Origin of the sequence: Microbacterium album (genome assembly GCF_014643695.1) — a bacterium.
GTDB lineage: Bacteria > Actinomycetota > Actinomycetes > Actinomycetales > Microbacteriaceae > Microbacterium > Microbacterium album.
Genome location: NZ_BMJY01000006.1, coordinates 1 through 57671, shown reverse-complemented (window position 1 = coordinate 57671; position 57671 = coordinate 1). Strand labels below are relative to the sequence as shown.

53 protein-coding genes, 3 tRNA genes and 1 other RNA gene (1 of these 57 running past the window's edge) are annotated in these 57671 nt (G+C 72.1%); 21 read left to right on the top strand and 36 right to left on the bottom strand.

What is annotated here, in order from left to right:
- Together pstA and pstB are read left to right on the top strand one after the other, a co-directional pair.
- Window positions 1-106, top strand: partial view of a phosphate ABC transporter permease PstA gene (gene pstA / locus IEX37_RS08765; RefSeq protein ID WP_188755888.1) — the 3' portion only. 974 nt of this gene lie to the left of the window's left edge; only the last 106 of its 1080 coding nucleotides appear in the window; its start codon lies beyond the left edge, outside the window; the stop codon is at window positions 104-106.
- Window positions 107-143: 37 nt separating this feature from the next.
- Complete coding sequence (gene pstB / locus IEX37_RS08760) at window positions 144-923, top strand: phosphate ABC transporter ATP-binding protein PstB (protein ID WP_188755887.1); 780 nt, start codon at window positions 144-146, stop codon at window positions 921-923.
- Between the two features lie 96 nt (window positions 924-1019).
- On the opposite strand, the gene IEX37_RS08755 is transcribed toward pstB, so the two are convergent.
- Window positions 1020-1916, bottom strand: coding sequence for an aminodeoxychorismate lyase (locus tag IEX37_RS08755; protein WP_188755886.1), 897 nt, complete (start codon window positions 1914-1916; stop codon window positions 1020-1022).
- Between the two features lie 199 nt (window positions 1917-2115).
- Window positions 2116-2745, bottom strand: coding sequence for a DNA-directed RNA polymerase subunit beta (locus IEX37_RS08750; RefSeq protein ID WP_188755885.1), 630 nt, complete (start codon window positions 2743-2745; stop codon window positions 2116-2118).
- A gap of 246 nt (window positions 2746-2991) precedes the next feature.
- Here IEX37_RS08750 and IEX37_RS08745 point away from each other — a divergent pair, with 246 nt between their 5' ends.
- From IEX37_RS08745 to IEX37_RS08720, 6 genes are all read left to right on the top strand, one after another.
- Window positions 2992-4662: an ATP-binding cassette domain-containing protein gene (locus IEX37_RS08745; RefSeq protein ID WP_188755884.1), complete on the top strand. Its 1671-nt coding sequence runs from the start codon at window positions 2992-2994 to the stop codon at window positions 4660-4662.
- A 70-nt stretch (window positions 4663-4732) separates the two neighbouring features.
- A tRNA-Lys gene (locus IEX37_RS08740) sits at window positions 4733-4808 on the top strand.
- Window positions 4809-4962: 154 nt separating this feature from the next.
- Entirely contained in the window at window positions 4963-5313 is a 351-nt protein-coding gene (locus IEX37_RS08735; RefSeq protein WP_188755883.1) for a hypothetical protein, read from the top strand.
- A 136-nt stretch (window positions 5314-5449) separates the two neighbouring features.
- On the top strand, window positions 5450-5881 hold the full coding sequence (locus IEX37_RS08730; RefSeq protein ID WP_229663170.1) for a YciI family protein: 432 nt from the start codon (window positions 5450-5452) through the stop codon (window positions 5879-5881).
- Window positions 5878-7140, top strand: a complete 1263-nt coding sequence (locus IEX37_RS08725; RefSeq protein ID WP_229663169.1) for an RNA polymerase sigma factor — start codon at window positions 5878-5880, stop codon at window positions 7138-7140. Before IEX37_RS08730 ends, IEX37_RS08725 begins: the two co-directional genes overlap by 4 nt.
- Before the next feature lie 15 nt (window positions 7141-7155).
- Complete coding sequence (locus tag IEX37_RS08720) at window positions 7156-7935, top strand: isocitrate lyase/PEP mutase family protein (protein WP_188755882.1); 780 nt, start codon at window positions 7156-7158, stop codon at window positions 7933-7935.
- A gap of 17 nt (window positions 7936-7952) precedes the next feature.
- Here IEX37_RS08720 and IEX37_RS08715 read toward each other — a convergent pair whose 3' ends face one another.
- The 6 genes from IEX37_RS08715 to IEX37_RS08690 all read right to left on the bottom strand — a co-directional run bounded on the left by IEX37_RS08715 (window position 7953) and on the right by IEX37_RS08690 (window position 12736).
- Complete coding sequence (locus tag IEX37_RS08715) at window positions 7953-8561, bottom strand: isochorismatase family protein (protein WP_188755881.1); 609 nt, start codon at window positions 8559-8561, stop codon at window positions 7953-7955.
- A 79-nt stretch (window positions 8562-8640) separates the two neighbouring features.
- On the bottom strand, window positions 8641-9018 hold the full coding sequence (locus tag IEX37_RS08710; RefSeq protein WP_229663168.1) for a hypothetical protein: 378 nt from the start codon (window positions 9016-9018) through the stop codon (window positions 8641-8643).
- Window positions 9019-9164: 146 nt separating this feature from the next.
- The gene (locus IEX37_RS08705) at window positions 9165-9593 is read right to left on the bottom strand and encodes a rhodanese-like domain-containing protein (RefSeq protein WP_229663167.1); all 429 of its coding nucleotides are present in this window, start codon (window positions 9591-9593) and stop codon (window positions 9165-9167) included.
- Window positions 9594-9798: 205 nt separating this feature from the next.
- Window positions 9799-9871, bottom strand: a tRNA-Thr gene (locus tag IEX37_RS08700).
- 91 nt (window positions 9872-9962) lie between these two features.
- Window positions 9963-11531, bottom strand: coding sequence for an alpha/beta hydrolase (locus IEX37_RS08695; protein WP_229663166.1), 1569 nt, complete (start codon window positions 11529-11531; stop codon window positions 9963-9965).
- Complete coding sequence (locus IEX37_RS08690) at window positions 11528-12736, bottom strand: DNA polymerase III subunit delta' (protein WP_188755878.1); 1209 nt, start codon at window positions 12734-12736, stop codon at window positions 11528-11530. Before IEX37_RS08690 ends, IEX37_RS08695 begins: the two co-directional genes overlap by 4 nt.
- 210 nt (window positions 12737-12946) lie before the next feature.
- Between IEX37_RS08690 and IEX37_RS08685 the strand changes: the two genes are divergently transcribed.
- On the top strand, window positions 12947-13552 hold the full coding sequence (locus tag IEX37_RS08685) for a hypothetical protein (protein WP_188755877.1): 606 nt from the start codon (window positions 12947-12949) through the stop codon (window positions 13550-13552).
- Between the two features lie 60 nt (window positions 13553-13612).
- Here IEX37_RS08685 and tmk read toward each other — a convergent pair whose 3' ends face one another.
- The 7 genes from tmk to IEX37_RS08650 form a co-directional block, all read right to left on the bottom strand.
- Window positions 13613-14248: a dTMP kinase gene (gene tmk / locus IEX37_RS08680; RefSeq protein WP_188755876.1), complete on the bottom strand. Its 636-nt coding sequence runs from the start codon at window positions 14246-14248 to the stop codon at window positions 13613-13615.
- Between the two features lie 8 nt (window positions 14249-14256).
- The gene (topA, locus tag IEX37_RS08675) at window positions 14257-16965 is read right to left on the bottom strand and encodes a type I DNA topoisomerase (protein ID WP_188755875.1); all 2709 of its coding nucleotides are present in this window, start codon (window positions 16963-16965) and stop codon (window positions 14257-14259) included.
- Window positions 16966-17075: 110 nt separating this feature from the next.
- The gene (locus IEX37_RS08670; protein WP_188755874.1) at window positions 17076-17396 is read right to left on the bottom strand and encodes an Rv3654c family TadE-like protein; all 321 of its coding nucleotides are present in this window, start codon (window positions 17394-17396) and stop codon (window positions 17076-17078) included.
- Window positions 17397-17477: 81 nt separating this feature from the next.
- Window positions 17478-17876: a TadE family type IV pilus minor pilin gene (locus tag IEX37_RS15965; protein ID WP_229663165.1), complete on the bottom strand. Its 399-nt coding sequence runs from the start codon at window positions 17874-17876 to the stop codon at window positions 17478-17480.
- Entirely contained in the window at window positions 17873-18094 is a 222-nt protein-coding gene (locus IEX37_RS08660; RefSeq protein WP_188755873.1) for a DUF4244 domain-containing protein, read from the bottom strand. Before IEX37_RS08660 ends, IEX37_RS15965 begins: the two co-directional genes overlap by 4 nt.
- A gap of 76 nt (window positions 18095-18170) precedes the next feature.
- Complete coding sequence (locus tag IEX37_RS08655) at window positions 18171-19121, bottom strand: type II secretion system F family protein (RefSeq protein ID WP_229663164.1); 951 nt, start codon at window positions 19119-19121, stop codon at window positions 18171-18173.
- The gene (locus tag IEX37_RS08650) at window positions 19118-20245 is read right to left on the bottom strand and encodes a TadA family conjugal transfer-associated ATPase (RefSeq protein WP_188755872.1); all 1128 of its coding nucleotides are present in this window, start codon (window positions 20243-20245) and stop codon (window positions 19118-19120) included. The genes IEX37_RS08655 and IEX37_RS08650 overlap by 4 nt, the downstream gene beginning before the upstream one ends.
- Window positions 20246-20465: 220 nt before the next feature.
- Here IEX37_RS08650 and acs point away from each other — a divergent pair, with 220 nt between their 5' ends.
- Entirely contained in the window at window positions 20466-22484 is a 2019-nt protein-coding gene (gene acs / locus IEX37_RS08645; protein ID WP_188755871.1) for an acetate--CoA ligase, read from the top strand.
- Window positions 22485-22610: 126 nt separating this feature from the next.
- Here acs and IEX37_RS08640 read toward each other — a convergent pair whose 3' ends face one another.
- Entirely contained in the window at window positions 22611-23078 is a 468-nt protein-coding gene (locus tag IEX37_RS08640) for a RidA family protein (RefSeq protein WP_188755870.1), read from the bottom strand.
- Complete coding sequence (sp36, locus tag IEX37_RS08635; protein ID WP_188755869.1) at window positions 23075-23296, bottom strand: Sp36 family protein; 222 nt, start codon at window positions 23294-23296, stop codon at window positions 23075-23077. The genes IEX37_RS08640 and sp36 overlap by 4 nt, the downstream gene beginning before the upstream one ends.
- 109 nt (window positions 23297-23405) lie before the next feature.
- On the opposite strand from sp36, the gene IEX37_RS08630 reads away from it, so the two are divergent.
- The 4 genes from IEX37_RS08630 (at window position 23406) to IEX37_RS08615 (ending at window position 28067) form a co-directional block, all read left to right on the top strand.
- The gene (locus IEX37_RS08630; protein WP_188755868.1) at window positions 23406-25985 is read left to right on the top strand and encodes a transglycosylase domain-containing protein; all 2580 of its coding nucleotides are present in this window, start codon (window positions 23406-23408) and stop codon (window positions 25983-25985) included.
- Window positions 25985-26905 (top strand): metallophosphoesterase, encoded by a 921-nt coding sequence (locus IEX37_RS08625; protein WP_188755867.1) that lies wholly within the window; start codon window positions 25985-25987, stop codon window positions 26903-26905. The genes IEX37_RS08630 and IEX37_RS08625 overlap by 1 nt, the downstream gene beginning before the upstream one ends.
- A 103-nt stretch (window positions 26906-27008) precedes the next feature.
- A complete protein-coding gene (locus IEX37_RS08620; RefSeq protein ID WP_188755866.1) occupies window positions 27009-27614 on the top strand; it encodes a PepSY domain-containing protein in 606 nt (201 codons plus the stop codon).
- Between the two features lie 51 nt (window positions 27615-27665).
- Window positions 27666-28067 carry a VOC family protein gene (locus tag IEX37_RS08615; RefSeq protein ID WP_188755865.1) on the top strand — a complete coding sequence of 134 codons (402 nt, stop codon included), beginning with the start codon at window positions 27666-27668 and terminating at the stop codon, window positions 28065-28067.
- Window positions 28068-28149: 82 nt separating this feature from the next.
- Here the strand turns inward: IEX37_RS08615 and IEX37_RS08610 are convergent, their stop codons facing one another.
- The 3 genes from IEX37_RS08610 to IEX37_RS08600 form a co-directional block, all read right to left on the bottom strand.
- Window positions 28150-29127, bottom strand: a complete 978-nt coding sequence (locus tag IEX37_RS08610) for an SRPBCC family protein (RefSeq protein ID WP_188755864.1) — start codon at window positions 29125-29127, stop codon at window positions 28150-28152.
- A gap of 38 nt (window positions 29128-29165) precedes the next feature.
- Window positions 29166-29507, bottom strand: coding sequence for an ArsR/SmtB family transcription factor (locus IEX37_RS08605; RefSeq protein ID WP_188755863.1), 342 nt, complete (start codon window positions 29505-29507; stop codon window positions 29166-29168).
- Window positions 29508-29709: 202 nt separating this feature from the next.
- Window positions 29710-29783, bottom strand: a tRNA-Pro gene (locus tag IEX37_RS08600).
- A 124-nt stretch (window positions 29784-29907) separates the two neighbouring features.
- Here IEX37_RS08600 and IEX37_RS08595 point away from each other — a divergent pair.
- Window positions 29908-30681 carry an HAD-IIB family hydrolase gene (locus IEX37_RS08595; protein WP_188755862.1) on the top strand — a complete coding sequence of 258 codons (774 nt, stop codon included), beginning with the start codon at window positions 29908-29910 and terminating at the stop codon, window positions 30679-30681.
- A 17-nt stretch (window positions 30682-30698) separates the two neighbouring features.
- Here IEX37_RS08595 and galE read toward each other — a convergent pair whose 3' ends face one another.
- From galE to ffs, 16 genes are all read right to left on the bottom strand, one after another.
- Window positions 30699-31718 (bottom strand): UDP-glucose 4-epimerase GalE, encoded by a 1020-nt coding sequence (gene galE, locus IEX37_RS08590; protein ID WP_188755861.1) that lies wholly within the window; start codon window positions 31716-31718, stop codon window positions 30699-30701.
- 159 nt (window positions 31719-31877) lie between these two features.
- On the bottom strand, window positions 31878-32546 hold the full coding sequence (locus IEX37_RS08585; RefSeq protein ID WP_188755860.1) for a thymidine kinase: 669 nt from the start codon (window positions 32544-32546) through the stop codon (window positions 31878-31880).
- Between the two features lie 64 nt (window positions 32547-32610).
- Window positions 32611-33249, bottom strand: a complete 639-nt coding sequence (locus IEX37_RS08580) for a hypothetical protein (RefSeq protein WP_188755859.1) — start codon at window positions 33247-33249, stop codon at window positions 32611-32613.
- 115 nt (window positions 33250-33364) lie between these two features.
- Entirely contained in the window at window positions 33365-33772 is a 408-nt protein-coding gene (locus IEX37_RS08575; RefSeq protein WP_188755858.1) for an NUDIX hydrolase, read from the bottom strand.
- An 11-nt stretch (window positions 33773-33783) separates the two neighbouring features.
- Entirely contained in the window at window positions 33784-35244 is a 1461-nt protein-coding gene (gene mqo, locus IEX37_RS08570) for a malate dehydrogenase (quinone) (RefSeq protein ID WP_188755857.1), read from the bottom strand.
- A 168-nt stretch (window positions 35245-35412) separates the two neighbouring features.
- The gene (locus IEX37_RS08565) at window positions 35413-36489 is read right to left on the bottom strand and encodes an aspartate-semialdehyde dehydrogenase (RefSeq protein WP_188755856.1); all 1077 of its coding nucleotides are present in this window, start codon (window positions 36487-36489) and stop codon (window positions 35413-35415) included.
- A 326-nt stretch (window positions 36490-36815) separates the two neighbouring features.
- Entirely contained in the window at window positions 36816-38120 is a 1305-nt protein-coding gene (locus IEX37_RS08560) for an aspartate kinase (protein ID WP_188755855.1), read from the bottom strand.
- A 96-nt stretch (window positions 38121-38216) separates the two neighbouring features.
- Window positions 38217-39173 (bottom strand): DMT family transporter, encoded by a 957-nt coding sequence (locus IEX37_RS08555; protein ID WP_229663163.1) that lies wholly within the window; start codon window positions 39171-39173, stop codon window positions 38217-38219.
- 96 nt (window positions 39174-39269) lie between these two features.
- Window positions 39270-39863 carry a recombination mediator RecR gene (gene recR / locus IEX37_RS08550; RefSeq protein ID WP_188755854.1) on the bottom strand — a complete coding sequence of 198 codons (594 nt, stop codon included), beginning with the start codon at window positions 39861-39863 and terminating at the stop codon, window positions 39270-39272.
- 37 nt (window positions 39864-39900) lie between these two features.
- Window positions 39901-42384, bottom strand: coding sequence for a DNA polymerase III subunit gamma and tau (locus tag IEX37_RS08545; protein ID WP_188755853.1), 2484 nt, complete (start codon window positions 42382-42384; stop codon window positions 39901-39903).
- Between the two features lie 37 nt (window positions 42385-42421).
- Entirely contained in the window at window positions 42422-43258 is an 837-nt protein-coding gene (locus IEX37_RS08540; RefSeq protein WP_188755852.1) for a sulfurtransferase, read from the bottom strand.
- Between the two features lie 54 nt (window positions 43259-43312).
- Window positions 43313-45859: a glycoside hydrolase family 65 protein gene (locus IEX37_RS08535; RefSeq protein WP_188755851.1), complete on the bottom strand. Its 2547-nt coding sequence runs from the start codon at window positions 45857-45859 to the stop codon at window positions 43313-43315.
- Window positions 45856-46656: an HAD family hydrolase gene (locus IEX37_RS08530; protein WP_188755850.1), complete on the bottom strand. Its 801-nt coding sequence runs from the start codon at window positions 46654-46656 to the stop codon at window positions 45856-45858. Before IEX37_RS08530 ends, IEX37_RS08535 begins: the two co-directional genes overlap by 4 nt.
- An 88-nt stretch (window positions 46657-46744) precedes the next feature.
- Window positions 46745-47968 (bottom strand): acetate/propionate family kinase, encoded by a 1224-nt coding sequence (locus IEX37_RS08525; RefSeq protein WP_188755849.1) that lies wholly within the window; start codon window positions 47966-47968, stop codon window positions 46745-46747.
- A 126-nt stretch (window positions 47969-48094) separates the two neighbouring features.
- A complete protein-coding gene (gene pta / locus IEX37_RS08520) occupies window positions 48095-50236 on the bottom strand; it encodes a phosphate acetyltransferase (RefSeq protein WP_188755848.1) in 2142 nt (713 codons plus the stop codon).
- 84 nt (window positions 50237-50320) lie between these two features.
- Window positions 50321-50417: signal recognition particle sRNA small type (ffs, locus tag IEX37_RS08515), an RNA gene on the bottom strand.
- Between the two features lie 149 nt (window positions 50418-50566).
- On the opposite strand from ffs, the gene IEX37_RS08510 reads away from it, so the two are divergent.
- From IEX37_RS08510 to IEX37_RS08485, 6 genes are all read left to right on the top strand, one after another.
- Window positions 50567-51538, top strand: coding sequence for an AAA family ATPase (locus IEX37_RS08510; RefSeq protein WP_188755847.1), 972 nt, complete (start codon window positions 50567-50569; stop codon window positions 51536-51538).
- Between the two features lie 134 nt (window positions 51539-51672).
- Window positions 51673-52902, top strand: coding sequence for a DUF58 domain-containing protein (locus tag IEX37_RS08505; protein ID WP_188755846.1), 1230 nt, complete (start codon window positions 51673-51675; stop codon window positions 52900-52902).
- Window positions 52893-55196 (top strand): transglutaminase TgpA family protein, encoded by a 2304-nt coding sequence (locus tag IEX37_RS08500; RefSeq protein ID WP_188755845.1) that lies wholly within the window; start codon window positions 52893-52895, stop codon window positions 55194-55196. The genes IEX37_RS08505 and IEX37_RS08500 overlap by 10 nt, the downstream gene beginning before the upstream one ends.
- 5 nt (window positions 55197-55201) lie before the next feature.
- Window positions 55202-55375: a ribbon-helix-helix domain-containing protein gene (locus IEX37_RS08495; protein ID WP_188755844.1), complete on the top strand. Its 174-nt coding sequence runs from the start codon at window positions 55202-55204 to the stop codon at window positions 55373-55375.
- A gap of 366 nt (window positions 55376-55741) precedes the next feature.
- The gene (locus IEX37_RS08490; protein WP_188755843.1) at window positions 55742-56329 is read left to right on the top strand and encodes a helix-turn-helix transcriptional regulator; all 588 of its coding nucleotides are present in this window, start codon (window positions 55742-55744) and stop codon (window positions 56327-56329) included.
- On the top strand, window positions 56326-57594 hold the full coding sequence (locus IEX37_RS08485) for a HipA domain-containing protein (RefSeq protein ID WP_188755842.1): 1269 nt from the start codon (window positions 56326-56328) through the stop codon (window positions 57592-57594). The genes IEX37_RS08490 and IEX37_RS08485 overlap by 4 nt, the downstream gene beginning before the upstream one ends.
- Window positions 57595-57671: the final 77 nt, after the last annotated feature.

Sequence of the window (57671 nt, the reverse complement as noted above, 5' to 3'; positions counted from 1 at the left end):
ACGCGCCTGGGCCGCGGCGCTGACCCTCATGGTCATCGTCATGCTGCTGAACCTCCTCGCCCGCCTCATCGCGAAGATCTTCGCGCCGAAAATGACCGGCCGCTGAACGCGTCCCCGCTCTCACGAGTAGAAGGAAACCCCAGGTGTCCAAGAGCATCGAAGTCAACAACCTGAACGTCTACTACGGCGACTTCCTGGCCGTCGAGGGCGTGAACATCGACATCCAGCCGCGCAGCGTGACCGCCTTCATCGGCCCGTCGGGCTGCGGCAAGTCGACCTTCCTGCGGACGCTCAACCGCATGCACGAGGTCATCCCCGGCGCGCGCGTGGAGGGTGAGGTCCTGCTGGACGGCAAGGACCTCTACGGCGCGGGCGTCGACCCCGTGCTGGTCCGCCGCCAGGTGGGCATGGTCTTCCAGCGACCCAACCCGTTCCCGACCATGTCGATCCGCGAGAACGTCCTGGCGGGCGTGAAGCTCAACAACCGCCGGATGTCCAAGAGCGACGCGGACGAGCTGGTCGAGAAGTCGCTGCGGGGCGCCAACCTGTGGAACGAGGTCAAGGACCGCCTCGACCGCCCCGGCTCGGGCCTGTCGGGCGGTCAGCAGCAGCGCCTCTGCATCGCGCGGGCGATCGCGGTCTCCCCGGAGGTCATCCTCATGGACGAGCCGTGCTCTGCGCTCGACCCGATCTCGACCTTCGCGATCGAGGAGCTGATCTCCGAGCTCAAGAACGACTACACGGTCGTCATCGTCACGCACAACATGCAGCAGGCGTCGCGTGTGAGCGACAAGACCGCGTTCTTCAACATCGCGGGCACGGGCAAGCCCGGCAAGCTCATCGAGTACAACGACACCGCGACGATCTTCACGACGCCGTCGGTCCAGGCCACCGAGGACTACGTCTCCGGTCGCTTCGGCTGATCCGCGGCTGCTCGGTCGCCCGATACGCCACGACGCAGTGCCCCGCGGGCACTGCGTCGTGGCGTATCGGGCGCGTGCGTGTCGGCGCTCCGGCGGTCAGTCGCGGGGGCTGAGGAGGTAGCGGTTCATCGCCGCGGTGAGCTCGCGGTCGACGGGAAGGTCAGCGCCGTCGACGTGGGTGACGGGGGCGGCGAGACGCACGCTCGAGACGAGCCACAGCCCGTCCGCGTCGGCGAGGGCCGCGGCAGGGAGATGCTCGTAACCGGTCGAATGGCCCTCGCGCTCGAGCCAGTCGAACACGCTCAACTGGGTCGTGCCGTGCAGGATGCCCCCGGTCGGCTCGGGTGTGACGAACGTGTCGCCGCGGCGCAGGATCACGGAGGCCGTGGGCGCCTCGAGCACGTAGCCGTCGCTGGTGAGGAAGATGGCGTCGCTCGCGCCGCGGCGATGAGCCTCGCGCAGCGCCGCCATGTTCACGGCGTACGACAGCGTCTTCGCGCCGAGCAGCAGCCACGGCGCCCGGGCGGACGCTCCCCCGTCGATCCCGCGATCCAGCGTGACGACGCGGACGCCCTCCGTGCGCGCCGCGGTCTGATCCGCCGCGGGCGACGCCGTGACCCACGCCGTCGGACCCTGCAGCCCCGTCCTCACGCGCTCGACGCCGCGGCTCAGGATCAGTTTGATCGCGCTCTCGCCCGGCGGACACTCGGCCGCCGCGCGAGCGACCGCCGCACGCCACTGGGCGAGGTTCGGCTCCGGCAGATCGCACAGGCGCGCCGAATGCGCGAGGCGCTCGAGGTGCGCCTGCACCTCCTGCGGGTGACCGTCGACCACGCCGATCGTCTCGAAGATGCCGTCGCCGCGCTGGGTGCTCAGCTCCCCGACGCTCAGCGCGGGCGCATCGGGATCGATCACCCGGAGCGTGTCGGCGAAGTCGGAGCGGGCGTCGTCGGAGGCCACGGGGTCCACGATGAGGGCGAAGCGCCAGGTCATGCCACGAGCCTACGTCCGTCCCTGAGCGTCGGGTGGACATCCCGCGACAGGGAATGCGCGGGCCGCCGACATGGTTACACTCGATTGGCCGGGCCGCAGCAAACCCCGGGCTCCAACATTCGCCGCTTCGAGCGGCCTCGCGCCGAGAGGCGTTTCTGCGGTCCGGCTTTTTCTGTGCCCGGCCGCGCCCGGCGCCGATCTACGTGAGCGACTCGCGGCGCCAGAGGCGCGCGGCGGCGGCCAGATCGGCGGCGTACGTCGACAGCCGCAGCGCGCGCCTCGTCAGCTCGCTCGCCCGCGACGGCTCGGTCGGCTCGCAATCGTCGGCGAGATGCGTCGCCCCCGACGCCTGCACGCGGCAGAACGCGGCGGCGCGGTCGAGCGCGACGGCGAAGTCGCCCTGGAAGGCGCCGCGCAGGATCGTGTCGACGAGGGCGACGAGCTCGCCGGGTCCGGCGGGCATCGGCGCCCCGGCCACGACCGCGTCGGCCGACCTCAGCTCCGCGCGGCCTCGCTCGTAGACGAGCGCCGCGGTGCGCGGGTCGTCGTGGATCGACAGCTGCAGCAGATACAGGCGCCAGAGGGCGCCTGGGAGGCTCTTGGCGGGCGACCGGGACCACAGCTCTGCGATGTCGTCGATCCCATGCCGCGTCGTGAACGAGACCAGTCGCTCCACGGCCCCGGGGTCCGCTTCCTCACGCACGCGGGACAGCAGCGCCGCGGCGGTCGAGTGCGCGGCGCGGGACACCTCGGCCGGGTCCTCGGCGGCGAACAGCCGGTCGAACGTCTCGGAGGGCCGCCGCACGGGCTTGTGGAAGTCCTCGGTCATCGTTCCAGGCTAGACGCCGTCCCGACAGTGCGGCCCGCGCTCCGGCCGCTCCCAGGCGGCGTCCGGCGACGCCGGCCCCCGCCGCGGTACTCTGGAGGGGATGAAGTACATGGGCATCGCCTCGATGAGGATCCGCGCCCGCCGCTGACGGCGGCGCGCGACGTTCTTTCCGTTCCGCCGTCACTCGGCAATCGCCGGGCGGCCGTTCGTGCTGTCCCGGCTCGACCACGAGCGACGGAGACACCCTTGTCCATCACCCCTCATCCTTCTTCCCCCCTGCCCGCACTCCTGCCGGCCGGCGACCGGGCGCAGCTGTCCGCCACCGGGCTGCGCGTCGTCCGCGGCGGCCGCGCGATCCTGGACGGTGTCGACGTCGTCGTGTCGGCGCGGTCCCGGCTCGCCGTCGTCGGCGAGAACGGCCGCGGCAAGACGACCCTGCTGCACGTGCTCGCGGGGCTGCTTCCGCCCGACGCGGGCGACGTGCGCCGCGTGGGCACGCTGGGACTCGCCGAGCAGGAGCTCGACGTCTCGGGCGGCGCGACCGTCGGCGACGTCATGGACCGCGCCCTCGACGGACCGCGCGCGGCGTTGAGCGCGCTCGACGCGGCCGCGACGGCGCTCGAACGCGGCGACCCGGCGGCCGACGACGCGTACGCCGCCGCGCTGGAGGCCGCCACGCGGTTCGACGCGTGGGACGCGGACCGCCGCGTCGACGTCGCGCTCGAGGCGTTGGACGCCTGCTCCGACAGATCCCGGCCGCTCGCTTCGCTCTCGGTGGGCCAGCGGTACCGCGTGCGCCTGGCGTGCCTGCTCGGGGCCGAGCACGACATCCTCCTGCTCGACGAGCCGACCAACCACCTGGACGCCGACGGCCTCGCATTCCTCACCCGCCGCATCCGCGAGCACCGCGGCGGGGTCGCCCTCGTCAGCCACGACCGGGCACTGCTCGCGGACACGTGCGAGCAGTTCCTCGACCTGGACCCGTCGCAGGACGGCCGCCCGCAGACCTACGGCGGCGGTTACGCCGGCTGGCAGGAGGGACGGCGCTCGGCCCGGGAACGCTGGGAGCAGGAGCACGCCGCCCAGACGCAGGAGCACGACCGCCTCGCGGAAGCGGCCGACGCGGCTCGGGCCCGCCTGCACACCGGCTGGCGCCCGCCCAAGGGCACCGGCAAGCACCAGCGTCAGTCGCACGCCGCGGGTGTCGTCCAGGCAGTGGCCCGCGCCCAGTCCGCGCTCGACGCGCATCGCATCTCGGTCCCGCCCCCGCCGCTCCGCCTCGCCTTTCCGGAGCTCCGGCCACGCCGGGGCACGCTGCTGCGCGCGGAGGCGGTCACGGTGCACGGACGTCTCGACGAGCCCGTCGGTCTCGAGCTCGCGGCGGGCGATCGTCTCCTCGTCACCGGCCCGAACGGCGCCGGGAAGTCGACCCTCCTGTCGGTGCTCGCGCAGCGCCTGGACCCGTCCACGGGCGATGCTCACGCGGTCGGCGATGCGCGCGTCGCGCTCGTCGCCCAGGAGACGGAGGTGGACGACGACGCCCAGACGGCGGGCGAGGTCTTCGAGCGTCACGTGGCGCGGCTCGCGAGCCGTGGCGCCCGTGGACCGGCCGCCGACACCGTCTCGCTGGGCTCGCTGGGGCTCCTGACCCGCGAGGCCACGGGCACCCCGGTGCGGCGACTCTCCCTCGGACAGCGCCGCCGGCTCGAGCTCGCGCTGCGCCTCGCCGAGCGCCCGGACGTGCTGCTGCTCGACGAACCGACGAACCACCTCTCGATCGCCCTCGTCGACGAGCTCACCGCGGCACTGCGCGGGTCCCGCGCGGCGGTCGTCGTCGCCACGCACGACCGCCAGATGCTCCGCGACCTCGCCGACTGGCCGCGCCTGTCGCTCGGCGACTCTCGCGATGCCCAATGACGCGGCGCACCCGGGACGGCGGACGGCGGGCGGGCGCCGTCCGCCGTCCCGGGCCGCGTAAAGTGGGGGCGGGCCTATAGCTCAGTTGGCAGAGCATCGGACTTTTAATCCGCGGGTCGTGGGTTCGAGCCCCACTGGGCCCACCAGCGCTCCCGCCGCAGAGGCACGACCGGATCCCCATATGTCGGCGCGCTCATCGCCCGCGGCGACGACGCCCCAGCGTTCCCCGGCCCAGAGGCCCTGTCACCGCGGGGGATGCGCCGGTAGCCTGACGGGAGGCGCCGGCGACGGGAGGACCGCATGGACACCGCACCCGTCCCGCGTTGGCGGAGGCTGTGGCCCGGCCTCGCCCTCACCGCCGTGCTCCTGGTGACGCTCGCGGCGATCTGGTTCGGCGCGGTCCCTCGCGACGTCGCGTGCCGCGCGGACTATCCGGGCGATCCGACGTGCACCCCCGAGCAGCGGCGGGCGGTCGCGCTGGGGGCGACCATCGGCGTCACGGTGCTCTACGCCGCGCTCCTCGCGGCGATCGTCACGCTCGGACGCCGGTACCCCGTCGCGGTGGCGATCGTCGCGACCGCGGTGCTCGGGCTCGCCGGCGTGATCGCGTATCAGATCACCCTCGCGTCCACCGGATACGTCGGCGGCTGACAGAGCGGCAGCTTCGAAACGCATCGCAAGGTCAAACGCATCACGAAAAATGTGACCGGCATGTCGATCTCGCACCGCCGCCGTTCGACGCAAGGGTGAGAGGGCCACAGGGGCTCATCATGAAGGAGACGGAGAAATGCCCAAGTACATGCTGATCATGCGCGCCACGAACCAGGCGGTCGCCGCCTATGCGGAGATCCCGTTCGATGAGATCATCGCGCGGATGGGCGCCTACAACGAGTCGATGATGAAGGCCGGGGTGATGGTGGGCGGCGACGGCCTCGCGCCGGAGGCCGGCCTCGTCGTCGACTTCGATCAGACGCCGCCGGTCGTCACCGACGGCCCGTACGGCGAGACCAAGGAGCTGTTCAACGGCTTCTGGGTCCTCGACGTGCCGACCATCGAGGAAGCGGCGGAGTGGGCGAAGCGCGCGCCGCTCGGCCCCGGCAACAAGCTCGAGATCCGCCGCGTCACCGGACCAGAGGACTTCCCGGCCGACAACGAGTGGGTCCAGAAGGAGGAGGGCTGGCGCGAGGAGCAGGCGGCCCGCGCGCAGCAGGAGCAGTGACCTCCTCGGCCGACGACGGAACCGCCCGCGCCGCCTCGGCGGTGCGGGCGGTCGAGGCGGTCTGGCGCATCGAGTCGGCGCGCATCGTGGCAACCCTGACTCGCGTCACGGGAGACTTCGCGCTCGCCGAGGACGTGGCGCAGGAGGCGCTCGCCGAGGCGCTCGCGTCATGGCCCGGCTCGGGCGTGCCCGCGAATCCGGGCGCGTGGCTCGTGACCGTCGGCAAGCGCCGCGCCGTCGACCACTGGCGCAGACTGGCACGGCGCGACGAGAAGTACGTCCAGCTGGCGCTCGGAGTGGACGAGACGACCGAGCCGGTCTGGGATCCCGATGCGATCGAGGACGACGTGCTCCGGCTGATCTTCGTCGCCTGCCATCCGGTTCTCTCGCGCGAGGCGAGCATCGCCCTGACGCTGCGGGTCGTGGGCGGTCTCACGACGGAGGAGATCGCGCGCGCCTTCCTGGTGCCCGTCGCCACCGTGCAGCAGCGGATCGTGCGCGCGAAGAAGACGCTCGCGGCCGCCGCCGTGCCCTTCGAGGTCCCCACGCCCGATGCCTACTCCGCCCGGCTGTCAGCGGTGCTGAGCGTGCTCTACCTGATCTTCAACGAGGGCTACGCCGCGAGCGCGGGACCCGGATGGATGCGGACGGACCTGAGCCGCGAGGCTCTGCGTCTCGCGCGCGTGCTCGCCGGCCTCGTGCCGCGCGAGCCCGAGGCGCACGGGCTCGTGGCGCTCATGGCGCTCAGCGCGGCGCGGTTCCCGGCCCGCCTCGACCAGGCCGGCGAGCCCGTGCTGCTGGCCGATCAGGATCGCTCCCGGTGGGACCGCGGCCTCATCGCGCTCGGACGCGACGCGCTCGCGCGCGCGGACGCGCTCGGGCGGGGCCGCGGGCCGTATGCGTTGCAGGCGGCGATCGCGGAGTGCCACGGCGTCGCGCCGTCGGTCGAGGAGACGGACTGGGAGCGGATCGTCCTGCTGTACGAGGCGCTCGGGCGCATCGCGCCGTCGCCGGTCGTCGAGCTGAATCGCGCGGTCGCCGTCTCGATGGCCGAGGGCCCCGCCACGGCGCTGCGCATCGTGGACGCGCTGTCCGACCGCCTGGGCGGCTACGCGCAGCTGCCCGGAGTGCGCGCCGAGCTGCTCATCCGCCTGGGGCGCACCTCCGAGGCGCGCGCGGAGCTGGAGCGCGCCGCGCGCCTCACCGCCAACGACGGCGAACGCGCGGTGTTCGAGCGCAAGCTGCGCGCTCTGGACTGACCGTGGCGTAGCCTCATGCCCATGACCAGCACCGCCGACAAGGCCCTCACCCTGAAGTCGCTGCACGAGGCGCCGGAGATCCTCCGCGTCGTCAACGTCTGGGACGCGATCAGCGCCCGGGTCGTGAGCGACCTGCCCGGTACCAGGGCGATCGCCACCGCCGGCCACTCCATCGCCGCCAGCCACGGCCACGGCGACGGCGAGATCCCGCGCGGCGACATGCTGGCCGCAGTCGCGGAGATCGTCGCGGCGACCGATCTGCCCGTGACTGCGGATCTCGACAACGGATACGACGACCCGGCCGAGACCATCCGCCGCGCGATCGGAGTCGGTGTGGTCGGGGCGAACGTCGAAGACCGGCTAGTGCCCCTCGCCGACGCGGTCGCGCGTGTGGAGGCCATCGTGAAGGCCGCCGAGGCCGAGGGCGTCGCCTTCCAGCTCAATGCCCGCACCGACGCGTTCGTAAAGGGCGGGGACCGTCCCCTCGACGAGATCGTGGACGACGCGATCACCCGGGGACGCGCCTTCCTCGACGCCGGCGCGGCGCTCGTGTTCGTGCCCGGGGTGCTGGACCGAGACGTCACCGAGCGCCTGGTGCAAGGCCTGGGCGAGCGCAGGCTGAGCGTGATCGGCCTGCCCGGCGCTCTTCCGGCCGCGGAGTACGAGGCGCTCGGCGTCGCGCGCATCTCGTACGGGCCGCTGCCGCAGCGCGTCGCCCTCCGCGCCCTGCGCGACCTCGCCGCCGACCTCTACGGCGGCGGCGTGATCCCCGAGGACACTCCGGCGCTCAACTGAGCGCGACCGGCGCCCACTCAGGCTGAGGCGTTCCCGCTCTCGGCGAGCTCGCCGCCCGCGTGCACGATCTCGGCGAGCGCCGCCTCGCTGGGTTCGGGCGCGACGCCTGCGATGAGGTCGGTGAAGAGGCGCACACGCTGCCCCTGGGCGATCGCGTCCAGCGCGGACGCGCGCACGCAGTGATCCGTCGCGATGCCGACCACGTCGACCGACTCGATCCCCCGCTCGGCCAGCACCGCCGCGACCGTGGAGCCGTCGTCGGTCACGCCCTCGAACATCGAGTATGCGGGCCTGCCCTGCCCCTTCTTGACGTGATGGGTGACTGCGGTGGTGTCGAGAGCGGGATCGTACTCGGCGCCCTCCGTGCCCGCGATGCAGTGCGGCGGCCAGGAGTCGACGTAGTCCGGCTCACCCTGGCCGCCGTCGCCCCAGTACGCGAAGTGGCCGCCGTTGTCCCCGTCGGGATCGTGCCAGTCGCGCGACGCGACGATCGCCGCGTACTCGTGCGCGTGCTCGGCGAGCAGCCGCGTGATGCCCGCGGCGACTGCGCCGCCGCCGTCCACCCCGAGCGCGCCGCCCTCGGTGAAGTCGTTCTGCACGTCCACGATCAGAAGCGCCCTGCTCATGCTCCGAGCGTACGCCGCGTGAAGGCCGGTGTCAGCGGCGCCCGTCCGTCGACCGCGCCGGGACCATCCGGCGGGCGGGTCACCCGGCGGCGATCATCACGGCGAGCTGCACGAGGAACGCCGACACGCCCACACCCCCGCACGCCAGCGCGACTCCGGCGAGCAGCCGGGGCCAGGGAGACCGCGCCTCGAGACGCACCCGGTGCGGGGCGCCGACGCGGTAATGCACGGCTACCTCGTCCCCACGCGCGGCCGCCCGCAGTTCGGGAGTGAGGGGCGCCTCGTGCACCTCGTCCTCCCCGAACCACCGCAGGACGTCGCCGATGATGACCGCCCGCACCGGCTCCCACGTGCCGTCCACCACCCGGACGATCAGCGCGATCCCGCCGAACACGGCCGCGGCGGCGAGCCCCACCCAGCCCAAGATCTCGGTCACGGCGCCCACCACCGCCGCCATGTTCACGCCTCAGTGAGCATGCTCGAGGTCCACGCTCTCTCGCGTGTCCGCGCCGGCATCCCACTCACTCGGACAGTTTGTCAGGCCGACCGCCGCGCGCGCGATCCGCGCCCCGTCGATCGGCCAGGCACGGACGTTCGCGCGGGTCAGCCGACGGGGCCGGCGAGCGGGTCCACCGGCAGGCGCGTGCGCCCCGTCGCCGTCTCCACGGCAAGACCTTCCCGAGCCCAGTACTCGAACCCGCCGATCATCTCGCGCACCGCGTAGCCGAGGCGGCTGAGCTCGAGCGCCGCCTTGGTCGCCGCGTTACACCCCGGGCCCCAGCAGTAGACGACGAGGTTCGGCAGACCTGCGAGCTCGCCGTGCCGCTCGGGCAGCTCCCGTGCCGGGAGATGCAGCGCTCCCGGGACGTGCCCCTGGTCGAAGGATGCTCGAGAGCGCACGTCGACCACGGTCGTCGGCTCGCCCGCCGCGCGCGCCGCGGCTACGTCGGCCGGATCGGTCTCGTGGCGGAGCCGGCGCTCGAACCACGCGATGGCATCGCCCGTGTCGGCGGCGGAAGGGCTCACAGTCATCATGTCTCCATCACGCCGCATCGCGCACGCGCGCGCGAGACGCCGGACGGCCACACTGCGTCAGGATCCCGCCACGCCGGCCGGCACGGCACGCGGAAAACTGCGCACGTACGGACGGCTCCGCGGGTTGCGATCCGAGAACGTGCAGATTTCCGCCGGTGGTGCAACGCAGAAGACCCCCGGACGAGGTCCGGGGGTCTGGCTGAGCCACCTGTCGGAATCGAACCGACGACCTATTCATTACGAGTGAATCGCTCTGCCGACTGAGCTAAGGTGGCGTTCCGCGCCGCTCACGCGGCACGATGAACCATCATACCCGATCGGCGAACGCGCGCCGAACCGGCGCCGCCCGGGCGGTTCGGTCTCAGGTCAGCAGACGAGCCCGTCCTGGGGCACCTCACCGTCGAGGAGGTACGCGTCGACCGCGGCGTCGATGCAGTCGCTCGCGCCGTTGTAGCCCGTGTGCCCCTCGCCCCGGTAGGTGAGCAGCACACCGCTCGACAGCTGGGCGGCCAGGGCCTCCGCCCACGCGTGGGGCGTGGCGGGGTCGCCCGTCGTCCCGATCACGAGGATGGGCGGCGCGCCGTCCGCGGCGATCGGCTCGCGGACGCCGGTCGGCTCGAAAGGCCACTGTTCGCAGAGGCTCGGGCCGGTCCAGTAGGGCGCGATCGTCGGCGCCTCCCGCGCGAGCAGCTGCTCTGCCGCGTCGATCTGCTCCTCGGTCGGCTCGGGGTAGTCCATGCAGTTGAACGCGTGGAACGCCTGCGTGGAGTTGTTCAGGTACTGCCCGTCGTGACGGTTGTTGTAGTGGTCGGCGAGCTCCATCGCGGGGGTGGGGTCGCCCTGCATCGCCGCGGCGAGCGCGCTGGTCAGCAGCGGCCAGTTGCCCTCGCTGTACAGCGGCACGATGATCGCGGTGATGAGCGTGTCGGCCCCCAGCTCGCGGCCGTCGGCTGCGACGAGCGGCGAGCGGTCGACGGAGGCGAGCAGTGCCGCGAGGTCACCGAGCCCCTGGTCGACGGTGCCCCGGAAGGGGCAGCCCTCGCTCGCCAGGCACGCCTCCATGTAGCTGCGGAGGGCCTGCTCGAACCCGACCGCCTGCCGCGCACCGAACTCCTGTCCGGGCACGGAGGGATCGATCGCCCCGTCCAGCACCATGCGGCCCACGCGCTCCGGGTAGAGCTTCGCGTACGTCGCGCCCAGGTACGTTCCCCACGAGTAGCCGAGGTAGTCGAGCTTGTCCTCGCCGACGATGCCGCGCAGGAGGTCCATGTCGCGCGCGGTCTGCTCGGTGCTCACGAACTGCAGCAGCTCGCCGCTGTTCGCCTCGCAGGCCTCCGCGTACGCCCGGTTGCGCTCGTCGAGCTCCGCTTCCCACTCGGGCGTGCCGCGCTCGTGCTCCGGGACGTCGTAGAGATAGGCGTCCATCTCCGCATCGTCCAGGCACTCGACGGGGGTCGAACGTCCGACGCCGCGCGGGTCGAAGCCGACGATGTCGTAACGGGCCCGCACCCCCTCGCTCGCCGCGGCGGCCACCGAGTACTGGATGAACTCGTAGCCGCTCGCGCCGGGGCCGCCGGGATTGACGAAGAGCGAGCCGAGCGGCTGCTCCTCGCGCGCCTGTTGCCGGATGACGGCGAGCTCGATCTCGCCCGCGTCCGGCGTGTTCCAGTCCAGCGGCGCCGTGACGGTCGCGCACTCGAACGCACCACACGACGACCACTGCACGTCCTGCTCGTAGAAGGGGCGCAGCTCCTCCGCGATCGAGGGATCCGGGGTGCGGGTCACGGGCGGACGCTCGGCGGGTCCCGGGGGGATCTGGGAGTAGAGGCAGCCGGACAGCGCGAGCGCTCCCACGACGAGGGCCGCGAGCACGGCGACGACACGGCGGGGCGCACGACCCCGGGCCGGGGCGCCGGCAGGAGTGATGGGGCTCACGGCTTCCTTCCGCTGACGATCGTGACGAGCAGGCTCTCCAGCGCGAGAGTGGGCTGCGCGTTCTGCTCGAGCACCTCGCGGGTCTCGGCGATGTGGTCCAGCACGGTGAGGGTGCGGTCGGCCGGCCATGCCGCCGCCAGCTCCCGCAGCTCCTCGATCAGCTCGAGGTTGATGATGTCGGGCCCGCTCGCGCCGGCGTCGTCGCCGGCGGTGAGGCGGGCGGACGCGTCGCGGCCGATCCGGAGCTGCAGCATCATGACGTCGCGGTAGAGGGACTGCAGATCGGTGAGCACGCGGTCGAGGCCGTCCCGCAGGCTTCGGGTCGCGCGCCGCTTCTGGTCGTCCTCGAGCGCGGTCAGCTGGGCGCGCACGGCGGGCGGCACCCTCGACCCCTCGGGCACCCCGACGGTACGCAGCAGCGACGCACGCTCGGCCTCGTCGCGCTCGGCCGTCAGCGCCTTGGCGTCGTCCGTCGCCGCCTGCACGATCTGCCCCGCCACCTCCACGACATCGGAGATGCCGCGCACGCGCAGCACCGCGCGCAGCGTCTCGTCGCGGCGGATGCGGGATGCCTCGTCGGTCGCGAGCCGCTGAGCCATGCCGATGTGCCGCTGGGAGTGCCGCGCCGCCTGCTCGGCGAACGCCGGATCCGCACCGGTCCGCGCCGTGATCAGGCGGGCCACCTGGTCGATGTCCGGTTCGCGCAGCCGCAGCACGCGCACGCGGGAGCGGATGGTGGGCAGCAGGTCCGCGTCGCTGGGCGCGCACAGGATCCACACGGTGCGCTCGGGGGGCTCCTCGAGCGCCTTGAGCAGCACGTTCGAGGTGCGCTCCGCCATCCGGTCCGCGTCCTCCACGACGATGACCCGGTACCGGCCGACCGACGGCGAGAAGTAGGACCGCTCGACGAGCTCGCGCGCCTGCTTGATGGTGATGATCACGCCCTCGGTGCGCAGCGCGGTCAGATCCGGGTGCGTGCCGGCCAGGACCTGCCGCATGGTCGGTTCATCGTCGGGCCCGTTCGCGATCAGCGCGGCCGCGAACGCGTGCGCGAGCGGGGCTCGGCCCGATCCGGGCGGGCCGGTGAGCAGCCACGCGTGGGCGAGCGCGCTCGGATCCGCGGCCGCGGCACGGAGGGTGTCGACGGCGGCGTCCTGCCCCCACACCTCGCCCCACGGCAGCGCGGAAGCCGCCACCGTCGTCATGCGCTCCAGCCTAACCCGGGGCGGGGACGCCGCTCGGAGGCGGTCGGCGGCGTCACGCTCGGGACGATCGGCTTTTGCCCCGTGACGAGCAGGGAGAATATTGCGCTCCTCATTCCGCCCCGCCTACCCTTTGTCGCGAACGTCGCATATGCACGCCCACCACCGCGGGTCCTTACTCCCTCGAGGCAATAGATGTCCTGGAAACAACCCATGGGTAAACACCCCGCGACGGTCAGCGCGCTGGTCATCGCGGGAGCGGCCGTTGTCGTCGCTGGCCCTCTCCTCGCCTCCACGATCTCCGACAGCACCGCGGATCCACTGGGCGGCCAAACGGCGCGCGCATTCTCGGGAACCGGCTCACCCCTCAGAGCGTCGGAAACGGATATCCCTTACTCCGTTCCCCGCCCGGAACTCGACCTTGCCCTTCTGGAGTGCGAAAGTGAACTGATCGTCACGTCGGCATCCTCCTACATGAGCAAGACTCAGGCGACCTCCGCGGAGAACGAGCAGATCCGAGACCTTCTCGCAGACTTGAGCGCGCACATCGGTTTCACCGCTCCCTCCACCGTGACAGCGAACACCTCGCAACGCGTCGCGAACTCATCGGACACCTCCGCTGCGACGATCTTCACCGGAGTGAGCACGGCCGGTCGCATCGAGGTCGTCGCGGCCGTTGCAGAGGTGGACGGCCGCCTCACGGTGACGGAGGTAGCCGGCTGTTCAACGAGCGCAGCGACGCCGCCGATGGCGCCCGACGCCGTCCTCACTCCGAGCGAACTCGGCTTTCCCGATGGAGTAGCGGGATCATCCCCGTGACGGCAGCCCCGTGACGGCAGCCGGGAATCCAATCTGCGGCGGCAGATAGTCGGAGGCGCCTCAGAGCAGCGCGCGGACCCGGGTGCGGATGTCCGCGGCCAGCTCGTCGACCGGAAGCGACGCGTCCAGCACGAGGAATCGCTCCGGCTCCGCAGACGCGAGCGCGAGGAACGCGTTGCGCACGCGTCGATGGAAGTCGTCCTTCTCCGACTCGAGCCTGTCGAACGGCTTGTCCTCGGCGTCCAGTCGCGCGCGCGCCGCCGCCGGGTCCAGGTCGAGCAGCACCGTCAGGTGCGGCAGCGCCCCGTCCGTGGCCCACATCGACAGGTCGCGCACCTCGCGCGCGTCGAGCACCCGGCCCGCACCCTGGTACGCGACCGAGGAGTCCAGGTAACGGTCCTGGATGACGACGTCGCCCCGCTCGAGAGCCGGGCGCACGACCGATGCCACGTGGTGGGCGCGGTCGGCCGCGTAGAGCAGCGCCTCCGCGCGCGGGGCGATGTGTCCGCTGCCGTCCCGCCCCCGATGGTGCAGCACGATGTCGCGGATGAGCGCGCCGACCTCGGTCCCGCCGGGCTCGCGCGTGCGCACGACGGCTCGTCCCGCGGCCTCGATCCACTCGTGCAGCAGGCGTGCCTGCGTGGTCTTGCCGACCCCGTCGCCGCCCTCGAAGGTGATCCAGAGGCCGGCAGGCACCTCGGTGCTCACTTCTTGGTCGCGGTCTTGCGGGTGGTCGTCTTGCGTGCCGTCGTGCGCTTCTTGGCCGGGCCCTTCGCGCGCTTCTCCGCCAGCATCTCCACGGCCTTCTCGAACGTGATGTCGTCGATGCTCTCGCCGCGCGGGATCGTCACGTTCGTCTCGCCGTCGGTGACGTAGGGCCCGAACCGGCCGTCGCGCACCCGGATCGGCTTGCCGCTGACCGGATCCGCGTCGAACTCCTTCAGCGCGCTCGACGTGCGGCGGGCGCCGTACTTGGGCTGCTTGTACAGCTCCAGCGCCTGCTCGAGCGTGATGTCGAAGATCTGGCTCTCGCTCTCGAGCGAGCGCGAGTCCGTGCCCTTCTTGAGGTACGGGCCGAACCGGCCGTTCTGCGCAGTGATCTGCTCGCCCGACTCGGGGTCGGCGCCCACCACGCGCGGCAGCGAGAGCAGCTTCAGCGCCGTGTCGAGATCGATCGTCTCGGGCGACATGCTCTTGAACAGCGAGGCCGTGCGCGGCTTGGGCGCGGCGGCCTTCTTCGTCGTCCGCTTCTTCGGCGTCTCCTCGACGACCTCGCCGGTCTCAGCGTCCGCGGCATCCGGATCCACCGGCTCCTGCTCCTGCACGTACGGTCCGAACCGGCCGTCCTTCACGACGATGAGCTTGCCGTTCTCGGGGTTCTCCCCGAGAACGCGATCGCCGGCCACGGGCGCGTCGATCAGCTCCTGCACCTTCTCGGCCGTCAGCTCATCGGGCGCGAGGTCCTCCGGCACGTTCACGATGCGCGGCTTCTCGTCCGGCTTGTCCGGGTCGGCGACCTCGATGTACGGGCCGTACTTGCCGAAGCGCAGCGTCGCCGTGTCGGTGAGCGGGGTGGCGTTGAGGGCGCGCGCGTCGATCTCGCCGAGGTTGTCGACGATGTTGCGCAGGCCGGGGTGCTCGCCCGAGCCGAAGTAGAACGAGCGCAGCCACTCGACGCGCTTCTGCTCGCCCCGCGCGATCGCGTCGAGGTCGTCCTCCAGCGCGGCGGTGAAGTCGTAGTCGACCAACTCGGCGAAGTGCTGCTCCAGCAGGCGCACCACGCTGAACGCGAGCCAGGACGGCACGAGGGCCTGGCCGCGCTTGGCCGCGTAGCCGCGGTCGAGGATCACGCCGATGATGCTCGCGAAGGTGGACGGACGGCCGATGCCCTTCTCCTCCAGCGCCTTGACCAGGCTCGCCTCGGTGTAGCGCGGGGGCGGCGTCGTCGTGTGACCCTTGGGCTCTGCGTCCGACAGGGCGAGCACTGCGCCCTCGGCGACCTGCGGCAGCGCCTGGTTCTCGCCCTCGTCGGCGTCGCGGCGGCGCTCGTCGCGGCCCTCCTCGTACGCGTCGAGGAACCCGCGGAACGTGTACACGGTGCCGGAGGCGGTGAACTCGACGGTCTTGCCGTCGGCGTCCGCCTCGAGCGTGACGGTCGTGGTCTCGAACTCGGCGTCCGACATCTGGCTCGCGACCGTGCGCTTCCAGATCAGCTCGTATATCCGCTGCTCGTCGCGGCCGAGCTCGCCGGCCACCTCCTTGGGCGTGCGGAACTTCTCACCCGACGGCCGGATCGCCTCGTGCGCCTCCTGCGCGTTCTTGCTCTTGGAGGCGTAGACGCGGGGCTTGAGCGGCACCGCCCGCTCGCCGTACAGGGCCACCGCCTGCTCACGCGCGGCCGCGACGGCCTGCGCGCTGAGGTTGGTGGAGTCGGTGCGCATATAGGTGATGTATCCGCGCTCGTACAGGCTCTGCGCCACCGACATCGCCGTCTTGGCAGACATCGAGAGCTTGCGCCCCGCCTCCTGCTGCAGGGTCGACGTGGTGAACGGCGCATTCGGGCGCCGCTTGCCGGGCTTGGCCTCGACCCTCGTGACGCGCGCCTGCCCGGCGGCGTCGATCGCGGCGGCCAACGCGCCGGCGGCCTCCTCGTCGAGCACGACGACCGCGCGCTTGAGCTCACCCCTGTCGTCGAAGTCGCGGCCCACGGCGAGCGCGGCGCCGTCGAGACGGACGACGCGCACCGAGAACGACTCCTCGGCGCGGGCGGCGCGGGCCTGGACGCTCCAATAGCTCGCGGAGACGAACGCCATGCGCTCGCGCTCGCGGTCGACGATGAGCCGCGTCGCGGCGGACTGGACGCGGCCGGCGCTCAGCGCCTGTCCGCTGCTGCCGCTGCCGACCTTGCGCCACAGCACGGGCGAGACGTCCCACCCGTAGAGGCGGTCGAGGATGCGACGCGTCTCCTGGGCGTCGACGAGCGCCAGGTCGAGGTCGCGCGTGCGCTCGATGGCGGCCTGGATGGCGTCCTTGGTGATCTCGTGGAACACCATGCGCTTGACCGGCACCTTGGGCTTGAGCGTCTCGAGAAGATGCCACGCGATGGCCTCGCCCTCGCGGTCCTCATCGGTCGCGAGCAGGACCTCGGAGGCGTTCTTGAGCGCGCGCTTGAGCTCGGACACCGTCTTCGTCTTGCGGTCGCTGACGACGTAATAGGGGTCGAAGCCGTTGTCGATGTCGATCGAGTACTTGCCGTACGCCGCGCGGTCCTTCTCGGGGATGTCGCGCTTGTCGGCGAGATCGCGGATGTGGCCCACGGAGCTGAGCACCTCGTACTCGTCGCCGAGGTAGCTCTGAATCGACCTCATCTTCGTCGGAGACTCGACGATGACGAGCTTCTTGCCTGATGACAACGGGTGTCCTTTCTTCGATGCACACCATACACACCGAGGACTGGGCGAGCTGTGCACACAGCCCCGCCCTCACCCGCATGCAGGCCCGCGCGGACAGCGGCGGCTGCGATTCACCCCGGTGGTGGCCCTGCTCGCGCGGTCGCGACGACCGGCATCCCGGCGAAGGTCGCCGACACCGTGACGGTCGCGACCAGCCCGTCCAGTTCGCAGGACACGAGGGATGCGCGCTGGGCGCCGGCGACCTGCGCCGCGCGCACACAGGGGTCGCCGCCGACCGCTCCGCTCGCGGTATCGGCCGCGGCGAGCGCCGCCGCATCGGCGACGCCCGCCATGCGCTGGCTCTCGACCGCGGCGGAGCCCGTCGCAGCCAAGCCGAGCATGAGCACGACGCTGGCGGCGACGACGCCCGCGCCCAGCGCGGATCCCGCCATGTGCTTCCTCCCTTCTGGAGCGATTCCTTCTCGAGCGACCCGTCGTACGGATGCCTGCGGGGCTGATGCCGCGGGGGGGGTTCAGAGCCCGCCCGCGAGTGCGCAGCTGGCGGCGCGCAGCGGCACGGGCAGTCCGGCCACCGCGACCTCGGCCGTCGCGGTCACGCACACCAGGTCCTCCTGGTGCACCGCGGCCACGCGCGCCCCCGCGACGGCGCCGACAACCGCTCCGGTCGCGCGTGCCTCGGACTCGCCCCGTGCGATCAGGCGGGCCGCGTCCGCGGCGGCGTCCTGGAGCCGCACGTGAGTCGCGGCGGCGAACAGCCCGCCGATGCCGAGCGCGAGGACGACCGCGACGGCGGGAAGCGCGACCGCGAGCTCCGCGGCGACCGAGCCTCGCTCGCCGCCCGGAACCCGCGCGAACGGGCCCCCGCCGTCGCGGCCGCGAGGGCCGCGCCGTGGGACGGCGCGACCGATCACGAGACCGACAGAGCCCTGCGCACCAGATCGGTCAGGATCTCGCGCACCTCGTCGGAGCGCATGATCACGACCAGGACGCCGGCGAACGCGACGGCGGCCATCGTGACGATCGCGTACTCGGCGGTCGAGGCGCCGGTCTCGTCCGCGACGAGGTCGGGCAGGCGTCGCCGGCGCGAGGCGACGCCGGCGACGGGAGCGGGCAACGGAGTGATGGACATCGGTTCCTTCTTTCTCTTCGTTGTTCTTGCGGATCCGCCGGATCGGGTTCCGGCGGGGTCGTCCGGTCGGACGTGTTCAGCCGCCCAGCAGGGGCAGCGGCGTGGCGGAGAGCACGCCGAGCAGCATCGGCGCGACCCCCAGGCAGAGGAAGGCGGGCAGCGTGCACGCGCCGAGCGGCAGCAACAGCCGGGCACCGAGCTTCGCGGCGCGGAGCCGCCCCTCCGTGCGGGCCGACTGGCGTTCCTGCGCCGCCGCGGCGCGCAGGAGCTCCACGCCGGGCACGCCGGCATCGCGCGACAGGGCGAGCACGGCGCTGGTGTCGGCGGCGCCGGACCGCGGACCGCCGGGCGCGTGGGCGACGAGATCCTGCGCGCGCTCGATCGACGCTCCCCCGCTCAACGCGATCGCGGTCAGCTCTGCATGCATACCCGGGCTGCCGGGCGGAGGCTGGGCGGCGCGGACAAGCCGGGCAGTCCAGGCGCGGGCGAGCAGCAGCAGGCCGCACCCCACGGCGAGACAGACGATCCCGAGGGGCGTGGTGAAGAGGACGCCCAGCACATCGAAGCCGAGCCCCACGCCGATCAGCAGCCCCGCCAGCGGCAGCCACGCCATCAGTCGAGCGGTTCCGGCGGGCTCGGCGAGTGCGATGCGCACGTCGTCCCGCGCCTCCTCGGCGTCCCGCAGCGCGGACGACAGCGACCGCAGGCAGTCCGCGAGCGGGGCGCCGACCGTCGTGGCGACCTCCCACGCCGCGGCAAGATCCCGCCAGGCCTCGCCGTCCGGGCGGCGGGCGGCCCTCGGACCCGTCGCGGGAGGCTTCTCCTCCGCGTACGCAGCGATCGCCGCGGCGAGGGGCGTGCCTGCGGCCGCGCTCTGCGCGATGCGGGCCGCCGCGGGGTCTCCCGAGTCGGCGAGGTGCCGCCACGCCGCCGCGGGCGTCGCGCCCGCCTGCAGCAGCACCGCGAGCCGCAGCGCGGTCGCCGCCGCTGCGCCGTCGGGCTTCGCCGTGAGTGCCATGTGCGTCATGTCTCCTTCCCGCCGGGTCTCGCCGCAGGCGTTCCCCGATCCCGTCCTGCCCCACCGACGTCGTCCGGCGGGCGCTCCCCGCGGTGACCCCGCTCCCGCCACGGCTCGACCGGCTCGATCGCGAGGCGCCCGCCCGACTCCACGAAGCGGCCCACGCTGGCGAGCCGCCGTGCGCCGTCGGTACCGCGCTCGAGGTGCAGCACGAAGCCGATCGCGCTGACGACCTGCCGGGCGACCGCGTGGTCATCCATCCCCGCCAGCGCGCCCAGCGCCTCGAGCCGGGCCGACACCTCCGCGAGGCCGCTGGCGTGCAGGGTTCCCGCACCCCCGTCGTGTCCGGTGTTGAGGGCCGTGAGCAGCTCCCGCACCTCCTCGCCCCGGCACTCGCCCACGACGATGCGGTCGGGACGCATCCGCAGGGCCTCCCGCACGAGCCGCGCCAGCCCGACCCCGCCCGCGCCCTCGAGATTCGGCTGCCGCGCCTCGAGCGACACGTGATGCGGATGGGCAATGCGCAGCTCCGCGACATCCTCGATCGTGACGATCCGCTCGTGGGCGGGCGCATGCGCGAGCATCGCTCCGAGGAGCGTGGTCTTGCCCGTACCCGCCGCGCCCGTCACCAGCACGTTCTGCCGCTCCTGCACGATCCGCACGAGCCAGTGCCGCACCTCGGGGGCGAGCGAGCCGCCCCGCTGCAGCGCGTCGAGATCCGCGCCGCGCAACCGGGGGATGCGCACGGAGAGCGCCGTTCCGCTCGTCGCGACGGGCGGCAGCACGGCGTGCACGCGCACGCCGTCGCGCAACCTCACGTCGACGCACGGCGTCGCGTCGTCGATGTGCCGTCCGCCGCGGCCGATGAGCTCGATCGCGAGCTCGCGCACCTCCCGCTCGGACGCGCGCCAGGTCGGGTCGGGCCGCGGGCCGTCCCCGCGATCGACGAACAGGCCGTCGGCACCGTTGACGAACAGGTCGGTCACGCGCGCATCGGCGACGTAGGGGGCCAGCGGGCCCAGAGCCGCGGCGTCGATCGGCGGCGCCGGCGGCGCGGACGGACCGTGGTCGCGCGCATCCGCACCCGGCGCGCCCTTCCGGCGCTCGCGCGGCTGCACGACGAACGGTTCCATGCCCGAGACGCTAGGGAGGCTCCACCGCCCGGACACGGCCCTCGGCGCGTGAGGAGCACGATCCGGTCTGGGCGGACGCCTGTGCACGAGGAGTGCTCCGGGCGCGCCCGTACCCACCCACTTTCGGGGGTATTGCGCCCGCGCGATCCGGGCGTACATTCGCCGTGCGGCCCATTCCGCCGCGCCGCATACCGACACGTCGCAAAGGAGCGCGCAGCCGATGAACAGTCAGACCGGCACCCCCGACCACGCCGACACCCGGGTCGGTGGCGGCAGCGAGATCGACCACCTGCTCGAGGAGACGCGCCGCTTCCCGCCGTCGCCGGAGTTCGCCGCGAACGCCGTCGCGGGGGCCGAACTCTACGAGCGGGCGCAGCGGGACCGCGAGGGATTCTGGGCCGATCAGGCGCGCGAACTGCTGCACTGGCACAAACCGTTCACGCAGGTGCTGGACTGGTCGATGCCTCCGTTCGCGAAGTGGTACGCCGACGGCGAGCTCAACGTCGCCTACAACTGCCTGGACCGGCACGTCGAGGCCGGTCACGGGGACCGCGTGGCGCTGCTGTGGGAGGGCGAGCCGGGCGACGACCGCCGCATCACCTACGCGGAGCTTACGGACGAGGTCAAGCGCCTCGCGAATGTGCTCACGGACCTCGGGATCGGCCCGGGCGACCGGGTGGCGATCTACCTGCCGATGATCCCGGAGACGGTCGCGGCGATGCTCGCGGTGGCGCGGCTCGGCGCCATCCACTCGGTCATCTTCGGCGGCTTCAGCGCCGACAGTCTGCGCTCGCGCATCGACGATGCCGGCGCCAAGCTCGTCATCACCGCCGACGGCGGATGGCGCAAGGGCAAGGTCTCGCCGCTCAAGCCGGCCGTGGACCAAGCCCTGGGCGAGCGGAACGGCCTGGGCGTCCAGGAGACCGTGGAGCACGTGCTCGTGGTCCGTCGCGGCGGCAACGAGGTCGACTGGGTCGAGGGCCGCGACATCTGGTATCACGACGTGGTGCCGCAGGCCTCCGCGGAGCACGAGGCCCAGCCCTTCGAGGCCGAGAACCCGCTGTTCATCCTCTATACCTCGGGCACCACCGGCAAGCCGAAGGGCATCCTGCACACGTCCGGCGGGTACCTGACCCAGGCGCAGTTCACCCACCGCAACGTCTTCGACCTGCGCCCCGAGAGCGACGTGTACTGGTGCACGGCCGACGTGGGCTGGATCACCGGCCACAGCTATGTCGTCTACGGACCGCTCGCGAACGGCGCCACGCAGGTGCTGTACGAGGGCACGCCCGAGTTCCCCGAGCCCGGCCGCTGGTGGGACGTGATCGAGAAGTACGGCGTGACGATCTTCTACACCGCACCCACGGCCATCCGCGGATTCATGAAGCAGGGCCGGCAGATCCCCCAGGCCCGGGACCTGTCGTCCCTTCGCGTGCTCGGCTCGGTGGGCGAGCCGATCAACCCGGAGGCGTGGATGTGGTTCCGCGAGGTCGTCGGCGCCGGAGCATGCCCCATCGTGGACACGTGGTGGCAGACCGAGACCGGCGCGATCATGATCTCCGCGCTGCCCGGCGTCACGGAGACCAAGCCGGGGTCGGCGCAGGTGCCCGTGCCGGGCGTCTCGATCGACGTCGTCGGCGAGGACGGACAGCACGTCGGCAGCGGCAACGGCGGCCTGCTGGTCATCACGGAGCCGTGGCCGAGCATGCTGCGGGGCATCTGGGGCGACCCTGAGCGGTTCCGGGAGACTTACTGGGAGAAGTTCGAGTCGCAGGGCTACTACTTCGCGGGCGACGGCGCGCGCCTCGACGAGGACGGCGACATCTGGCTGCTGGGCCGCGTGGACGACGTCATGAACGTCTCGGGCCACCGACTCTCGACCGCCGAGATCGAGTCGGCGCTGGTGGCGCACGAGGCGACGGCCGAGGCCGCCGTGGTCGGCGCCGCCGACGAGACGACGGGGCAGGCGGTGGTCGCCTTCGTGATCCTGAAGGAGAGCTACCTGCGCCAGCACGGCCCGGAGGGCCTCGCCCAGCAGCTACGCACCTGGGTGGGCGAGCAGATCGGTCCGATCGCGCGGCCTCGCGACGTGTACATCGTCGGAGAGCTGCCCAAGACCCGCTCGGGCAAGATCATGCGCCGTCTACTGCGTGACGTCGCGGAGGGCCGCGAGGTCGGCGACACCACGACACTCGCCGACACCGCGGTCATGAGCGTCATCTCGGCGCAGGTGCGCTGACCGCTCGCCGCGGGCGCCACGGACAGCGGAAAAATCCACCGAATCGGAGCGGATGGCCGATCCGGCACCGCAACGGTGCAGATCTCCGCTTCCGCGGCAGATGCGCTCCGGGGGGGGTGGCGCGGGCTAGGCGAGGAGGAAGGCGACCTCGATCTCGACGGGCGCGTCGAGCGGCAGCACCGCGACGCCGACGGCCGAGCGCGCGTGGCGGCCGGCGTCGCCGAAGATCTCGCCGAGCACCTCGCTCGCGCCGTTGATCACGCCCGGCTGACCGGTGAAGGCGGGGTCGGAGGCGACGAAGCCCGTGACCTTCAGCACGCCCGCGATCCGGTCGAGGCCACCCGCGGCGGCCGCGGCCGCCGCGAGCGCGTTGAGCGCGCAGGCGCGCGCAAGCTCTGCCGCGTCGGTCGGGGCGACGTGCTCGGCGCCGTCGCCCACCTTGCCCGTGAGCGGCAGAGCCCCGTCGACCATGGGCAGCTGCCCGGAGGTCTGGACGATGTCGCCGTGGACCGTCGCCGGGATGTACGCGGCCACGGGCGGGACCACGGCCGGCAGCTCGATACCGAGCTCGGCCAGCCGCTGGGAGACGCTCACTGGCCTTCCCCCTCGAACTGACGGGCGGCCTGCTCGGCGGCGGACAGCCCCGCGTTCGCGGCGCCCGCGCCCGCCGGGCGCTTGAGATAGGCCACGAGGCCGCCCTCGGCGTTCGGAACCACCTGCACGAGCTCCCAGCCCTGCTTGCCCCAGTTGTTGAGGATCGCCGCCGTGTTGTGGATCAGCAGCGGCGTGGTGAGGTACTCCCACGTGGTCATGGAGTCTCCTTCGGGATCGGGACACGTCTGAGCCGCGGACAGCGGCGGATCGCCGCCGCGCGAGGGCGCCCTGGAGCGCCCGCACAGGGAAACGGCTTACGATCACCCTATGCCTCAAGGGAAAAGGACGGCCAGCGGTTGGCTCGGCGGGCTGCTCGGCCTCGTCGGCCTGAGCGCCATCGCAGGCATTCTCGTCACTGCTGCGGTCACCCCCGCCATCGCCGTATCGGGCTACGCCGCCCGCAGCGCGATCTCTCTGTTCGACAACCTGCCGGGCTACCTCGAGGTCACCCGGCCCATGCTGCCGACGACCATCTACGCCAAGGACCCGCACAGCGACGGACACCTCGAGCTCGCGACGTTCTACGACCAGAACCGCATCCCCGTCGAGTACGACGAGGTCGCGCAGGTCGTGTACGACGCGATCCTCTCGAGCGAGGATCCCCGCTACTACGAGCACGGCGGGGTCGACCTCATCGGCACGACGCGAGCCCTGCTGAACAACCTCCGGGGCGGCGCCACCCAGGGCGGCTCCTCGATCAGCCAGCAGTACGTCAAGAACGTGCTCATCCAGAAGTGCGAGCAGGAGGCCGAGAGCGACGAGGAGGAGCAGGCCTGCTTCACCCAGGCGACGCAGGCCGAGGGCGCCGAGGGGTACGAGCGCAAGCTGCAGGAGATGCGCTACGCGATCCAGATCGAGAAGGAGTACTCGAAGAACGACATCCTCCTCGGGTACCTCAACATCGCCAACTTCGGCGGCACGACCTACGGCATCGAGGCCGCGGCCAACTACTACTTCGGCGTCTCGGCGCGCGACCTCAACCTGCCGCAGGCAGCCACGCTGGCGGGCATCGTCCAGGAGCCGAACCGCTTCCGGATCGATCAGCCCGACCGCGAGGACAACGGCGAGGCCAACGGCTACGCGGCCACGAAGGAGCGCCGCGACTCGGTGATCCGCCGCATGCACGCCGAGGGCGCGATCACGGCCGAACAGCGCGACGAGGCGTACGCGGCCCCGGTGGAGCCGCACATCCATCCGCGCCAGACCGGATGCGTGACGGCCCTGGGCTCGGCCTACTTCTGCCAGTACGTGAAGTCGGTGATCCTCAATGACCCCGCCTTCGGCGACACCGCCGAGGCGCGACGCGACCTGCTCTCGCGCGGCGGGTTGAACGTCTACACGACACTCGACCTGCGCGTGCAGGTGCCCGCCGAGGACGCGATGCGCCAGTACACGCCGACCCACATCGACGGCATGCAGTTCGGCGCGACGGCCGTGACGCTCGAGGCCGACACCGGGCGTGTGCTCGCGATGGCGCAGAACACGAACTTCAGCGAGAACCCCACGGTGATCGAGAGCCAGCCGGGCTACTCGGCGCAGGTCTATGCCGCCGACCAGGCGCACGGCAGCGCGATCGGCTTCTCGGCCGGCTCGACCTACAAGCTGTTCACGCTCATCGACTGGCTCGAGAAGGGGCACTCGACCAACGAGGTGCTCAACGGCGTGCAGCGCGTCTTCGACAGCACGTGCAACGGCGAGCCGCTGCGCAACTCGACCCGCATCGGCAACTTCGCCCGTCACGGCGGCTACGTCGGCACCGTGCGCGCCTTCACGCGCGATTCGCTCAACTCGGGTTACCTCGCGATGGCCCAGCGCCTCGACGTGTGCGACATCAACCGGGTGGCCGAGCGCATGGGCGTGACCTACGGCGACGGCACCCCCGTGACCGCGAACTACGCGCTGTACGACGTGCTCGGCTCGAAGAACATCGCGCCGATGGCGATGGCGTCGGCGTACGCGACCGTCGCGAACAACGGCATCCGCTGCGAGCCGCGCGCGATCGACCGCATCACCGACATCAACGGCACGGAGCTGCCCCTGCCCGAAGCACAGTGCGAGCAGGTGATCGCGCCCGAGATCGCCGCGACCGCGGCGGACGCGCTGAGGACGGTCATGTACGACAGCGGCGGCACCGGCCTGCAGGCGCGCAACCACGACGGGATCCCCGTGATCGGCAAGACCGGCACGCACGAGGGCCACCAGACCTCGATGATCCAGACGTCGACCAAGGCGACGACCGCGGTCTGGGTCGGCAACGTCCACGGCACGCGGGACCTCTACTACACGTACGCCAACGGATACCGGATGGCGGACGTCCGTTACCACATCTCGCGTCTCGTCCAGGGCGCCGCGAACGCGCACTACCCCGGCGGCGAGTTCCCGCCGCCGGACCAGAACCTTACCCGGCGCGTGCTCGTCGAGCTGCCCGACGTCGTCGGCATGACGGTCGAGGAAGCCGAGCGCACGCTGCGCAGCCGCGGCTTCCAGGCCTCCGTGGGCGACCCCGTCCCCGGTACGCAGCCCGAGGGCCGCATCCAGGTGCAGGACCCGGGCGCGGGCCGCGTGGCAGGCGGGACGACCGTGAGGCTGTCCCCCAGCAACGGCCAGGGCGTCGAGGTTCCGGACGTCGCGGGGCAGTCGCCCGAGCGCGCGGTCTCGGCCGTACGCGGAGCGGGCTTCCAGAGCGTCGACCTCGGCAGCTGCACCGAGCAGAGCGGCGCCGGCGCGGGACGTGCGACGGGCACCAACCCGGGCGCCGGCACCGTCGCCGACCGCGGCACGCGCATCGTCGTCGACTACGAGCGGGCGAACTGCAGCAGCCGCGGCGGCGGGGACGACGACGACTAGTGGCCCGAGCTCCACGCAACGCGCTGGCCGCGCTGGCCGCCCTCACGGCGGCCGGCGCGGCCGCGGCCGTGTGGGGGGTCGGGATCGAGCGGCAGCTGTTCACGGTGCGCCGCCACGTCCTGCCCGTGCTGGATCCCGGCGCCTCTCCCCTGCGGGTGCTCCACATCTCCGACGCGCACATGGCCCCGTGGCAGCGCCGCAAGCAGCGCTGGATGGCGGGCCTGGCTGCGCTGCGCCCGGATCTCGTGATCAGCACGGGCGACAGCCTGGGGCACCCTGACGGCCTCGACGCCGTCCGTCGCGCGCTCGCGCCGCTCGCCGGCGTGCCGGGCGTGTTCGTGCACGGCTCGAACGATTTCTGGGGCCCCAGCCCGCGCAACCCGTTCCTCTACCTGGCCGGCCCCTCGGAGCGCCACCGCCGGGCCGTGCGGCTCGACACCGCGGCGCTCGACGCGTTCATGGCCGACGAGCTCGGCTGGCACAGCGTGGACAACGGCGCAGCCTCCCTCTCCGTGCGCGGCACACGGATCCGGCTCTTCGGCGTGGGCGACGCCCACCACGACCTCGACGACCTCGACGCCGCCGCCCGCGCGCTGCAGGCCCAGCCGCCGGCGCCGCTGACGCTCGGCGTCGCGCACGCGCCCTACCGCCGGGTGCTCGACGGCCTGCTCGGCCTGGGGGCCGACATGCTGTTCGCGGGCCACACGCACGGCGGCCAGGTGCGCGTGCCGTTCTACGGTGCGCTCGTGGCCAACTGCGACCTGCCCGTGCGCCAGGCCCGCGGCCTGTCGGAGTGGGCGCACGCGGGCCGGACCGCGCCCCTCAACGTCAGCGCGGGACTCGGCCACTCCATCTACGCGCCGGTGCGCTTCGCATGCCGCCCCGAGGTCTCCCTCCTCACCCTCGCGCCGCGCCCCTGAGGCTCGCCGCGCTGCCGGAAGCCCCTCCATCGCACGGTTATCACGCGGGTTCGGGCCCAGCAAGGGGCAGGCCTGTTCGGGCGAGCTCACGCACGATGGAAGCATGAGCACACCGAATCTGTCCCGCAGCATCCGCCGCGTCGGCCTCATCGGGGCCGCGGTCGCGACCCTGGCCCTGACCGGTTGCGCCGGCGACGACCCCGGCGCGCCTCCCGCCCTCGATCCGACGCCCGACTCGATCACCCCGCCCGACACCGAAGGCCCCACGGAGGAGCCCGCGCCGCCGGCAGCAGGCGACGGGGACGTGCCCGACGTGTACGCGGGCGTCCTCGCCGCCATCCCGCTGGCCGAGTCGAGCGCGGGCGGCCCGGCGTTCGAGGTCGACGACGGCGACGGCGGGATCTGGGAGGTGCACGTGGCCGTCGGCGGGGACGACATCGAGGTGCACGTCGACCCCACCGGCCAGGAGGTGCTCCGCTCCGACCGCGAAGCCGACCTCGACTCGGACGACGCGGCGGGCCTGGAGGCCGCCTCGATCGACCTCACCGAGGCGATCCGCATCGCGATCGCCGAGTACGGCGGCACGGCCCCGCTCGACGACGCCGGCATCGACCGCGACCGCGGGGGCTTCGCGTGGGAGGTCGCGTTCCAGGACGACGTCGAGGTCTATGTCGACGTGACCGACGGAAGCGTCATCCGCGTCGAGTAGGCCCCGGCCGGGTCACGCGGGAGCCCGGATCAGCGTCCGTACAATGCCCGCATGCCTGTCTTCGATCACCTCGGAATCACCGTCGACGACGTCCCCCGCGCCACCGCGGAGTTCGATCCGCTCCTGCGGGAGCTGGGATTCTCCCGGCAGGATGCCGACGGGTCGGTCGCGTGGTGGAAGGACGGCGAGACGGAGCTGATCCTGATGCCGGCGCGCGAACCGGGCACAGGCCCGCACGTGCACGGACGCGTCGGCTGGCAGCATCTGGCCTTCGCGGTCGGTTCGCGCGCCGATGTAGACCGCATGCACGCGATTGCGCGGGGCGCGGGGTGGACGGCCGTGCGCGAGCCGAAGGAGTATCCCCGGTTCTCGGAGCGGTACTACGCGACGTTCCTGGAGAACACCGACGGGATTCGCATCGAGTTCATGCACAACCCGCCCCGCGACGCCTAGCCGGCCCTACTTGCGCGAGACGGTGGACGAGCACCGCCCTCCGGCCGGCTGATCGCCGTGGCCGGAGGGCGGACGCGCGGTCTCAGGCCCTCGCGAGCACCTCGGACTCGAGGCGGGCGTAGCTGGACTCCATGCCGTCGGTCATGCCAGTGGCGAGCACGGTGTCGCGCAGCTCCTTGCTGTCGTAGGTGATGACCAGCGACAGCAGGGTGCCGCCCTCGACCGGCGTGAGGGTCTGCTCGTTGAGCGTCGGCGGGCCGTCGATCCCCTCCATCGCCTCGGTGGTGACCTCGCGGTGCGGCGGCTCCGACGCGCGTACCTCACCGGTGAGCGCGAAGCCGTCCTCCCCGTTCGCGTCCGCCCACGCGTACCGGTAGGTCTGCCCGACGGACGTCGCGACGGTGCAGTCCGTGAAGCGCCACCCGTCCGGGCCGAGCAGCCAGCGCTGGAGCAGCTCGGGGTCGTGGTGAGCGTCCCACACCTGCTGCGGCGTGCCGCGGATGATCCGGCTCACCCGCACCTGGGTGTCGCTGAGCAGCTGGGCCTCGGTCCCGCGGTCCGCGGCGAACGACGCCAGGTCGGCGAGCACGTCGTCGATCTGGGCCATCGCGGCCTTCGTGCCCTCCTCCATGCCCATACCGACGAGCTGCTCGAGCTCCTCCAGCGAGCCGAAGTACGTCGTCGTGGTCAGGCGCGAGCCCTCGTCGGTCTCGGAGAAGACGAACACCATCCGCATCGAGGGCATCTCGGCATTCGGCTCGCCGTCCGGGCCGGCGAAGCCGTCGCGGACCTCGAAGGACCTGCCCTCCTCTACCGCCAGGTACTCCCAGTACCCGCCGGACCGCTCGCCGTCCGGCCCGGTCATGTAGTACTCGGAGCGGCCCCCGGGATAGAGGTCGTGCCGCGTGAAGGTCGCGGGCCACGTGGGCGGGCCCCAGAACCGCTCGATCTGGCGGGGATCCGCGTACGCGTCCCACAGGCGCCGGACGGGCACGGGGAAGTCCGCGACGATGGTCATGGTGAGCGAGTCGAGGTCCTTCTCGACGGAGGTGACGGGCATGACGAGCCTTCCGTGGTGGGTGGAACAGGGGATGTGGGTCAGTCGGCGGCGAGCAGGGCGTCGAGCCGGTCGATACGGCTGCGCCAGATCTGCTCGTAGCGGTCCAGCAGAGCCTGGGCCCGGCGGATCGCGTCCGGGTTGCCGCGCACGAGGCGTTCGCGGCCGTTGCGGTGCTTGGTCACCAGGCCGGCTCCTTCCAGGACGGCGACGTGCTTCTGCACGGCGGCGAAAGACATGTCGTAGGACGCCGCGAGCTCGGAGACCGTCGCCTCCTCGCTGAGGGTGCGACGGACAATGTCTCGGCGGGTGGCGTCGGCAAGGGCCCGGAAGATCCGGTCCACCTCGTCGTCGCTGAGCGCGATCTGCGTATCTGCAACCATTTGGTTGTATGTTAGGCCGCGGCAGGGCCCCGGTCAAGCGCCGACGAGAATCCGTTCGCACGCCGAAAATACGTCCGCGCGCCGGGAATGCTGCGACCACACACATTCTCGGCGCGCGGACGTATTCTCGCGGCTGAGGCGGAGGCGGGGGCGGGGCGGGAACGAGTCAGGGCCCGCCGATGGCGGGCCCTGACTCGTGGTGTCGGGGTGACAGGATTTGAACCTGCGGCCTCTTCGTCCCGAACGAAGCGCGCTACCAAGCTGCGCCACACCCCGTGGCAACCACACAAGTCTACCTGACGGAAGGCGATGCTCGAACCCGCCAGCGGGTCGGCTCCGGCGGGCGGGGTGGCGTTCCGCTCCCGCTCGTCTCACGGCATCGACGCCCTAGGCTGATGGCATGACCCCTTTCCCCCGGGTCGTCGCCTTCGATCTCGACGACACCCTCGCCCCCTCGAAGAGCCCCATCCACCCCCGCATCGGAGACCTGCTGATCGCCCTGGCCGACCGCGTCGAGGTCGCGATCATCTCGGGCGGGCAGATCGCGCAGTTCCGGGCCCAGGTCGTGGACCGCCTGCCCAGCGCGTCCGCCGATGTGCTGTCGCGCATCCACCTCCTGCCGACGTGCGGCACGCAGTACTACCGCTACGACGGCGCCGACTTCAGCGTGCTGTACGCGGAGGACCTCACCGAGGACGAGAAGCAGCGCGCTCTCGCGGCGGTGGAGGAGGAGGCCAAGCGCCTCGGCCTGTGGGAGAACCGCACGTGGGGCGACATCCTGGAGGACCGCGGAACGCAGATCACCTTCTCCGCCCTCGGGCAGTCCGCCCCCGTCGACGTCAAGCGGAAGTGGGACCCGACGGGCGAGCGCAAGTCACTGCTGCGCGATGCCGTCGCCGCCCGGCTGCCGGATCTCGAGGTGCGCTCGGGGGGTTCGACCTCCGTCGACATCACCCGCAAGGGCATCGACAAGGCGTTCGGGATGCGCCGGCTGGCCGAGCAGACCGGCGTGCCGCTTGCCGACATGCTCTTCTACGGCGACCGTCTCGACCCCGACGGCAACGACTACCCGGTGCTCGCCATGGGCGAGGTGCGGTGCGTGTCCGTCACCGACTGGGAGGACACCGCCGCGAAGCTGGAAGCGCTGATCCCGTCGCTCCCCGTGCGCGTGTAGCGCCGCTCGGGCGGAGGTCAGCCCTGGTAGCCGTCCGGGTTCTTCTGCTGCCAGTTCCACACGTCGCGCGTCATGTCGTCGATCGTGAACCGCGCCTTCCACCCCAGCTCGCGCTCCGCCTTCGACGGATCGCAATAGGTCGCCGCCATGTCGCCCGGACGACGCGGCGCGATCACCTTGGGCAGCTCGCGTCCGATCGCCCGCTCGAACGACGCGATCAACTCCAGCACGCTGACGGGCTGCCCCGTACCCAGGTTGTAGGCGAAGAACCCCGGCCGCGACTTCTCGAGGGCCGCCACGTGGCCCTCCGCGAGGTCGACGACGTGGATGTAGTCGCGCTGACCAGTGCCATCGGGGGTGTCGTAGTCATCCCCGAAGACGTTGATCCGCTCCAGGCGCCCCACGGCGACGCGAGCGACGAACGGCATGAGATTGTTCGGGATGCCCTTCGGGTCCTCCCCGATGAGCCCCGAGGCGTGGGCCCCCACGGGGTTGAAGTAGCGCAGCGACGTGACGTTCAGCTCGGGATGTACCCGCTGCACGTCCTGCAGCACGACCTCGTTCATGAGCTTCGACCTCGAGTACGGGTTCGACAGTTCGACGAGATGCCGCGTCGACTCCTCCGTGAACGGCAGGTCGGCCGGATCCGAGTACACCGTGCCGGTGCTGGAGAACACGAACGAGCGGATGCCGTGCGCCAGCCCCACCCGCAGCAGAGCGAACGTGGAATCCAGGTTGTTCGCGTAGTACTCCAGCGGCTGCTGCGTCGACTCCCCCACGGCCTTGCGCGCGGCGAAGTGGATGATCGCGTCGAAGGGGCCGTGCTGGGCGAAGGCCGACTCCACGACCTCGTCGTCGGCCGCGTCGCCCGTGACGAGCGGCGCTTCCTTCCCGGTGATCTGCGCGATGCGCTGCTCGACGATGGCGCTGGTGTTGTCCAGGCTGTCGAGCAGGACGGCCTCGTGTCCGGCATCCAAGAGGGCGACCGCGGTGTGCGCGCCGATGTAACCGGCCCCGCCGGCAAGGAGTACTCGCATTTGTCTAGTCTCACACGCGTCGGGCACCCGCTGCGCAGGCGCCGCTCCGCGAGTGAGGCTGCTCGCTCCGCTCCCAGCGGCAGCGCTCCGCGCTCGCACGCCACGTCCGCCCCCGCGGGCGCCGCTCCGCGAGTGAGGCCGCTCCGCGAGCGCGGCTGCTCAGCTCGGGCGCGGGGCCAGCACGCCGCCCGACTCCTGCAGGTAGCACGCGCCGCACAGCGACTCGTAGGTGACGAAGTGCTCGTCGCGGACGCCCGCGGTGGCGGCGTCGATGGCGACCTGGTCGCCGTCGAACACGAACCGCCCGCCGATCACGCGGCCGTTGAAGAGCGCCTTACGACCGCAGCGGCAGATGGTCTTGAGCTCCTCGAGCGTGTGCGCGATCTCGAGCAGCCGGCGCGAGCCCGGGAACGCCTCGGTGCGGAAGTCCGTGCGGATGCCATAGGCCAGGACGGGCACGCCGTCCGACACGGCGATGCGGAACAGGTCGTCCACCTGTGCCTCCGTCAGGAACTGCGCCTCGTCGACGAGCAGACACGCGATGTCCGCCGCGTGGTCGCCGGGGATGAGCGCCTGCGAGTCGCTCGTGCGCACCCGCTCCCGCTGCGCGAGGAACAGCTCTCGCGCCGAATCCTCCGCCCCGATCAGGAAATCGACCGTGCGCGTCACGCCGAGTCGCGACTCGATCTGATCGGCGCCCTTCGTGTCGATCGCAGGCTTGGCCAGGAGCACGCGCTGGCCGCGCTCCTCGTAGTTGTACGCCGCCTGCAGTAGCGCGGTGGACTTCCCCGAGTTCATCGCGCCGTAGCGGAAGTACAGTTTGGCCACCGGTCCAGCCTAGGTCGTGTCCGGCGAACACCGATCGTCGCGAGCGGTGCGCCGGGGCAGGCGCTCAGCCGAGCCCGAGCAGCGTGACCACAAGGTTCCAGGCGCCGTACGCCGCGAGGCCGGCGCCGCCGATCCCGGCGGCGACGACTCCCGAGATCGCGACCCGGCGGCGGATGCGCCTCCGCGCGGGCGGCGGCGCCTGTCCCCGGCGCACCACCTCGGCCGACTCGGTCACCGCGTGCTTGGCCGCCGTCGTGCTGTGCAGCTCGATGGGCGCGAGCGGCGAGCCGGTCCACTTCTCCACGCCCCAAGCGGTCACGCGTGCCGTCTGAGTGCGCAGGGTCGTCGCCCAGCCGCCCGTCACCTGGGGGACGGGATCGGCCGCCAGCAGCCGCGCCGACTTCAGCACGTGCTCGACATCGCGCAGCCCGGTCTGCGCCAGCCGCACCGCGATGGAGTGCAGCCGCTTGCGCGCGCGCTTCTTCAGCATCGGGTCGGTCACCCGGGCGTCGATGCGGTGCATGGTGCTGCGCACCTCATCGAGCACCGAGTGCGCGTGCTGGAGGTAGCGCGCGGCCTGCCGGTGGGGACCCAGCGCGAGGAAGGCCGCCTCTTCACCGACGCGATCGACGGCCTGGTCGAACGCGAACACCGCACGCCGCTCGTCGGGCACGAGCGTGCCGTCGGGCTCGAACGCCGTCATGATCCACCCCCTCGCGTCGGTGCGCATCCCTCTCCGACAGCTTACGAGGGGCACGCGCGTTCGTCAGGAGTGCTGGACGGCCACGTGGGAGTGGCTCGCGCCGGGATCGGGTCGCTCAGCGGGCCTCGGCCGCACGCCGCTCCAGGACGGGGAAGACGTGCTCCACGTTCAGCGGAGCGCTGCCGGGCGACGCCGCCGCCGGGTCCTCCCACCGCAGGTCGTCGATCTCGGCCTGGGCGACGGGAGCGACGTCGCCGCGCGCGAGGAACACGGTCGCGCGCAGCGCGTGGCCGGCCTCGTTCGCGGCTCGGGTCTCGAACGTCCCGAGCGATTCGAGTTGCTCGGGGCTCACGCGGATCCCGAGCTCTTCGCGCACCTCCCGCACCGCCGTGGCGAGCGCCGTCTCCCCCGCCTCGGGCTTGCCGCCCGGCAGCATGTACGCGGAGGTGCCGCGCTTGCGCACCGTGAGCACGCGCCCATCCGCGCGCAGGAACGCGATGGCGGAGACCGTGATGACGGGCACGCTCGCCCCAGTCAGGCGTTGATGCCGAGCGCCGACGCCGTCGCGGTCGTCGATGCGCGGGCCTTCTCCGCGTCCTCGTTCAGCATCTCGCCGTAGGTGGGGATCAGCTCGCGGAGCTTCGGCTCCCACTGCGCGACCCGATCGGCGAAGCAGGTCTTGATCAGGTTCAGCATGATCGACGCCGCCGTGGAGGCGCCGGGAGAGGCGCCGAGCAGGCCCGCGATCGATCCATCGGCCGACGAGACGACCTCGGTGCCGAGCTGGAGCTTGCCGTCCTTCATGACCTGGGCGCGCTGACCCGCCTGGATCAGCTCCCAGTCCTCGGCCTTGGCGGTGGGCACGAACTCCCGCAGCCCCTCGATCTTCTTGGCGCGGCTCTTCAGCAGCTCCCCGATCAGGTATTTCACGAGGTCGAGGTTCGTCACGGCCACCTTGAGCATGGAGCCGAGGTTGTGCGCGCGCACCTGCGTGACGATGTCGAGCATCGACCCGTTCTTCAGGAACTTGGGGCTGAACGTCGCGAACGGGCCGAACATCAGCGACCCCTCCCCGTCGACGACGCGCGCGTCCAGGTGCGGCACCGACATGGGCGGCGCCCCGACCGCGGCCTGCGAGTACACCTTCGCACGGTGCTGCTCGACGAGCTTGGGGTTGGTGGTCTTGAGGAACTGCCCCCCGATGGGGAACACGCCGTACCCCTTGATCTCGGGGATCCGCGCGCCCTGCAGCAGCTTGATCGCCCATCCGCCCGCGCCCACGAACACGAAGCGCGCCCGGATCTCACCCGGCGTGCGGCCCACGTTGTTGCGGTACTTCACGTGCCACGTGCCGTCGCTCTGGCGCTTGAGCTTGGTCACCTCGTGGTTGAGCCGCAGCTCGGCTCCGCTCTCGGTGAGGTGATCGAAGAGCTGACGCGTGAGCGCGCCGAAGTCGACGTCCGTGCCCGAGGGCGTGCGGGTCGCGGCGAAAGGCTCGTCGCTCTTGCGGCGCTTCTGCATCAGCAGCGGTGCCCACTGGTTGATGACGCGCGAGTCCTCGGAGTACTCGATACCCGCGAACAGCGGCTGCTCCTTGAGCAGTTCGTACCGCTTGCGGAGGTACTCGACGTCCTTCTCGCCCCGCACGAACGTCATGTGCGGCGTGGCGTTGATGAACGTCTTGGGCTCGTCCAGCACGCCCCGCTCGACGAGCGACGTCCACAGCTGGCGGCTCTGCTGGAACTGCTCGTTGATGAGGATCGCCTTGGCCGGATCGATGGATCCGTCCTTCGCCTCGGGCATGTAGTTCAGCTCGCACAGCGCGGCGTGACCCGTGCCGGCATTGTTCCAGGCGTTGGAGCTCTCCTGCGCCACCTCGCCCTGCCGCTCGAAGGCGACGATGTTCCAGTCGGGCTGCAGTTCTTTCAGGAGCGTGCCCAGGGTGGCGCTCATGATGCCGCCACCGATGAGCACGACGTCGACGGTTTCGCTCACCCGTCCATCCTAGGACGCGAGGGATGTCGCCCCGGACCACCCCCGCGGCAAGAACTGCGGTTCTTTCCCCCTCGGAACCCGCCCCCTCCGCAGCGAAAGCACGTGCTCTCGCCGAGACCACGTCGTAAACGATGTGTGGTCGCGCAGAGCACGTGCTTTCGCGAGGGATCAGACTGCCGTGCGGGAGGTGAGGTCCGCCGCGACGAGCTCGGCGATCTGCACGGCGTTGAGCGCCGCGCCCTTGCGGAGGTTGTCGTTGGAGATGAACAGCGCGAGCCCGCGACCCTCGGGCGCGGAGAGGTCGGGGCGGATGCGGCCGACGAAGCTCGGGTCCTTGCCCGCGGCGTGCAGCGGCGTGGGTACCTCCTCGAGCGCGACGCCCGGGGCGTCCGCGAGCAGCTCGCGGGCCCGCTCCGGCGTGATCTCGCGCGCGAACTCGGCGTTGATGCTGAGCGAGTGGCCCGTGAACACGGGCACGCGGACGCACGTGCCCGCCACACGCAGGTCGGGCAGCTCGAGGATCTTGCGGCTCTCGTTGCGGAGCTTCTTCTCCTCATCCGTCTCGTTCAGGCCGTCGTCGACGAGGTTGCCGGCGAGCGGCAGCACGTCGAACGCGATCGGGGCGACGTACTTCTCGGGAGCGGGGAACTCCACGGCGGATCCGTCGTGCACCAGGTCCAGCACGCCGTCCTGCGCGAGCACCGCCTGCACCTGCCCGAGCAGCTCGTTGGCCCCCGCGAGGCCGGAGCCGGACACCGCCTGGTACGTGCTCACGACCAGCCGCTCCAGGCCCGCTTCCGCGTCGAGCACCTTGAGGACGGGCATCGCCGCCATGGTGGTGCAGTTGGGGTTGGCGATGATGCCCTTCTTCGCCTCGGCGATCGCGTGGGGGTTCACCTCGCTGACGACGAGCGGCACCTCGGGATCCATCCGCCACGCGCTGGAGTTGTCGATGACGACGGCGCCGGCCTCCGCGAAGCGGGGGGCGTGGGCGCGGCTGCCCGTGGCACCGGCGGAGAACAGGGCGATGTCGATGCCCGCGGGGTCGGCAGTCGCGACGTCCTCCACGAGGATGTCGTGGCCCTGGAACCCGATGGTCGTTCCCGCCGAGCGGGCGGTGGCGAACAGGCGCAGCTCGCGGATCGGGAAGCTCCGCTCGGCGAGGATCTCGCGCATGACGGTGCCGACCTGGCCGGTGGCGCCGACGACGGCGAGGGAGATTCCTGATTCAGCGATGCGGGTCATGTGTGGTCCTCGTGGTGCACGCGCAAGTCACCTTGCGACAGGTGGGGTTGCCCGATTCTACCGGCGCAACCACCTGCCCGGCCGCGCCGAGGTTGCACTCGGTTTCGACTCCGCGGCTCCGCCGCTCCGCTCAACGACCAACCAACACCCCGTACCTCTACCCACCCACCTCAACCCGGTGCGAGCGCACAGCGCGAGCGTGCGGGCGCGAGTGCGCCCGCCACCAGGCGCGAAGCGCCGGCGCGCTGAAGCGAAGCGGAAGCGCCTCCCTCGCGGAGCGGCCCCTCGGGGCCCGACGCGTGGGAGAAAAAGAGAAGGAGGAGAAGTCAGCGCCCGGTGCCGGCGTAGACCGTCGCCTCGATCTCGCTGTCGAGCCCGTAGGCCGAGTGGACGGCGCGGGCGGCCTCGTTGATGTCGTCGCCGCGGACGACCACCGAGATGCGGATCTCGCTGGTGGAGATCATCTCGATGTTGATGCCCGCCTGGCTCAGCGCCTCGAAGAGCGTCACCGAGACGCCCGAGTGGGTGCGCATGCCGGCGCCCACGACCGACAGCTTGCCGATCTGGTCGTCGTGCACGAGGCTCTCGTAGCCGATCGACTCCTGGTCGGCCGTGAGCGCGCGCAGCACCTCGGGCGCGGACTGCTTCGGAAGCGTGAACGAGATGTCCGTGCGGCCCGGGGACGCGCTCTGCACGTTCTGCACGATCATGTCGATGTTGGCGCCGGTCTTGGCGACGAGCGTGAAGATCGCCGCGGCGGACCCCGGCACGTCGGGCACGCCGACCACGGTGATCTTGGCCTGGCTGAGGTCGTGGGCGACCCCGGTGACGACGGGCTCTTCCATGCCGATGACGTCGGACATCCCTGACTCCTTGCTCGTGCGGGGATCGGTCATGCCCTCCCCGAGGACGTAGGTTCCGTCGTTCGAGCTGAACGACGAGCGCGCGTGGATCAGCACGCCGTGGCGCCGCGCGTACTCGACCGCGCGGATGTACAGCACCTTGGCGCCGTTCGCGGCCAGCTCGAGCATCTCCTCGGCCGTGACCGTGTCGAGCTTGCGCGCGAGGGGCACGACGCGCGGGTCTGCCGTGAAGATCCCGTCCACGTCGCTGTAGATCTCGCACACGTCGGCGTTCAGCGCCGCCGCGAGCGCGACCGCCGTCGTGTCGGACCCGCCGCGTCCCAGCGTCGTGATGTCACGCGTGTCGCGGTTGAAGCCCTGGAAGCCGGCGACGATCACGACCGCGCCGTCGTCGAGCGCCTCGCGCAGGCGCACGGGCGTCACGTCGACGATGCGGGCCGACCCGTGGTCGGCGGTGGTGATCATCCCGGCCTGGCTGCCCGTGAACGAGCGCGCCTCGTAGCCCATCGAATGGATCGCCATCGCCAGCAGCGCCATCGAGATCCGCTCACCGCTGGACAGCAGCATGTCGAGTTCGCGGGGCGCGGGGATCGGGGCGACCTGAGCGGCGAGGTCGAGCAGCTCGTCGGTCGTGTCCCCCATGGCGCTGACGGCCACGACGACATCGTTGCCCGCCCGGCGGGTGTCGACGATGCGCTTCGCGACGCGCTTGATGCTCTCGGCGTCGGCGACCGACGAGCCGCCGAACTTCTGCACGATCAGTGCCACTGCTGCTCCCGTGTATTCAGGGCGCCACGGATCGCCGCCCTCACGCCATCTTAGAGACGCCCCGGGGCAGCCTCCGACACGAGAGGCCGGACGACCTCAGCCGCGACGCTGCGCGGGTCGTCCACCGACGAGCGGATCGGGCTCCTCGGAGACGACCGCGTCGGGCACCGCCTTCACGCGGCCCGGCAGGCCCCCGGCCGCGAGCAGGCAGCCGAGCAGCACCACCGGGAACCCGATCAGGAGTCCCACGGTCAACGGCTCGCCGACCAGCAGGACGCCGAGGGCGACCGCGACCACCGGGTTGACGTAGGTGAACAGCGGCGCCCGCACGGGCCCCACTTCCGCGATGAGGGCGAAGAACGCGATGAAGGCCAGTGCCGTGCAGACGACGGTCAGCAGGGCGATCGCGGCGATGCTGCGCCCGGTCGGCGGCTCGTGGGTCGTCAGGATCGCCGCGGGCACGTAGGCGATGCCGATCACGCCGAGGGAGAGGGTGATGACCCCGAGGGACGGCACGTCCGGGAGGTGCCGCGCGACGATGAACGGGGCGGTGGCGTAGAGCACCGCCACGAGCAGCACCTCGCCGATCGCGAAAGCGTTCGGCTCGGGGCCGGCCGCCCCGCTGAGGGCCACGATCGCGACGCCCGCGAACCCGAGGGCGAGGCCGATCGCCCGCATCGGGCGCAGGGCGCCGCGCTCGCCGCGCGCGAGGCCGATCAGCGTGGCGAAGAGGGGCACGGTCGCGACCAGAAGCCCCGTGAGCCCAGAGGGGATGCTCTGTTCGGCGTGGGCGAGCAGCAGGAAGGGGCCGGCCATCTCCACGAGCCCGAACGCGAGCACCCACCGCCACTTGCGCAGCGCCGGTCGCAGCGCATCCTGCTTGAGCGCGAACGGCAGCAGCACCAGGGCGGCCCCGAGCGTGCGGATGGCCACGACGGCGGGCGGCGAGAACGAGTGGACCGACTCGCGGATGAGCAGGTACGTCACGCCCCACACGACCGACATGATGGCGAACAGCACCCATCCGCGGGCGGTGAAGCGGGAGGACGGCACGTGGCGATCCTGCCATGGACGGCCGACATCGCGGGTCGCGGCTCGGCGAATGGCGGTCGGGCGACGGTTTCTGGCCGACGGCCGCCCGCGCCCGGATCAGAGGGAGCGGCGGCCCTCGAACGCCCGGCCCAGCGTGACCTCGTCCGCGTACTCCAGGTCGCCGCCCACCGGCAGGCCCGACGCGAGGCGCGAGACGGTGATCTCGAGGGTCGTCAGCAGTCGACTGAGGTACGTCGCGGTCGCCTCGCCCTCGAGGTTGGGGTTGGTGGCCAGGATGACCTCCTGCACCGTGCCGTCGGCGAGGCGCGACATCAGCTGCTGGATCCGGAGGTCGTCCGGCCCGACGCCCGCGATGGGGCTGATGGCCCCGCCCAGCACGTGGTACAGGCCGCGGAACTCTCGCGTGCGCTCGATCGCCGCGACGTCCTTGGCGTCCTCCACCACGCAGATCAGCGCGGGGTTGCGCCGCGGATCGCGGCAGATCGCGCACGTGTCCTGCTCCGACACGTTTCCGCAGATCGCGCAGAACCGCACGCGCTCGCGCACCTCGCGCAGCAGCTCCGACAGTCGCGAGACGTCGAACGTCGGGGTCTGCAGGATGTGGAACGCGATGCGCTGCGCCGATTTCGGTCCGATCCCGGGAAGACGCCCGAGCTCGTCGATCAGCTCCTGGACGATGCCGTCGTACATTCCATCGCTCTCTCACCCGACCCGCATGGCGGGTCGATCACTGGAACCGCGTCGGCGGCTCGTAGGGCTCCTCGTGGAGGAACCGGGCCTCGAGGATCTGCCGCACGACGGCCTCCCCGTAGCGCTGCACGCCGTCGGTCTGGATGACGCGGCGCTGCACCGTGACGGCCGGCGCCTGGGGGGCCGCGGCCCGGGCGTCGGCAGGCTCGGTCGCCGCCTCCGCCCCGTCCTCGTCGTCCTCCGGGTCGACGGGAACGGCGGTGGGCATCACGTCGCCCTCGCGCTCGAGCGTCGCCACGCGGGCCGCGTCGGGCACGACCGCCTCCTCGGGGTCCTCGTCCACCGCGAGAGGCGTCGCGGAAGCTCCGGACGTCTGTGGGACGGGCGCGACCGGCCAGGACGGCGCCGCAGACGAGGCTGCGCTCGCCTCCGCGGGCGCGCCGGTCGGTGCTGCGGTGGCGGAATCTGGGATGGGCGCCACCGCCCAGTCGGTCACGGGCGCCGCGGCATACGGCGCGGTCGCGGGGCGACGGGCGCGAGGCGGCTCCGGTTCGGGCGCGGGGCCCGAGCCGTACGGGTCCTCGGGCGGGTAGGCGTCATCCGGGTACGGGGCCCCCGAGTCCTCCGGGGCCGGGTACTCGGGCGCGGTGTGCTCGGGGCCTGGGGAGGGCTCCGCGGGCGTGTCCGCGGGCGCAGCGCGCTCGGCGGGGCGTCCGCCGTCGCCGTCGGGGCGGACGCGATACATCACGCGCACGCCGACCACCGCGAGGATCGCCGAGCGCAGGTCCTCGCTCACGCCGCCCTGGGGGGTGCGGGTCTTGAACTTCTGCATGTCGGCAGCGCTGCGGAACGCCAGCTCGACCACGTCGCCCTTCACGTCGAATACGCGGGCGCCCGAGACCACGAGCCAGCTCGTGCGGCTGGCGTCCTCGAGGCGGCGCATGACCTCCGGCCACGCGTCGCGCAGGCGCTGCGCCGTGAGCGGGCCCGGGGACGCCTGCGGCGGGGAAGTGCTCGCCGCAGGCTGCGCCGCGGCCGCGGCCGGTTCGGCGGCCGGCTCGGGCGCCGACGGCTCGGGGACGCTGCCGGGAGCCACGGTCGCCCAGCCTGCGGCCGGAACGGAGTCGCCCTGCGGCCCGGCGGGCGTCGACGGAGCAACCGGCGCGGGCGACGCGGATGCAGCCGGAGCTGGAGCCGTCGGCGCAGGAGGCTGCGGGGCGGGAGCCGGCGCAGCGGGCGCTGCCGCCGGGGGCTCCGGGGCCGGGGCGGGCGCGGCGGGCGCAGGTGCGGCCGGCGGCGCAGGCGCAGGCGCAGGCGCAGGAACCGGAGCGGCAGCCGGGGCCTCCGGCGCGCGCGGGGCAGGCGCCGCCGTGGCCCCCGGCAGCGGACGCGCCCCCGGGGTGGCGGCCTCGGCGGGGGCGAGCGCGCGGGCGAGCACGCGCGCGATCATGAGCTCCAGCTGGAGCCGCGGCGAGGTCGCGCCGGTCATGGCGTCGAGCGCTGCGCTCACGACGTCGGCGGTCTTCGAGAGACGCTCGGCGCCCAGACGCGATGCCTGGGCCGCCATGCGCTCGAGCTCGTCGGAGGGGATTCCCCGTAGCACGGCCGAAGCTCCGGGCCCGGTGGCCGCGATCACGATCAGGTCGCGCAGACGCTCGAGCAGGTCGTCGACGAACCGGCGCGGGTCCTGCCCGGTCTGCACGACGCGGTCGACCGCGCCGAACGCCGCACCGGCGTCCCCCGACGCGAAGGCGTCGACGACGCCGTCCAGCAGCTCCCCGTGCGTGTAGCCGAGCAGCGCCACGGCGCGCTCGTACCCGACCGAGCCCCCCTCGGAGCCGGCGATGAGCTGGTCCAGGATCGACAGCGTGTCGCGCGGGGAGCCGCCACCCGCCCGTACGACGAGCGGCAGCACGCCCGCCTCGACGCCCACGCCCTCGCGCTCGCACAGCGACTGCACGTAGTCGAGCATGGCCGCGGGCGGGACGAGCCGGAACGGATAGTGGTGCGTGCGCGAGCGGATCGTGCCGATCACCTTGTCGGGCTCGGTCGTCGCGAAGATGAACTTCACGTGCGCGGGCGGCTCCTCGACGAGCTTCAGCAGGGCGTTGAAGCCCTGCGGCGTCACCATGTGCGCCTCGTCGAGGATGAAGATCTTGAACCGGTCGCGGGCGGGCGCGAACACGGCGCGCTCGCGCAGGTCGCGGGCGTCGTCGACACCGTTGTGGCTCGCCGCGTCGATCTCGACGACGTCGAGCGATCCACCCCCCGCGCGGGACAGCTCGACGCAGCTCTCGCACGTGCCGCACGGGGTGTCGGTCGGCCCCTCGGCGCAGTTGAGGCAGCGCGCGAGGATGCGCGCGGACGTCGTCTTTCCACAGCCGCGCGGACCCGAGAACAGATAGGCGTGCCCGATGCGGTCGCTCCGCAGCGCCGTCATGAGCGGCTCGGTGACCTGGGACTGGCCGATCATCTCCCCGAAGGTCTCGGGCCGGTAGCGGCGGTACAGGGCGGTGGTCACCCGACCAGCCTACGGCGTGGCGCCGACGTTCTGCCTGTCACGGCTGGTCGCCGACCACCACCGGGCGGTCGGGCTGCTGGGACCACTGGCTCCAGGAGCCGGGGTACAGCGCTCCGTGCACGCCCGCCGCGGCGAGCGCGAGCAGAGTGTGCGCGGCGGTGACGCCGGACCCGCAGTACACGGCGACGGGCGCCGACAGGTCGACGCCGAGGTCCTCGAACCGCGCGCGCACCGATCCCGGTTCCAGGAAGCCGCCAGACGAATCGATGTTCCCGGTCGTCGGGGCCGAGATCGCACCGGGGATGTGTCCGGCGCGCGGGTCCATGGGCTCGACGTCGCCGCGGTATCGCTCGGCCGCGCGGGCGTCGAGCAGGGCCCCGATGCGGGGGAAGGCGGCGGCATCGTCCGCGGTGAGGACGGGGAGCGCGCCGTACCGGAGCACGACGTCCCCCGGTTCGGCCGTCGCCTCGCCCTGCTCGAGCGGGTGTCCCGCGCGCGTCCACGCGGCGAGCGCGCCGTCGAGCACGCGGACGTCCCGCACGCCGGCGTGCCGCAGCAGCCACCACGCGCGCGCCGCCACCATGCCCGCGCTGTCGTCGTACACCACGACGGGCTTGCCGGTCGTGACGCCCCACGCGTGCGCGGACCGCTGCAGGGCGTCCTCGGAGGGCAGCGGGTGCCGTCCCTCCGTCGCGGGTCGCGTCGGATCCGCCAGCTCGTGGTGCAGATCCACGAACACCGCCCCGGGGATGTGCCCGGCCAGGTAGGCGGGGCGTCCACCGTCCGGGTCCGAGAGCTGCCAGCGGACGTCCAGCAGTGTCACCTCGCCGAGTCGCGCCGCGAGCTCGCCGACGCCGATCAGGACATCACTCATGGCACCGCAGCTTGCCACGTCCTGGCGGGCGCGGCATCCCCCGCGGGCGAAGCGTCACGCCCGGTCGCTCAGCTCGGGGAGGTCGTCGACCACGACGGGCGTCGACGCCGTCACGGCCGCCGGCACGGTCGGCTCCAGAGATGTGCCGTCGTCCCGGCGCATCTCCGCGAACGGCGTCAGCGTGGGTCGCCCCGGCAGGACCGGACCCTGGTCGGCCAGCGTCACCACCGCGGGCGCCTCCGGGGTGGCGATGTAGGCCTGTCCCCGCACCTCGAAGGGCACCGGATCGCCGGAGCGCACGGCCACCCGCATCTCGTCGCGACGCAGCGTGACGTCCAGGACCGAGCCGCGCCACTGGATCGTGTAGGCCAGCTCGGGCCACTCCGCAGGCAGGCGCGGGTCGAACGTCAGCTCGCCGCGGTAGTCGCGCAGCCCTCCGAAACCGGACACGAGCGCCGTCCACACTCCCCCGGCCGACGCCACGTGGACGCCGTCGGCCGAGTTGCGGTGCAGGTCGCCGAGGTCGACGAAGAGGGCGTCGATGAAGTACTCCAGCGCCAGGTCCTGGTAACCCACCTCCGCCGCGAGGATCGACTGGACCACGGCCGACAGCGTGGAGTCGCCGGTCGTCAGCGGGTCGTAGTAGTCGAAGTCGGCGCGCTTTTCCTCCGGCGAGAAGTGGTCGCCCTGCAGGAACAGCGCGAGCACGACGTCCGCCTGCTTGAGCACCTGGAACCGGTAGATGACGAGGGGGTGGAAGTGCAGCAGCAGCGGGCGCTGCTCGGCGGGCGTGTGCTCCAGGTCCCACACCTCGCGCTCGAGGAACAGCGAGTCCTGCGGGTGGATGCCGAAGTTCTCGCTGTACGGGATGTGCATCGCGTCCGCGGCACGCTCCCACGCCTCGGGCTCGCCCGGATCCAGCGCGACCCGGTCGGCCAGCAGACGGAACGCGCCGGGGTTGCTCTCGGCCATCTCGCGCACGACGCGCGCGGCGGCGTGCAGGTTGAACCGGGCCATGACGTTCGTGAACAGGTTGTCGTTGACGACCGTGGTGTACTCGTCCGGGCCCGTCACGCCGTGGATGTGGAACGTCTCGACGCCCTGGTAGGAGCGCCAGAAGCCGAGCGTGGTCCACAGGCGGGCCGTCTCGACCAGGACGTCGGCGCCCTCCCGTTCCATGAAGTCGACGTCGCCCGTGGCGCGCACGTACTTCACGATCGCGTAGCTGATGTCGGCGTTGATGTGATACTGCGCGGTGCCGGCCGCGTAGTACGCGGAGGCCTCCTCGCCGTTGATCGTGCGCCACGGGAACAGCGCCCCGGCCTCGTTCAGCTGCGCGGCCCGGCGACGCGCCGCCGGGAGCATCATGGTGCGCATACGCATCGCGTTGCGCGCCCACAGCGGGTTCGTGTACGCCATGAACGGCAGCACATAGATCTCGGTGTCCCAGAAGTAGTGGCCCGAGTACCCGGATCCGGTCACGCCCTTCGCGGGCACGCCGAACCCGTCGGCGCGTGCGGCGGCCTGGGCCAGCTGGAACAGGCACCACCGGGTCGCCTGCTGCAGGCTGTCCTGACCCGCGATGCGGACGTCCGAGCGAGACCAGAACTCGTCCATCCACTCGCGCTGGCGCCGGTAGACCGGCTCGACGCCGTCGATCGCGATGCGGTCCAGCGTGCGACGGCAGCGGTCGACGAGCTCGCGCGCCGGCACCCCGCGCGAGGTGTGATAGCTGACCACCTTCGTGATCGTGATGGGAACGCCCGCCTTGGCCCGCACCCGGAACACCTGCTTGGCGATGTCCGGCTCGACCAGGCTGCGCGTGTCGAAGTCGTTCTCGGTGTCGATCTGGTGATCGGCCGCCACGGCGAGCGTCATCCCCGAGCCCGTGACGCGATAGGACAGCGCGGACCGCAGCTCGTCCTGCCAGTACTCCTGCGGCTGCAGCACGCGCTCGTTGATCTTGTCGGTCTTGCGCGGGTCGAACTCGGTGCCGCGCCCGGCCTCCTTCTGCGCCGCGATGGAGCGCGCCTTCGCGACGGTCGGGACGCCGCCGTAGACGTTCTCGCCGTCCTGCCGGTTGACGATCTGGGAGCTGATCGTGACGGGCGCGTCCGTGTCGAGCAGCGTGACGGTCATCCGCATGACGGCCAGGTGGCGCTCCGCGAACGACACCATCCGGTCGTCTTCGATCAGCACGTCCTTGCCCGCGGGCGTGCGCCACAGCAGGCGCCGACGGTAGATCCCGTCGCGCATGTCGAGCACGCGCTCGTACTCGCGCATCTCGGCGATGTCGAGGGTGAGCGGCTCGTCGTCGACGTAGACGCGCATCACCTTCGCGTCGGGCGCGTTGATGATCGTCTGGCCCACCTCCGCGAACCCGTACGCCTGCTCGGCGTGCCGGATCGGCCACGTCTCGTGGAAGCCGTTGATGAAGGTGCCGTGCTCGTGCGCGTGGCGGCCCTCCGGGTGGTTGCCTCGCAGGCCGAGGTAGCCGTTGCCGACCGAGAACATGGTCTCGGTCACGCCCGCGTCGTCGCCCGAGTAGCGCGTCTCGATGAGACGCCACGGGTCGACGGGGAAGCGGTCGCGGTCGATCATCGAAGGTGCTCCGTGCTTTCGGGGTTGTCGTGGGGGTGCAGGGGCCGCCGGACGGCGTCCGCGAGCTCGGCCAGGTCGGAGACGACGATGTGCGCCCCGGCGTCCGTCAGAGCCCGGGCGCCGGCGCCGCGGTCGACGCCCACGACGAGGCCGAAGCCTCCGGCGGCGGCCGAGGCGACACCGGAGATGGCATCCTCCACGGCGACGGCGCGAGCCGGATCGACGCCCGTCGTGCGCGCCGCCTCGACGAACACGTCCGGGGCGGGTTTGGAGGGCAGGTGCTCGCGCTCGGCGACGACGCCGTCCATCACGACGGGGAAGCGGTCGCGCACCCCGGCGGCGGCCAGCACGTCCTGCGCGTTCTTGGAGCTCGACACGACGGCCACCGGCACGCCGGCGGCGTCCAGCAGGTCGAGCAGGCGCACGGTGCCCGGGTACGGCCGGATGCCCTCGTCGGCCAGCACCTGGGAGAAGACGACGTTCTTGCGGTTGCCGATGCCGCACACCGTGTCGCGCTCGGCCGCGTCGGCGGGCTCGCCCCACGGCACCTCCACGTCGCGACTGCGCAGCAGCGCGGCGACGCCGTCGTACCGCTTCTTCCCGTCGAGGTGGTCGAAGTAGTCGGCGTCCGTGTACGGCGGGGTGATCCCCCAGTCGGCGAACAGGCGCTCGAACATGACGCGCCACGCGTGCATGTGCACCTCGGCGGTCGGCGTGATGACGCCGTCCAGATCGAAGAGCACCGCGTCGTACGTGGTGAGGTCGGGAAGGGACACGGGACCTCCGGTGCGGATCATGTGGGCGGGAGACATCGCCCGGACGAGGCGACGCGACCAGCGTAGTCGGGCTAAGTTCGCTTTTTCCTGTCTCCGTGAGGGAAGGACATCACACCGCGCTCAGCGTCTGGCGCGCGATCTCCAGCTCCTCGTTCGTCGGCACGACGAGCACGGTCACGCGCGAGTCGGCGGCGGAGATGACGCGCGTGCCCCGGTCGGGGGACGTGTTGCGCTCGGGGTCGATGCGGACGCCCGCGAAGCCGAGCGTCGCGAGCGCGGATGCGCGCACGAGCGCGTTGTTCTCGCCGACGCCCGCCGTGAACGAGATCACGTCAACGCCGCCGAGCTGGGCGATGTAGGCGCCCGCGTAGCCGCGCAGGCGATGGATGTACACGTCGAACGCGAGCGCCGCGGCCTCGTCGCCCTGTTCCCGGCGGGCGAGCAGGTCGCGCATGTCGGCGACGCCCGCGAGGCCCCGCAGGCCGCTCTCGCTGTTGAGCAACCGGTCGAGGTCGTCCGCCGACATCCCGGCGCGCCGCGCCAGGTGCAGCAGCACGGCCGGGTCGAGGTCGCCCGAGCGGGTGCCCATGACGAGTCCCTCCAGCGGCGTGAGGCCCATCGACGTCTCGACCGACCGGCCGCCGTCCACGGCGGTGACGGAGGCCCCGTTGCCGAGGTGGAAGACCAGCTGCCGGAGGTCGGCGAGGTCGCGGCCGAGGAACGCCGCGGCGGCCGCGCTGACGTAGGCGTGGCTCGTGCCGTGGAAGCCGTAGCGGCGGATCCGGTGCCGCTCGGCGAGCTCGCGGTCGATCGCGTACGTGTAGGCGGCGGGCGGGAGCGTCTGGTGGAAGGCCGTGTCGAACACCGCGACGTGGGGGATGTCCGCGAACGCGCGGCGCGCGGCACGGATGCCCTGCAGGGCCCCCGGGTTGTGCAGCGGCGCCAGCACCGAGAGGTCGTCGATGTTGATCTCGACCAGGTCCGTGACGACCGTGGCCTCGAAGAAGCGGGCACCGCCGTGCACGACCCGGTGGCCGACCGCGACGGGAGGGTGCTCGTCGAGGGACGGCCCGTGCTCGGCGAAGGCGTCGAGCATGAGGCGGAATCCGGCCGTGTGGTCGGGGATCCGGCGCTCGATCCGGTGCGAGGACTCCAGCACCGTGGGCGCCGGCTGCCCCGGCTCGGTGTGGAAGCGCACGCGGTGCTCGGCGACGCCCGCGTCGTCCCCGATCCGCTCGACCAGGCCGGACGCGAGCAGGCGCTCGGACGACATCTCGAGCAACTGGTACTTGAACGACGACGACCCGCTGTTGACCACCAGCACCACGCTCATCCGGCGCCTCCCCTCATCCGCTGTCCCACGCCCTGCCGATGATGTCCCACTTGCCGTCGGAATCCGCCCCGCTTTCCGACCCGAAGTGGGACATCCGGCGACGAGAAGTGGGACATCCCCGGGGGCTCATGGCTGCTGTGCCTGGATGGCGGTGATCGCCACCGTGTTGATGATGTCCTGCACGAGCGCGCCGCGCGAGAGGTCGTTGATCGGCTTGTTCAGCCCCTGCAGCACCGGCCCGATCGCGACGGCCCCCGCGGATCGCTGCACCGCCTTGTACGTGTTGTTGCCCGTGTTGAGGTCGGGGAACACGAACACCGTCGCCCGGCCGGCGACCGCCGAGCCCGGCAGCTTCGCCCGGGCGACCGCCGCGTCCGCCGCCGCGTCGTACTGGATGGGCCCCTCGATCGGCAGCTCCGGCGCGCGTTCGCGCGCGAGCGCGGTCGCGACGCGCACCTTGTCGACGTCGGCGCCCGATCCCGACTCCCCGGTCGAGTACGAGAGCATCGCCACGCGCGGTTCGATGCCGAACTGGGCCGCGGTCGCCGCCGACGAGACCGCGATGTCGGCGAGCTGCTCGCTCGTCGGGTCCGGGATCACGGCGCAGTCTCCGTAGACGAGCACGCGGTCGGCGAGCGCCATCAGGAACACGCTCGAGACGACCGACACCCCGGGTCGCGTCTTGATGATCTCGAAGGCGGGCCGGATGGTGTGGGCCGTCGTGTGCGCGGCACCCGACACCATGCCGTCGGCGAGCCCCAGGTGGACCATCATCGTGCCGAAGTAGGACACGTCGGTGACGGTGTCGGCGGCCTGTTCCTTCGTGACGCCCTTGTGCGCCCGCAGCCGGGCGTACTCCTCCGCGAACCGGTCGACGAGCTCCGGATCGAATGGGCTCAGCAGGCGGGCGTCCGTCAGGTCGACGCCGAGTTCTGTCGCGCGTCCGCGGATCGCGTCGGGCTCCCCCAGGACGGTCAGGTCCGCCACCCCGCGGGCCAGGAGCGACGCGGCCGCCCGCAGCACGCGGTCGTCGCCGCCCTCGGGGAGCACGATGTGCTTGCGGTCGGCGCGGGCCCGCTCGAGCAGACCGTACTCGAACATCAGCGGCGTGACGACGGTCGCACGCGCGACCCCGAGCACGCGGGTGAGCGCGGCGGTGTCGACATGCCGTTCGAAGAGCGCCAGCGCGGTGTCGTACCGCCGCCTCGAATCCGCGGACAGGCGTCCGCGCGCGCTCATGACCCGGACGGCCGTCTCATACGTGCCCAGCTCGGTCGTGACGATCGGCAGAGTGGAGCCGACGCCGTCGATCAGCCGCAGCACGTCCGCGGGGATCTCGAAGGGTCCGTTGAGCACGATGCCCGTGAGCGACGGGAACGTGCCGGACTGGTTGGCCAGCAGCGCCGCGACGAGCACCTCGGTGCGGTCCGCGGGGATCACGACCACAGCACTCTCGAGAAGCCGAGGTAGCACGTTCACCATCGACATCCCCGCCACGACGACGGCGAGCGCCTCGCGCGTGAGGAGCTGCTCGTCGCCCCGCAGCACCGTGGCGTCGAGGGCGCGCACGATGTCGCCCATCGACGGCGCCACGAGCAGCGGCTCCTCCGGGAGCGTCCACACCGGCGGCGGCGAGGACGCCGCGCCCCGGGTCGCGGCCGACACGGCGGCCGAGATCTCATCCATCCGCTCGGGGTCGGCCCGGTTCACGACGGTCGCCGCGAGCTCGGCGCGCCCGCGCACGAGCTCGGGCAGCGCGAGGCGCGCGAGCTGCGCCATCTCCTCGGGCGTGCGCGCGGTCGTCGTGCCCAGCCGTTCGGCCTGGCCCTGCTGCGCCCGACCGCCGAGGACGAGCAGGACGGGCGTGCCGAGGTTCGCGGCGATCCTCGCGTTGTAGGCGAGCTCGGCGGGGCTGCCGACGTCCGTGTAGTCGCTGCCGAGCACGACCACGGCGTCGCAGCTCGCCTCCACGGCCTTGAACCGGTCGACGATCGTCGACAGCGCGGCGCCGGGGTCGGCACGCACGTCGTCGTACGTGACCCCGATGCAGTCCTCGTACGCCAGCGGGGGGTCGCCCGCGCCGGGATCCGCGCGCCGGCGGTCCAGGAGCATCTCGACGACGTAGTCGCGCTCGACCGTGGAGCGGGCGATCGGCCGGAAGACTCCGACCCGCGCGGCCGTGCGGCCGAGGGCGTCCAGCACGCCGAGCGCGATGGTCGACTTGCCCGAGTGCCCCTCCGCCGAGGTGATGTAGATGCTCCTCGCCACGGGGCCAGCCTAGGTGTGTCGCCGGCGTCGCGGGAGGGGGCGAGCAGCCGGAAAGGCGTGGCAAAAGGCACAGCACCGGGGAAAAGTAAAGACTCTCCGCGCACCCGGCAGAGCCCGGTTACCCTTGCTACGTTTCCGTCCTGGGGGAGTTGGCCTGGATGCCGTCACGCGGAGAGCTGTCGCCAGTCTAACTCGCCTCGGCGGGGAGGGGGACCGCGCCGGGGGCGGTGTCCGGAATCGCAGCGGTGCCTGCAACCCACCACTCGGGCAAGATGGGAGCGGGGACCGTTGCGTCGCAGCCGGCGGCCCCGCAGCGACGGGAGTCCACACGTGAGCGAGCCGATCACCGCCGAACGCTTCCGGCAGGCGACCGACGAGATCCTTCGGGCCGTGGGCGGGGTCATCGATGGCAAGCCGCAGGCGGTGCGCAGCACCCTGGTCGCCCTGCTCGCCGAGGGCCACCTGCTGATCGAGGACGTCCCGGGGGTCGGGAAGACGGTGCTCGCCCGGGCGATCGCCGCGTCCATCCATGCCGAGGTGCGCCGCATCCAGTTCACTCCCGATCTGCTGCCCAGCGATGTCACCGGGGTGTCGGTGTTCAACCCGGCCACGCGCGAGTTCACCTTCACGCCCGGCGCCGTATTCGCGAACCTCGTCATCGCGGACGAGATCAACCGGTCGTCGCCCAAGACGCAGTCGGCCCTGCTCGAGGCCATGGAGGAGCGCCAGGTGACCGTGGACGGCCGCTCGCACCGGCTGCCGGATCCGTTCCTCGTCGTCGCGACCCAGAACCCGCTCGAGATGGAGGGGACCTATCCCCTGCCCGAGGCCCAGCGGGACCGCTTCATGATGCGGATCTCGATGGGCTACCCGGATGCGCAGGCCGAGGCGCTCATGCTGCGCCAGCGGGACACCGAGAACCCCCTCGCGGCTCTGCGTCCCGTCGTGACGGTGCGGGAGGTGGCCTCGCTGATCCGGTTCGCGCGCTCGGTGCACGTCGCGCCTGCGATCGAGGAGTACGCGGTCGCGATCGCCCAGGCCACGCGCTCTCACGCGGACCTGAGACTCGGCGCGAGCCCGCGGGCGACGCTGCAGCTCGTGCGGGCGGCGAAGGTGTGGGCGGCGCTCGACGGGCGCGGTTACGTCATCCCGGACGACATCACCGACCTGCTCGAACCCGTGTTCGCGCACCGCCTCATCCCCTCCCGCAGCACGGCGGGAGGCCGCCGCGCGGGCGACCCGGTGCCCCAGATCCTCGAGCAGATCGCCACGTCGATCCGCGTTCCCCTCGCGACCCGCTGACCGTCATGGCGTCTGCAGCTCCTGTCGGCCCCGGCACGGAGGGCACGCCGGGCCTCGTTCCCGCGGCGGTGCTCCGTGGGGCGCGGCGTCGCGCGCGGGCCCGTGGCCCGCTGACTCTCCGCGGTGCATCGGCCGTGGTGGTGGGCACGGCTTGTCTCGTCGCCGCGTACGCGCTCGCCCGTGTGGAGCTCGCCGTGCTGGGGCTGACGCTCCTGACGCTGGTGGCCGGAGCCGGCGTGGGCCTCCTGCTCGCCGGACGCGTGACGGACGTGCGGCGGTCGCTGTCGACGGAGGTCGCGCGGGTGGGAGGCGTGTCGCATGTCCGCCTGAGCCTGTCACTGTCGGCCCGCCCGATCCCCGGCGGCGCCTGGCGCGATGCGCTTCCGGACGCGCTCGCGGCCCTCGAGGCGTCGGGGGCATCCGGTCCCCTGTCGGCCGGCGCGCGCGACACCACCCAGGCCTCCTATGCCGTCGTGGGAATGCGCCGTGGACGTCATGCCATCGGCCCCCTCATGGCGGAGTCCTCCGACCCCTTCGGGCTCGTGCGGCTCCGTCGGCCCGCCGGCGAGCGCACGCCGGTGAGCGTCGTCCCCGCCGTCGTCCCGCTTCCGCCGCTTCCCGGCGCCCCCGCGGCGACCGGGGGCGCCCGGTCCGCCGCGGACCGGCACGGGCAGGGGGCCGACAACCTGATCCCGCGGCCCTACGCGCCCGGCGACTCGATGCGGCGCATCCACTGGCGGGCGTCGGCGCGACACGACGAGCTCATGGTCCGGGAGGAGGAGCGAGAGACGACGCCCCGGGCGGTCGTCGTGATCGACCGCAGCGGCGCCCGCTGGGGGAGGCACGCGGCGCAGGGCCAGGACCCGGAGTTCGAGTCGGCCGTGACGATGTGCGTGTCGGCGGCCTGGAGCCTCGTGCGCGACGGATATTCCGTCGACGTGATGGACTCTGAGGGCGTCCTGCTCGCGCTGGTCGGGGGGCCCGAGGATGTCGAGGGGATGCTCGTCGCCTTCGCGGGTGTGGAACCGGTGCCCGGCGATGCCCTGCCCGGCCTGGCGAGCGCACTCGGCGAGGCGGCCTCCGCACCGGTCATCCTCGTGGCCCGCGGCCTGAGCCACGACGACGTCGCCGGTCTCGGGTCGGTCGCGGCGCGTTCCCCGCGGTCCCTGCTGCTCGCGGCCGGGACGGATCCGGACGTGCTCGATCATGCCTCCCGCGCAGGCTGGCACACTGCTCACCTCGGCGGCGACGTGGAGGCGACGTGGGCCGCCGCGATCGGAGAGCATGCCGCGGCGGGAACCCGCACTCCCACCGGAACCCGGGAGCACCACGCACGCCGGGGAACGGGGGCTCCGTGGCAGTGACCGAGCTCACGGCGACGCGTCCCGCTGCTTCGCCCCCGTCGCCCCGACCGGGTGCGCGGTCAGCCGCCCGACCCGGCCGGCGACCCCTCGGCGAGCTCGCGCTGTCGGCGAGCGTCGGGGTCGCGACGATCACCGCGCTCGTGCCCCTCACCCGGCTCATCGTGCCCGTCTGGCTCGCCGGGGCCGTCGCGACCGTCGCCTTCGTGCTGCTCCTGGGCTGGCTCCTGCGCATGACCCGTCTGCCGGCCGCCGCCGTGGCGGCCGCGCAGCTCCTCGCGTGGGCCCTGTGCGCGACGGCGGCCACCGATCACCCGGACGCACTGCTCGGCATCCTGCCCACGCCTCCGGTCATCCGCGACCTTCCGCTCCTGCTGAGCCTCGCGAGCCAGCAGCTGCTGGAGGGCATCGCGCCCCTCCATCCCGGCGAGGCCCTGTCATTCACGCTGATCGCCGCCGCGGGCCTGCTCGCGCTCGCGGTGGAACTGCTCGGGCGGGCCACACGCACGCCGATCGCGGCGGCCGTCCCGCTCATCGCCGCGTTCATCGCGCCCCAGCTCGCCGTCCCGCGGGGCGCCGACCTCCTTCCCGCGGCGCTGCTGGCGGCCGCAGTGCTGTGGATGGCTGCGGCCGACATGCGGCTGCGCGAGCCCCGTGTCGCCCGCGGCGCCCTCGCGACCGGGTGGGCCGCGGCGCTGGCGGCGGGCGCCGTGGTCGCGGGCGTCGTTCTCGCGCCGTTCGCGCCCGTGGCGCTGCAAGGCGGGTCCGGCGTGGGCGCCACCTCCCGCATCGACGCGACCCTCGATCTCGGCAGCGACCTGCGGCGGCCCGCCGAGGTCGAGGTGCTGCGGGTGCGCAGCGACGCCGGCGGGGCACCCTACCTCCGCGTCGCCACGCTCACGCAGTTCGACGGCGAGTCCTGGGCGCCCGACGAGGCTCCACCGGACGACCTGTCGTTCCTCCCCGTCGATACGAGCGTCGGCGTGATGGAGCGCGTCACGACGATCACCGTCACCGGCCTGACGAGCGAGTACCTACCCGTCCCCTACCCCGCGGTCGAGGTCACGGGAACGTCGGGTCCCTGGAGCGTCAACGCGGCGAACCGCACGATCTTCACGCCCTCCGGCTCATCCCTCGGCCAGTCCTACGAGGTGCGGTCGCACGTGCCCCAGCCCACGCGCGAGGAGGCTCAGTCCGCGGTACGCCGCAGCCTGGGCGCCGACGGCTTCCGTGTGACCGGCGTCGGGGACTCCGCGGAGCTGTCGCCGGAGGCGCTGCTCCTGCCCCCGGACGTTCCGCCGCAGATCCGCGAGCTCGCCGTCGAGGTGACCGCGGGCACCGACAATGCGTACGACGCCCTCGTGGCGCTGCAGTCCTGGTTCCGCGGAGGAAGCTTCCGCTACTCGCTCGAGGCACCCGTGGAGGACGGGTTCGACGGTTCCGGCCTGGACGCCATCGAGCGATTCCTCGACGTCCGCCGCGGCTACTGCGTCCACTTCGCGTCGACCTTCGCCGTGATGGCGCGGACCCTCGGGCTGCCCGCGCGCGTCGTCGTCGGGTATCTGCCGGGCACGCGCACGGGAGAGCTGATCGACGACCAGGCCGTCTACTCGGTCGCGGGCTCTCAGCTGCACGCGTGGCCCGAGGTGCATCTGCGCGGCATCGGGTGGATCCCGTTCGAGCCGACCGCGACGCTCGGAGCGCCGACGTCGTTCAGCCCCGCCTCCGCGCCCCGGGAGGACGACGAGCCGCTCATCACCCCGTCGGCTGCCCCGACCCCTGCGTCCACGTCGGAGGCCGCCCCCGAGCGAGAGGATGTCGAGGGGGCCGCCCCCGAGGCGCGCGGCCCCGGGGCGAGCAGCGCGCCTCCGGTCCTCGGCGTCGTGCTCGCGGCTCTCATCATCCTCGCGGCCCCCGCCGCCATCCGCGCCGTGCGATGGAACCGCCGTCTGCGCGCGGCCGGGTCCGGCGACGCCGCCGCAGCATGGCGCGAACTGCGCGCCCTCGCGATCGACGCGGGAATGCGACTGGACGAGAGCGAATCGCCGCGCGCGTTCGGCACGCGGCTGGTCAACGACCGCGGCGTCCCCGAGGACGCAGTGCGGCCTCTCGTGACGGGCATCGAGCGCGCCAGCTTCGGGCCCGCGGAGCCACGCGAGGGCTGGGCTGCCCCCGCGACCCTGGGCCTATCGGGCGCCCTGCGCCGAGTACGGCACGCCCTGCTGCCCGCCGGCCGCACCCGGCTCTGGGCGACCCTCGCGCCGCGCTCGCTCGTGGCCCGCCCCCGGCGCCGGTGACCCGCATGGCCACGATGAACGTCTCGCTCCCGGACCACCTCAAGGAGTACGTCGAGGAACGTGTGGGCGCGGAGCACTACACCTCCGCCAGCGAGTACGACTCAGCACCGTCACCCGTCACCACCCACCGGAACGACCGGCTCAGATCCGTGGCGGTGACGGTGGGATTCGAACCCTGATCGGGAGTTCGGGCCGCCGCCGTCGATGCCTGCAACCGCGTGATCTCGCGGCAGCTGGGTACACCTCGGAACAGCTGAGAACCGGTGCGCACAGATGTTCTGTTACCAGGTCGTTCCCACGGTTGGCGGCCGCGGCGCTGTCGCTGCCGAGCCGCGCCCCGCCGACGTCGTTGAGGTGGTGGCCGTCTCGACCTCGGGTCGCAGCGGGGTTCCTCCTTCCTTTTCGGCCTGCCATCGCACCCGGGGGGAGGTGTGATATTTTTCGCACATCAGCTGCATGTTCTATTTACCTCACATCTGCCCGGTGGTAGATTTTTCTAACAACAGCTCTGGTGCTATTTTCCAAACACGAAGGGAGGGGTCCGCGTGAAGTTGCAGACACCATCAGACCTCGCCCGCCTGGTCAAGAACGCCCGCGTCCAGCGGACGCTTACCCAGCAGGACGTCGCCGACGCCGTCGGCATCACCCGCCAGTCCCTCGCCCGCCTCGAACGCGGCAACGGTGGCACCTCCTTCGACACGGTGCTCCTCATCCTCGACCACCTCGGCATCCACCTGGACGCCACCACCGACCGCCGCACCGCTGCTCCCGCCACAGTCGCCCCGAGAGGCGCCGCCCAGGCCGCGGCCGACGCCCTCAGCAAGCGCATCACACCACTGATCGGCTCGGGCACACCCGAGGCGCTCAACAAGCAGATCCTTGGCTCGCTCCCCCAGATCGACCCCTCGCTTCTGCCCAAGATCGACGCCCCTGGCCTCCTGAAGCAGGTCGAAGCCAACCTCGACCCCGCCACACTCGCCTCCCTCCGCGAAGCCTCCCGCGGACTCACCGAGCATCTCGCCATCCCCGGCTCCGTCCTCATCAATCCGCCGAGAGCGGTGGACGCCGACTCCCCGCCCACCGCGGAGGGCCAAGCGGATACTGACCCGGATGCCGCAGGGGCTATCGAATGATCCGCGCCCTCGACGTGTACCTCTACGATGCCCACGTCGCCACGATCACCCGGCGAGGCGAGAATCTGCAGCTGCGCTACCTGCCCGAGTACGTCCACTCGGACAGCCCCGTCCCCATCTCAGTGACACTCCCCGTCGTCACACCCGCCTTCGGGAACGACGACACCAAGCGGTTCCTCGACAACCTCCTGCCCGACCGCGCTGACGTTCGTTCCCGCTGGGCGCGGGAAGCGAAGCTGACCAGCGACAGCACCTTCGACCTGCTCTCTGTCCACGGCGCCGATGTCGCCGGCGCGCTCGAGTTCTACCCCGCAGGCACATCACCCAGGCAGGAGGAGAACCTGACGCCGCTCACCGAGAGGGAGATCGGCGACCGGATCCGGCAGATCCGCCGAGACGACTCCGACTGGCTGCAGCACCGCGCCGCCGAAGAAGGGTTCTCACTCGCCGGCGCTCAGGGGAAGTTCGCGCTCGCCCTTCGCGACGGCCAGTGGTTCGAGCCGTCTGGGCGGCAGCCGTCGACACATATATTCAAGCCGGGCATCCAGCCGCTGCCCGGATCCGACGTCACCGAGCACATCACCCTACAGGTCGCGCGCCTGCTCGGGATCGACGCAGCCGCATCCGTGATCGCCGAGTTCGACGGCGAGCACGTCCTCATCGTGGAGCGCTTCGACCGCTTCGACGACAAAGGCGCCATCGGCCGACTCCACCAGGAAGACCTCGCGCAAGCCACCGGGACCTCGCACGTTCAGAAGTACGAGTCCGACGGCGGCCCCGGCTACCGCGACATCTTCACGGTCTTCGACCGCAACCTCAGCGCCGCCGACGCCAAGAGCGCCAAGGAGCGGTTCGCGAAGCTGCACGTCTTATCTTGGACCATCGGTCACAACGACGGCCACTCCAAGAACTACTCCCTCACCCATGTTCCCGGTCGTAGCGTGCTCGCCCCCTTCTATGATCTCAACAGCTCGCTCCCGTTCAAGCAGCGAGAGCAAGTCCTCGCTCACGACCCTGCCGTCTTCGACAACGTCGAGCTCGCCTTCGCCGTCGACGGGGCGAACACCCTCGGCACCTTCAACGCCGACAGCATCCGACGCCTGGAAGCCGACGCAGGACTTGCCGAAGGACACCTGCGGGAGTTCGCCCTTCAGATCGCCGCACGCCTCCAGCCCGCCGTCGCCGTCGCCACCGAACCGCTCCCCGATCGCCTGAAAGCGCTCCCCGCCGTCACGCTCTACGCGCACGCCACATACACACAGTGAACCGTCCCCGGTTTGATGCCGCTTCCTTTCGAGTCTGGAAGGAAGATGTTGATCATGCCGAAGAGGATCCCGGAGGA

Coding starts and splice junctions, on each gene's coding strand:
- recR (WP_188755854.1), bottom strand. CDS start 39,863: ATGTACGACGGCATCGTCCAGGAGCTGATCGACGAGCTCGGGCGTCTT.
- IEX37_RS08685 (WP_188755877.1), top strand. CDS start 12,947: ATGGGTAAACACCCCGCGACGGTCAGCGCGCTGGTCATCGCGGGAGCG.
- IEX37_RS08715 (WP_188755881.1), bottom strand. CDS start 8,561: ATGAGCAGGGCGCTTCTGATCGTGGACGTGCAGAACGACTTCACCGAG.
- IEX37_RS08720 (WP_188755882.1), top strand. CDS start 7,156: ATGCCCATGACCAGCACCGCCGACAAGGCCCTCACCCTGAAGTCGCTG.
- IEX37_RS08620 (WP_188755866.1), top strand. CDS start 27,009: ATGAGCACACCGAATCTGTCCCGCAGCATCCGCCGCGTCGGCCTCATC.
- IEX37_RS08660 (WP_188755873.1), bottom strand. CDS start 18,094: ATGTCCATCACTCCGTTGCCCGCTCCCGTCGCCGGCGTCGCCTCGCGC.
- IEX37_RS08750 (WP_188755885.1), bottom strand. CDS start 2,745: ATGACCGAGGACTTCCACAAGCCCGTGCGGCGGCCCTCCGAGACGTTC.
- IEX37_RS08595 (WP_188755862.1), top strand. CDS start 29,908: ATGACCCCTTTCCCCCGGGTCGTCGCCTTCGATCTCGACGACACCCTC.
- IEX37_RS08730 (WP_229663170.1), top strand. CDS start 5,450: ATGCCCAAGTACATGCTGATCATGCGCGCCACGAACCAGGCGGTCGCC.
- IEX37_RS08670 (WP_188755874.1), bottom strand. CDS start 17,396: ATGGCGGGATCCGCGCTGGGCGCGGGCGTCGTCGCCGCCAGCGTCGTG.
- IEX37_RS08655 (WP_229663164.1), bottom strand. CDS start 19,121: ATGACGCACATGGCACTCACGGCGAAGCCCGACGGCGCAGCGGCGGCG.
- IEX37_RS08735 (WP_188755883.1), top strand. CDS start 4,963: ATGGACACCGCACCCGTCCCGCGTTGGCGGAGGCTGTGGCCCGGCCTC.
- galE (WP_188755861.1), bottom strand. CDS start 31,718: ATGCGAGTACTCCTTGCCGGCGGGGCCGGTTACATCGGCGCGCACACC.
- IEX37_RS08615 (WP_188755865.1), top strand. CDS start 27,666: ATGCCTGTCTTCGATCACCTCGGAATCACCGTCGACGACGTCCCCCGC.
- IEX37_RS08710 (WP_229663168.1), bottom strand. CDS start 9,018: ATGGCGGCGGTGGTGGGCGCCGTGACCGAGATCTTGGGCTGGGTGGGG.
- IEX37_RS08530 (WP_188755850.1), bottom strand. CDS start 46,656: ATGATCCGCACCGGAGGTCCCGTGTCCCTTCCCGACCTCACCACGTAC.
- IEX37_RS08690 (WP_188755878.1), bottom strand. CDS start 12,736: ATGACGACGGTGGCGGCTTCCGCGCTGCCGTGGGGCGAGGTGTGGGGG.
- IEX37_RS08540 (WP_188755852.1), bottom strand. CDS start 43,258: ATGAGTGATGTCCTGATCGGCGTCGGCGAGCTCGCGGCGCGACTCGGC.
- IEX37_RS08630 (WP_188755868.1), top strand. CDS start 23,406: ATGCCTCAAGGGAAAAGGACGGCCAGCGGTTGGCTCGGCGGGCTGCTC.
- IEX37_RS08565 (WP_188755856.1), bottom strand. CDS start 36,489: ATGACCCGCATCGCTGAATCAGGAATCTCCCTCGCCGTCGTCGGCGCC.
- IEX37_RS08705 (WP_229663167.1), bottom strand. CDS start 9,593: ATGACTGTGAGCCCTTCCGCCGCCGACACGGGCGATGCCATCGCGTGG.
- IEX37_RS08605 (WP_188755863.1), bottom strand. CDS start 29,507: ATGGTTGCAGATACGCAGATCGCGCTCAGCGACGACGAGGTGGACCGG.
- acs (WP_188755871.1), top strand. CDS start 20,466: ATGAACAGTCAGACCGGCACCCCCGACCACGCCGACACCCGGGTCGGT.
- IEX37_RS08580 (WP_188755859.1), bottom strand. CDS start 33,249: ATGACGGCGTTCGAGCCCGACGGCACGCTCGTGCCCGACGAGCGGCGT.
- IEX37_RS08610 (WP_188755864.1), bottom strand. CDS start 29,127: ATGCCCGTCACCTCCGTCGAGAAGGACCTCGACTCGCTCACCATGACC.
- IEX37_RS08485 (WP_188755842.1), top strand. CDS start 56,326: ATGATCCGCGCCCTCGACGTGTACCTCTACGATGCCCACGTCGCCACG.
- sp36 (WP_188755869.1), bottom strand. CDS start 23,296: ATGACCACGTGGGAGTACCTCACCACGCCGCTGCTGATCCACAACACG.
- IEX37_RS08755 (WP_188755886.1), bottom strand. CDS start 1,916: ATGACCTGGCGCTTCGCCCTCATCGTGGACCCCGTGGCCTCCGACGAC.
- IEX37_RS08495 (WP_188755844.1), top strand. CDS start 55,202: ATGGCCACGATGAACGTCTCGCTCCCGGACCACCTCAAGGAGTACGTC.
- IEX37_RS08535 (WP_188755851.1), bottom strand. CDS start 45,859: ATGATCGACCGCGACCGCTTCCCCGTCGACCCGTGGCGTCTCATCGAG.
- IEX37_RS08525 (WP_188755849.1), bottom strand. CDS start 47,968: ATGAGCGTGGTGCTGGTGGTCAACAGCGGGTCGTCGTCGTTCAAGTAC.
- IEX37_RS08650 (WP_188755872.1), bottom strand. CDS start 20,245: ATGGAACCGTTCGTCGTGCAGCCGCGCGAGCGCCGGAAGGGCGCGCCG.